This is a genomic window from Chloroflexus sp. (genome assembly GCF_034431535.1).
In the GTDB taxonomy this organism is placed as follows: Bacteria; Chloroflexota; Chloroflexia; order Chloroflexales; family Chloroflexaceae; genus Chloroflexus.
Genome location: NZ_DAOUDC010000035.1, coordinates 1 through 47,453, shown reverse-complemented (window position 1 = coordinate 47,453; position 47,453 = coordinate 1). Strand labels below are relative to the sequence as shown.

Genomic DNA, 47,453 nt, shown 5'->3' with positions numbered 1-47,453 from the left:
CAGTTTCAATCCCCTCACGGGGATTTTGGTGTTTTGAAGATACCACATCATCTGCCGCTTGGCAATGCTCTCCAGAGCACAATTCGCGCGGTGGCCGCTGATGTTCCGCTCGTTGTCAAGCGTTTTCGGTGATCATCATCGGGTGTTGCCGGGATTTTTCGCTTTCTGCTGCGATCCCGCGCCGCTCAGAAGATGTACACCTCATGACTCGTCTCTAGCGGTGGCCCTTCTCCAATGATCTCGACGTTGCGTCGACACATGCCGCAGAGTTGGTAGATACGTAGTCGGTCGCCTTCAGCTACGTCAATGAGCCGGCTGAGTTTCTGTCTGAGCCGGCGGTAGGCATCCACCTCGAGGTCGCATTCAAAGACACTCTCCAAGACGCGCTGGCCGTACCCTTCGAGAAGTTTAGCTATTTTGAGCCGTCGCTGATCAACGCTAATGTCGTAGCTGATGAGATAGAGCATCTGACTGCTCCTGCCTTTCTTATCGGACGGCAAATGGTTCGTAGCTATCAGTCTGTTGACGCACGACCCGTGCGAGCCGTCTCGCCTGTAAAACGATACAGCGAGTGTACGGTACTCTGCCCGGACCACTATCGGCTCCTTCGGGATGAGTGGCTTCGGTGCGTAGCCGTTCTTCAAAGGCGGTGAGAAAGGCGCGTTTACCTTCGTCGGTGATGATGATCGGTCGTTCACCTTCACCCGGTTGGAAGTGTTCGGGTCGAATCCGCCCATCGTTGCATACCCGCACGACGAGCGAGTCGACGAGAATGGGCCGAAATTCTTCCATGAGATCGAGCGCTAACGATGGACGACCGTAGTCAAGGCTGTGCAGAAAGCCAAGGTAGGGATCGAACCCGGCTGCTTGTACCGCCCCCAGCACTTTGTGCACTAAGAGGGTATAGCCGAGCGAGAGCAGCAGATTGACGGGGTCGGGTGGCGGGCGCCGTTGGCGTCCGCTGAATGACCACTCCGACCCGATGAGGCTGCGTACTCCGGCAAAGTAGCGCGCCGTTGCACTCCCTTCGACCCCTAGCAGTGAGCTGATTTTGGTGGTTCGTTTGATCCGCTTGATGTAGGCCTCAAGATCGTTGGCCGCCGCTAGCGCTTCAGGCGGTGGTTCGGCACGGTTGCGGCTGAAGCGTTGGAGGAGTGCGCGTTGGTTGCGTAGTTTGCCCTCGACGAAGCGTTGGGCAAGGGTGAGTGCACGTGCCGGATCGGCGGCACAAGCGTATTGCGCCTGGCGCAGTGCAACATGAGCCGTGACCTGCCCAACGAGGCGACCCTGATAACGTCCATCGACCGTCATGAAGGTGACTTCAATGCCGCGGTCGAGCAGCCGTTTCATCGCCGGGGTGCTGATGCCGACGTTGCCAAAGATGACGATGTCGTCGAGCTTGACCAACGGTACGCTCCCGATGATCTCAGTCCCCCGACGCACTTCGATCCGTTCACCATCGCAGCCGATTTCGGCGCCTTGTTCAATCACGTACAGTGTCGCCATTGTCGGGTCGTTGGTCTAGGTTGGGGCGATGAGCCGGGACGAGTCGTGTTTGACCAAACCCCCGTGTGGTACCGGCGCCAACGCCGCTGTAAAAGGCGAATGTCGCAAGCACCGCGATGCATGCACGCCAATACCGATCTCCGGTCATTGCCCGATAGGTGCATCGCCCCACTGCGCCGATTTGCAACGCACCACCACTCGTCGGTACAGCAGCACTGCGGAGGTCGAAACGACTAATCGCCAGACATTCGGTTGCATAACGGCGTACTTCGTCAGGCAGAGCCAGGTCTGCCGAGGCGTTCCACTGTTCGAGGAGGCTGCCGAATACGAGATCGGGCAGCGGCAGCGGCATCGTCATACCGCGCTGCCGAAAAGTGACCGGTGTGGCGAATTCGAGTGTCCACGTGGCGGGCAATTGATCAGGGCGATGGAGCAGCGGTGCGGCGAGTTCCCGGTAGTCGGCTCGGTTGGCCCACGGATGCTCAGCAGCCGTATTGGCCCGCGCAATAACCCGCCACGGCTGACCGTCAAGTTCGAGCATGCCGATCTGTGTTGGCGTCCATTCGGCAGCCATCTGTTCAAGTTCGGTACTGAGGAGCGTGACCCGTAAGTGATAGTCGCGTTCAGGATCGACGAGCACCGAAGAACCACCACCTAACCCCCAGACGTTCGAGACGGTAAACGGTTTACGCCCATCATCGTCGTGGATGCGCGCAGCAAGTTGGGGATCGGCGCGCTGAATGAGCCGGAGCACGGCAGCGTGGGTGGCCCGGCTCAGATTACCGGGTGTCTGTCCCGCTTTGGCCGGACGTAGTGTGAAGACCATAGCTTGCGGCATACTGTACCTCGCGAGCTGTGCAGTAGTGATTCAATTGTTAAGGTACCACAGCTCTGTAACTATTGTATACGGCTTGTAGCAGCGTATCTTCTTGGTCTGTATGGCTCACGACCGCAGCAGTTGCTCCAAGAGGCGGTTGATATGTTGGTAGGGAGATGGTGGCAGTGGCCGGTTACACACCTGCTCATAGAGCCGTTGCAAATGTGGCACAATATCGTCGGCAGCGGTCGAGGGGGCCGTTTGGCCGGCAAAGGCGCGGGCCAACCCAACTTTTTGCACCCCGGCCAGGTTATGGGTCAATTCGTTGCGCCGCTTGACCAACTCCCCAAGCCGATCAATGTCGTTGAGCAGTTGCCGCCGACGGGGATCGGTAAGGTCGGACAAACGACCGATGAGTTCGCGGAGCACCGAACGGTCGACGGGTAGATCACGACTCGGATCGCGATCTCGGCTGAGGGTGAACGGCTGTTGTTGCAGCCAGGCGCGGTCGAGGTAGGGACCGTCATCGTCGATGGTATATTGGCGACTGCGGAATCGTACCCCGTGCTGCAAGCAAAGGAAACGTAGCAGATTTTCTTCAAAGCGTACCACTTGGGTCAAGAAATCGGCGTAGAGACCGATCTCGTAGCGAGCTGCCGCCGCGTGGACCACCTCGGCCAACCGCATGCGGCGGTCGGGATTGCTAACCTCGGCCCGTAACCGATCTATGGCATCCACCCACCCCCCACTCGGGCGAGCCTTGTCAAGCGCCCGGCGCGCGTTGTCAAAATCGAAGTTGAAGCGGTAATGGGCGTAGGCCAGCAGCGGCGCAATGAGACTCGCTGCTGCCGGGTCGAGCCGGTCGGTGATAATCGATTCTTGTTCGAGAAAGGTTTTGGCGGCAGCCTTGTAGGCGTAGGTTTCGGTGTTAGAACGGAGTGTCGCACGAAGTGGGGCGGCCAAGAGACGCCGACCGGTGTTGAGGGCGATGGGTGTCGGTTGGGTGGGGTGGATCGACAGCACTTCGGTACGCCCGCCGAAAGCTTCAGTCCCGGCAATCAGCAGACCGGTGGTCATTGCCGGTGTTCCCCCGGTAACTTCGAAAAACGCTGTGTGATTCGGATATTCGGCGGCCAATTTCAACAACCGCCGTTCGAGAAAGCGCAAGGTCAGATTATAATCCGATGGGTCACAGCCGATCCCGTGCTCATCTTGGATGATCCACGTCTCGATGCGTGCCGGATCAACCGGCGGGTAGGGGGTCAAGCCATCGGCAAGCAAGCGGGCAATGATCTGCGCAGTATACACGGTATCACTTTGATAAAACTTCTCGCCGACGGAAACCGGTTGATTGGAGGCGATCAGCACTACCCGCACTAGTGTCACGCTTCGTTCGGCCAGATAGCGCAAGGCTTTGGCGATGATGCGTAACTGAAACGTTGTCCGCAGCTTATCGTACTGCGCCAACGCAGCTTGCGCCCATTGCCGTTCGCTCGTTTGTTTCGGTAAGGTTGGGCAATCGAGATCACGATTTCCCACGTTGCAAACTAAAAGTGCTTCCATCACTTTACACCCCGCGCTGCAACTCTCTACCGACTTTATCGGCAATCAGCTCAAACGGTGATTGGGATTGGGGCGATTGAATGTCTAACAGATAGAGTACACGGCGGAGATCGTCAATAATCTTGTCTACACCCCCTTCGTACACTTCTTTGATCGTACCTTGCGAAACGCCGGCAAAGCCGTGGGCTATCACGCTCTGATTACGCAACTCGGCCAGACGATCAAGCTGGTCAAGGCGCGCTTTGACGCCGGCGAGGCGCTCACGCTCTTTTTTGCCGGCAAACGGTGTACCATCGGTACGCAAGCCGCCGTTGATGATGAACTCAAGCATTGCCTGCATCACCGGACGGTTTGGCCCGTCACGATAGCGTAATGGCTGATTATCAATCGTCTTCTGTTCAAGGTATTGGTGGAGATGGGGATTGCCGTCGATCTGAGCAAGATAGGAGGCCAGGTTCGCCTCACGTACTGCTTTGCTCATATCGGTCGGTAAACCGAGGTAGCGTTCGACCACAAACCGCAGCACTCCCTCTTGAAACCGGAAGATACGGCCCAGCATATCAGCGTAGCGCCCGTTGTGGGCAGCAATCTCGGCACTATAGGCCACCTCGCGGAGGAGTGCCGCCGAGTCTTTATTGTTGATCAAGGGCAGCAGATCATAGTGTAACGTAGCGCAGAGATCGCGCAACTCACCACTCGCCCGCAGTTCTGCCAATTCAATCGCATCCCGCGCACGGTTAAAATCGAAGGCTTCGCGATAAACGGCATACTCCAGCAGATGGATGACCGCCTCCGACATCTTCGTGCTACGCACACTGAGCAAGGCCGCCGGAAAATTGCGGCGTTTGAGCGCCTCCATTACATTGACGCGCTGAAACGATTCTTGTAGCTTCTCACCGATACGTAGCTCGGTAACGTGCCTCCCTTCCGGTGGGTAGATAAACCGACAACGCTCGGCGAAGGCGATGCTAGCTTGGAGTTGGAGGGCAAAGTTGCAGGCGGGAATCCCACCGGCGGTGAGTACGTAACAGGTGCTTACTTCCGGCTTGTTATGCCGCGCTACCAGACCGGCATAGACTTCAAACACCTCATCGTAGATACTTGGGTTGAGATCCGCCTCCCGCGCACCTTCAATCCGCTCCGGGCGAGCCTCGACGATCCAGTCGGCAAACTGCTCACGCACCAAACGGGAAACAATGTGGGCAAACCAGATCGTGTCTTTATCACGCAGACTCACGCCAAAGCGATCCGGTCGGGTCGTTTGCGGACGTTCGGGCTGGTCGGTGTAAAAGCAGATCAGGCGCGCCGGTTGATCGGGATACCGATTGTGAATGTACTGCAAGCACGGCGTGATGATCGGTAACTCAAACTGATGTGCGGTGAACTCATCCCAAAGCTGCTTCCCTTCGGGTCGCGGACGGGAAGGCCGTTGACCGTCGGCGATCAGGTCACTATTTCCGATGTTGCACAGAATCAAGATGGTCATTGCACTGCTCCTTGTTAGTTGCCAATGGTGATACACACCCATCCCAACGGCAACCATGGTTGTCGGTTACGCACGATCACTTTGCGCGTAGCCGGAAAGGCATCACCGGCGCGGAAGCGTTCTGAACGGTTGAGTTTCATTTTGAATGTTCTCACCGCCTGCACAAACGCTTCTTCACGTTGAGAGGTATCGCGTAGGCGGTCGGCGAGGGTCTTTGATTGCCAGCCGGCACCCCAGCCGATTGGGGCAAGGAAGGCATTCGTATCGGTAAGCTGATCGAGGCGCGATCTGAGGTCGGCGTAGAACCGGCTGAGGTTGGCTGCGTCAGTGCGGCCATTGAAGTAGCGTTGCTCGCGCTCGATCAAGGCTCTTGCCCGCTGTCGTCCCCACGCAGCGATCTGCGCCGGTTGCAGGTATGTCGCCCAATCACCAAAATCGATGATCTGACGAGCGATGTTGCTCTGGAATGGGAACTGCTCGATCTGCATCACCGCCGTGAGGGTCACTCCCTCAGGGATGGCCTCAACCGTGATCGGTGATCCTTGGGGAAAAACGCGGACCTGTAAGAGCGCCGGGGCTTGATCAAGCAGTCGGCTATCTCCAATGTGCACGGTGCGCAGGACGTCGAGCAGAAGTGCGTGGCTCACCCGCTTCCCGGCTTGCTGTTGGTGTCCGTGGAAGATTGCCTGCTCGATCTGATCGGCAGCTTTACGCTTGTCGCGCGTATTGGCGAAGGTCAGCAGTTGCTGTGCTGCGCGGGTCGGTGCTAAGGCCCACGCCAAGATGGTGCGCAACGCGCCTTTGAGCGAAGAACCGGGTACATAGAGGCGGTCGGCTACATCTTTGACACAGGCCAGAATCTCACTCCGTCCGGTTTTGACTTCGGGCATGCCGGTGTAGCTATAGCGGACAATCGGTGAGTCGGTGGTGAAATCGGTAGTGGTCAGCAGTTTGCTCTTCAGAAGATCGCTTACACCGCTGTTAGCCAACAATTCCGGTGGTACCGCCGGCCCCTGACCGCCGGTAGCTTCAAACTGTGCCCATTCGGCGCGCAATTTTTCGAGTTCTGCTTTGATCTTATTCGCCTCGGTCAACAGCCGTTGTTTTTCACGCTCGGCCTTGCGTGGATCACGCGGCGGCGATTGTTCAAACCGCTTAATATCGTTAATATTTTGCTGTTTGCGCCGTTCTACCTTTTCCTGACGCTCCATCAACTTAGCGCGCTGCTGTTCAGGTAGAAGCTGCTGACTGACCCAACGTTGTAACGCCAGGTCGAGCGCGGCATTGCTATTGATGACATAGGTGGTCTTGTTGTCCTTATCGATGTAAAAATCGACCTCCTCATACAAGCGCTCGCCACTCAAGATACAGAGTGGGCTGAGCGTTTCGATCTGCAAGCGATACACGCGATTGGGTGCAGGCATAGGATTCCTCTCTAGCGTACCGACAACGATGGTTGTCGTGGGCAGACGCGCGCCTCAGCTCTCGAATGCTGCTTCCGGCACCGGTACGGCCAACGCCATGCCGCTCCGATAAATCGGATGCGTTACCGTGTTGTCAGGCCGTACATCGATGATGTGACCGCGGGGAAGTTGGCCGTCGCTGATCGCCAACACCGATCCCTCACTCACCATCATGACCGTTTGGCGTCGGTAGGTCACGCCGTTGGTGGCCAGAAACCAACCGCTGCTGGAGACCAACTGATAGGTCGAGCGCGGATTGCGAACCAACGCCAGCTCGTCGGGCGTCGGCAGGTAGCGCGAGAGCAAGACGGCGTGACGATGCGGACCGGGTAGCTCAAGGGTCAGCGGTACACTGCGCTGCCAGGCAAATGCACCGTAGCCGCTGCTACGCTTACCACCCAAGCCGCTCTCACCGAGCAGAGTTAGCAATTGCTCAAAGACGGGTTGAGCAGCGGGATCGTGAAACGCGACCAGTACGTGCAGTCCCACCGCCGATGCAAAGACGACCCGACCCACTTCGTAATACGCCGACGCTGCACTAAGCCGATCAAGCGTCACGTGTGGGGTTGCTTCGATCTGCCAGAGCGGGGTAACTTTCAGTCGTTTGCGCCACGCCTCGTCACTTTCATTAGCAGCCGGACGCCACGGCGTCGGCAAGCGGCGCGCTTCGGCTTCGGTCAGCCAGACTTTGCCTTGTTGGAGTGCGATAATTGTCGCCGGCAATGCCTCACCACGACAGGCGGCAGCAAACAACTCTGGCGAAAGATAACGCAGTTTCTTCAACTGCTTCGCCTGCACCGTGGCCGTTTCGGCGAGGCGCAACGGCAACAGCGGGCGTGGTAGCAGTGGTAGCTCACCGATGACCGGCAGCAGCGAACTATGGCGCAATGGCGGCTCACCGTGCATAAACGGTCGCACCCACGCCGGCGCGCCATCATCGCCAACCTCGGCCATACTCAGCGCCGCTTGCACCACCAGCGCGGCGAACAGCGAATCGGAAGCGAGCGTCTCGCTCGTCTCTTCCAACCCAATCCCCTGCCGCCCGAAGTGGAAGGCGAGAGTTGCGGTGCTGTGCGGAGGGACAAGCCGATAGACGGTAAAGGTTGGCATACGCTTACTCCGCAAAGATTTCCTGTAAGCGCTTGACCACCTGTTCACAATCCAGCTCACGCAGCGAAGCGGCCTGCTCCACGGTTTGTGGCTCGCTGACGCTGCCGGCCTGCAACCGACGCGCCAAGATCGTTACGTTACACAAGCGAATTTGGCCGTTGCCCCGCGATCCCATGCCGCCCAGATAATCCTCTTCCAGATAGGTAAACGCTTCGAGTAACGTACCGAACAGCGCCACCACCTCGCTCACCTTCTCATCATTACCGACGTAGACACTATAGACTGCCTCTGCCGGGCCAAAGACCGCTCCCGCCGGGACACGCTCAATTTGGCGCGGTGCTGCCGCCGATGTCACCCGGTCAATCGCTGCCTCCCATTTCACTTCGGTGTAGGGTAGATCGGTGCGCAACTGACGCAACTCCTGTTCTGATTCTTCGGTCAACGGTACATCGCGCATCGCCAGGCGGGTTGGTACACTGATGGTCAAATCTTTATGGTTGGGCAACGTTCCGAACACGCCGGCAATCGGGCGATAGCGCTGATACTCGTCTTTGTTGGTCGGCACATGCACGTAGACCCCTTCATTGACGCGAAACGTTTGCGGTGCGCCGTAGACCTTTTCCAACAATGAGCGCAGCTTGCCCTTCAGCGATGAACCGGGAATGTAGGGCTGATTGGTGCGTGGGTTGCGGATCACGGGTTTATCCAACCCGCCGATCTCAAGCCCACCGGCAGCGCCACCGATATGGAGACCGGTTAGGAGTTCGATGTTGGCGCGAAAGATGATGCGACCGTGGAGAGTAACCGAGCGTGTCATGGCTGAGACCTCCTCATCACTAATTGGCGCGACCGCCGTAGAAACGGTGGTACGCGAGAATAGCCTCGAACAGATCGACAAACGTGTGAAACCGTCCGACATCATCACCAACCAGGTCAATGGCCGTCGAGAGCGTCTCGACCAAAGCCTTCAACCCTCGATTGTTGGTGAAGCGTCCGACCTGATACGCCATCTTTGGTTTGAGCATGAGTAAACGGCGCTGAACGGAAAGCGGTAGCTTCTCGGTACCAACCCGCACCTCTTGCTCAATCGAGCGTACCTCACCAAAAATGTTGCGAATCTGCGAGGTGGTCAAATCTTTCTGTAATGCTTTGCCCAGCCGATCGGCTTCTTCAATCAGCAACTCGATTGCATCGGGAGAATCGCCACCAATGATTTTTTTCAAATGTTGCTGATTGATCGAGTTGATTTGTTCCTGCTCGTGCTTCCCACCCGACGACGAACGATTCATCATGCACGACCTCCTTTGCTGTTCCTAGTGACACACCACCTGTAACTTCCCCGGCCTCACCGCCGTCCATCAGGCCCGCGGAGCAGCAATTGTGCCCACCGCGCCGCTAATCCGGCGGGAATGATGGTGCGGGATGCAATCCCTTTACTGCTGAGTAACTGCTCGCGCAGAGCTTCAATCCGCGGACGTAGGTCACCCGACCGTTCGGCGAGGCGGGTCAGTTGGTAAGCACCCTGCCACACCCACGGCCCGACGAGAAGCTGCACCTGACCGCCCCGATTAAACCGCTGGCGGGCACGGGCGGCCAGCGCTTGGATTGTCATGAGCAAGCTGCGCGGCGCACCATTTGCAATCAAATCTATTAGCTCATCTTTCAGGGTGGCAGCCCGTTCAAACTCCGCCCAGCTCAACGTCTGCCCCAAAAACGTAATCGCATCCTTGCTCCGCCCATCAGGATGTTCGTAGGACTTGGCCGCATCCAACGCATTGCCGGCATCTTCTGCCGCCTGATAGAGTGGGTAGCCGGCCTGATGCAAAGTAATTCCGGCTGAGACCGTCACCGCACCACCGGCATAGCGGATAAAGTCGGCATGAATGGTACGGGCTAGTTCGGGTAACACGTGCCACGACCCGACCAGAAACAGATCATCACCACCGCTGTAGACAGCATAGATCCCACCCTGACCCTGGCTTCGTTCGTTAACCTGCCGACAGAGTTCGCCAACCCAACCTTCAAAAAAGCGACTCAGTGCACTACTGAGCGCAGCAGTCACCGCTAAACCGGCCAAACCGGTGGGGCGCTGTAACCCGCGCCCGAACAAATCACCAAGGTTATCCACGTCCATCCGCAAGACGGCAATCCGGCGAATGCCTTCGCTCTGGTCGGCCAACAAATTGAACGGGGCAACATCACCGGGACGTAGTTCTTCGGCTTGCTTCGGATCAAGCTCACGGTAACGTGACAGATCGGTATCGCGCAAGCGGTAGGCTTCGGCCACCAAATAACGCTGACCGATCAAAATCGCTTGCGCCGGTTCGGGCGGCACCACCTCGTCGGTCAATGCCAATGCACGCCGCTTGGCGACCGGCAAGCGAACCTGTTCTGTCAGTTCGTAATTCACCCCCAATTTGCTCACCACACTGCGCCATGTTGCGCCGGACACTGCCGACGCCTGGGGAACGACCAACAGCACAGCAGCGCGGGTCAGTTGCCGTCCCAAATCGGCTAATGACTCGCCGAACGGGTCAGGAGCTTCTTTGCCATCACTACGCGGCGGGCGTGGTGGGCGCGGTTGGAAAATACGGGCAAACGATGCGTCGTCCAATGCGGCAAACCGTCGTCGCTTGTCGGTGTCAATCGTGCGTGTCAACTCGTGCCATGTGTGCTCACCGTACTGATCGGGGCTAAACGGCGCAGTTGCACCGAGCGCCACATAGAGCGCACCACGATGGTGTTCGAGCAGCACCTGCCCCAATTCGCGCCGCCAAGCTAACACCTCATTGGCGAAACGTCCCGGCAGCACGACGTAGAACCGACCACCACCGGCATACAGCAGATTACAGAGCGGCATCCCGCTCTCGCGCAAGACCCACTGCGCACAGGCATCGGTGAGCAACTGTAAATAGAGTGAACGTCCACGCAACTGACGTGCCGCGCCTTCCGCCGGAATACTGTAGAGAAACTCTTGCAAACCGGACAGATCACCACCGAGCAGACAGATCTGCTGCTGCGCATCACCGGTCAACGCTGCCGCGACGGCTGCATGCAGCCGCGCAAGATCGTAGAGTGACACTGCCGCCAACGGTGACGGCCACGCCGATCCGTAACGTTGCAGTGTGTTCAGAAGCAGCTCGAGGCGAGTGACCGGCTCGGTAGCCTGTGCTGCTGTAGCAAGCCCGGTACGTAGGCCATCGCGTAGCGCAGCCGTAGGCGTAGCCGGTTGCTCCGTCGGAAAGAGCGCGTTGGGGTCACACCGCAAGGGCGTCGGTAGTTGCCAAGCCAACGGCGGTGCTTGGCCGACCAATCGGGTGAAGACGGTCGCCAGGTGATCCGGCAACGGTGGCCACTGCGCCTGTGGCGACTGACCGGCGATCTGCCACGCGGTTGCGATCAGATCGGGCGAGGCGGTTATGTTTTCGCCAACAGCAGCAGCCACCCACGCCTGCAACACGTGCACAGCTGTGGCAACCGGATCGGTTGGGTGGGAAGTGGTCATAGGCTTGTGCTCCATCATTCAGATTTACGCCGCGACCAACCACAAGACGATCATGTCTAACGATACCATGTCTATTGTAGCAGGAAGGTGTATCACAAATGTGAACTTTAGATCGCTTAACCACAGGATTTTTAGAAGAGATGTGATGATCCTGACACCACACGAGAGGTAGCAGATCGTTATCCGATCTGCTGATAGCAACGTAGAGCAGACAATCAGGTGGGAGCATACAGATTGGATCGGGATATGGGTACCGACGGTATGTGCTGCTTTCCGACATTTGTTCAATCCTCATCACCACGCCCAAATACCAACCGACCAGACGGCTACTTACCGTTCAAGCGGTTGATGAGAAATGGTACGTAGGGGAGGACAAGCGCGGCCACAGCGGCCAACAACAAGCTCAACGCCAACGGGCGGGTGACAAAGATGCTGAGGTCGCCTTGACTAATCGCCAAGGCGCGGCGGAACTGGGCTTCGGCCAACGGCAGCAAAATCAGGCCTAAGATCGCCGGCCCGACCGGAATCCGAAACCGGCGCATCCAAAAGCCGATGACACCGATCACGTACATGATGACGACATCAACAAAGCTGTTGGCCATACTGTAAACGCCTAGGGTACCGAAGACGAGAATCCCGCTGTACAAAAGAGGGCGTGGAATAGTCAAAATCTTGACCCAAATCCGGATCAGCGGCAAATTGAGGATCAGGAGCATGACATTGCCGATATACAGACTGGCAATCAGCGTCCACACCAAATCAGGCGCTTTTTGAAACAAGAGCGGCCCTGGCTGAAGATTGTAGATTTGAAACGCAGCCAGCAGAATGGCAGCAGTGGCTGACGTAGGCAAACCGAGGGTCAACAACGGCACCAACACTCCGGAAAATGCAGCATTATTTGCCGCTTCTGGCCCGGCCACCCCCTCGATAGCGCCCCGGCCCCACTCATCTTTATGCTTCGAGAGCCGTTTCTCCAGCGTGTAGCTGAGAAAGGTCGGAATTTCGGCTCCACCGGCGGGTAAGGCACCAAGCGGAAAGCCGATCAGCGCACCGCGCAACCATGCCGGCCACGACCGCCGCCACTCTTCCCGGGTCATTCCCACCGACGAACGCACGCCCAGCACTTCGGTTTGCGTATGGCGCAGTTGGGAAGCGACGTACAGCGCCTCACCGACGGCAAACAGGCCAACCGCCACCACCACAACGTCGATGCCATCGAGCAGCTCGACGATCCCAAACGTAAACCGAACCTGCCCGGAGAGGACATCAATTCCGATCAGCCCGAAAAAGAGACCGATGAAGAGGCTCATCATGCCGCGAATAATCGACGAACCGACCAGCGCCGTCACACTCACGAAAGCCAAAACGGTCAGTGCAAAATAATCGGCCGGCTGGAAGAGCAACGCAACCCGAGCCAACGCCGGAGCCGCAAAGGTTAGGAGGATGGTAGAGAGGGTACCGGCCACAAACGAACCGATTGCCGCTGTCGCTAATGCGGCACCTGCTCGTCCGGCCTTTGCCATCGCAAAACCCTCGAAGGTCGTCGCAACCGACGCCGACTCACCCGGCGTATTGAGCAGAATCGACGTAGTTGACCCACCATACATGCCACCGTAATAAATCCCGGCGAACATAATTAACGCGCCGGTTGGATCAAAATTGTAGGTAACCGGCAACAGTAACGCCACCGTCAACGCAGGCCCGATCCCCGGCAACACACCGACTGCCGTCCCGATGGTGACGCCAATCGCAGCCAATACCAGATATTGTGGGGTCAAGGCATTGACAAAGCCGGTCAAAAGCTGGCTAACGACATCCACAGTTGTATCCTACAACCAGCCGCTAAGGATTCCGGCGGGCAGGCGAACACCGAGCAGGCGGGTAAACGTGAGATAGACGATCAGACCGATAGCCAAACCGACCAGCACATCACGTCGCCAATGTGTGCTCCCCAAGACGTGACTGCTTAGGGGGAAGAAAAGGGCAGTCGCCATCACATAGCCGAGTGGCCACAGTACCGCAGCATACCCGACAAGAATAGCAAGCAATACCAGCGTCGTCGGCCAATCGGTACTAGCCTCTTCGGCAGTCACCTCGCCGATCAAGTCGTGGTCTGGCGTAATCGTCACCCGTATCAAGAACAATGCGCCAAACAGCAAACATCCGAGACCGATGATTGTTGGAAACACCCGCGGGCCAACCACCGTAAAACCGACACTTTCACCGATCTGCGGGGTCTGAGCGAGGATAACCCCACCCAGACCCATCACAGCAACTGCGGCCAGCCGTAACCAGAGCAATGCGCGTTGTTGGTGATTCATTGGACAAGACCGAGATCGCGGAGAACCGTACCGATGCGGGTAATTTCGTTGTTCAAAAAGGTACTAAACTCATCACCGGTGCGGAAGAAATCGGTCCAACCGTTGTTCTTCAGCGCATCTTGCCACTCTTTACTGGCATGCATCTTTTCGAGCGCAGCAATAATCGCAGCACGCTGCGCGGCAGTCAGCTCAGGCGCACCAAACACGGCTCGCCAATTCATCAGCGCCACATCAACTCCCGCTTCTTTGAGTGTCGGTACATCGAGACCGGCGATGCGCTGTTCACTCGAAACTGCCAGCATACGCATCGTTCCGGCCGCAACTTGCTCGGCAAACTCGGAGACACCGGACACACCGGCGGTAACGGCACCGGAGAGGATCGCAGCGGTCGCTTCGCCACCTCCCGAATAGGCAATGTAGTTAATCTGACCGGGCGCTACCCCAACCGCCTTTGCAATCAGACCAACCAAAATATGATCGGTTCCACCTGCCGAACCACCACCCCACGAAATCGCGCTCGGATTCGCTTTAAAATCGGCGATCAGCTCTTGCAGCGTCTGATACTTTGAATCGGCGGGAACCACAATCGCCTCCGCTTCTGCCGTCAGCAACGCCAGGGGTGTCACCTGTGAGAGATTAACCGGCGCTTTGTTAGTCTGGATCGCGCCGACCATCACTAACCCACCAACCATTAGTTCGTGCGGTTTACCTTTGGCTTCGTTGACAAACTGCGCCAGCCCGATCGTACCACCGGCACCGCTCACGTTATACACCTGCACTGTTTGGCCGGTTGTTGCAGCGAGCGCAGTCTGCATAGCCCGCGCCGTGCTATCCCAACCACCACCAGGCGAAGCCGGAGCCATGATGTTAATCGGTTGGGTTGGGAACTGCTCCGTAGTGGTGGTGGTTTGATTGGCACACGCACTGAGCAGTACTGCAATGAAGATGAGTGTGGGGAAGACACGCTGCATTGCCGATCCTTATCTATGTACCTTTGTTGATAGGAGTTGGCCGGTATTATTAGTCTGAACTGCGATCAGCGTCCATCACTACGCCGATTGCGCCGGTCAATACCTCCCATCCAACAGCAGAAGGCGAGCGCCGGCTCTGCCACACGCTCGCCTTCCCCTTCACAGCCGGCCTACGGCAGCGGATCAAAATCCCGCCGCGTACCATCGGTATACAGAATACTTTCCACTGCGAAGCTGGCCGTCATATCGTTTAGGCTGGTCGCCAATACCCACTGATCTTCCTTCCTAAACCGATTAAAGCGAAAACCCGATCCCTTTTCGACAAACACTTGACCAGGTTGGAGTGGCTCATTGATAGTCCAGCCGATGTACATCTGGGGTTCACCGAACAGATCTTGCAAAATAAGCGTCCCTTTGATCGCACGCGCCGGTTTATCTAACCCAGCAGCCGTAAACTCAATGTCAAACCAGATATACTCTTGGATATCGGTGTCATCAAACCGCTTATCCAACAATCGAACCGATATGATCTCCTTGCGAACATCACTTGGGAGCATATCGGACGGGATCGAAGCGGGATCCACCGACGTTGGCACGGTCGCCGGGGTAGTAGCACTGGTGTTCTGGAGCGAAATGGTGGGAACGGCAAGCCCGTATTTAGCCGCTACGTATTGCTGTCGCAGCATCGCCAGCGTTTGCTCATGGGTAGCAACCGTTGCATTTGTAACTGCCGCAATCAGACCACCACTATACTTGGCGGCTTCCGCACGCGCTGCCGCAAGATCAGCTTCCAGTTTCGTCATTTCTTCTGCCAATCGCGCGGCAAGTTCAGGATCGGGATTGGTTCCGGTCATAGTCATCTCTATCGGTACCCCGGCCTCGATGGCGTGGATCCGCTGTTGAATCAGTGCCTCGGTCGTTTTCAAAATCTCTAGCCTGGCTTCGATCAATGCCTTCACCAGACCACCGGCGAGTTTGGCGTTCGCCGTTTCAGCCGAGGTAATATCCGCACGCACCCGTTCGAGTTCTGCTTGCAGATCGGCGACTTGCTGTTGTTCCTCCGGCGAGAGGGTGCGGGTGCCACCGGCGCTCTTCGCTTCGGCTGAAGCAAGCTCCGCATGCACCCGTTCGAGTTCCGCTTGCAGATCGGCGACTTGCTGTTGTTCCTCCGGCGAAAGGGCGCGGGTGCAAGCGGTCATGGTTATGGCGACGAGGAACAAAACCAGCATGAAACGAATACGATACATTGAAACCTCCTTTGGCAACTGCGATAACGACACGTAGATGGTTCCTACAGCGAGAGACGGTGCGCGTGTTTGGGTCAGTACAACCTCCTAACGATACCGGTCGATCCGCTAGAACTTAGTATAGCATAAAGATTATTCACAAATGTGAATGTTCGAACCCATTTTTACACCGAGTTCGCAAGTTGTGCGTAAACTCGGTGTACGGCATAACCGAACGTGGACAGAACCTACCAATCTACACGCCGTGGTGCCTCTGCGTTATGCATCACTCCGCAACCGGTTCAAACCGGGCTTGGAAGAAGCGCAGGTAACGCGGCTCATAAACCATGCGCAGGCCGCGTACACGTTCGCGCTGGTCGTAGATGGCTTTCACCGCTTCGGCGACCACATCCATGTGGGCTTGGGTGTAGACCCGGCGCGGGATGGTGAGGCGGGTCAGTTCGAGTTTCGGGTAGTGATTCTGGCCGGTTTTGGGATCACGTCCGGCGCTAGCGATGCCGCGTTCCATCGCTCGCACGCCTGAGTCGAGATACAACTCGGCGGCAAGGGTTTGGGCTGGGAAGAGGTCTTGGGGTAGGTGCGGGTAGAAGCGGCGAGCGTCGAGGAAGATGGCATGGCCGCCGATCGGCTCCACGATTGGGATATTCCAATCGAGCAGCAGTTCGCCGAGGTAGCGCACTTGGCCGATTCGCGCCCGGATGTAGTCCTCTTGCATCGATTCTTCGATCCCAACCGCCAACGCCTCCATATCGCGCCCAGCCATGCCGCCATAGGTATGCAATCCCTCGTACACCACCACCAAATTACGCGCCTCGTCAGCGAGCTGGTCATCGTTGAGCGCCAGCCAGCCGCCGATGTTGACCAGACTGTCTTTTTTGGCGCTCATCCATGCGCCGTCGGTATAGCTGCAAAACTCACGCACGATTTCGGCAATGGTGCGCGAGTCGTAGCCGGGTTCGCGCTCTTTGATGAAGAAGGCGTTTTCAACCAGCCGGGTGACATCGAGAAAGATACGGATGCCGTAGCGGTCGCACAGTTCGCGCAAGACGCGCACGTTGGCAATGCTGACCGGCTGGCCGCCGGCCATATTGACGGTGCCGGCGAGGCTGATATAGGCGATCTGGTTGGCGCCGACCTGATTGATCAGCGTTTGCAGCTTGTCGAGATCGACGTTGCCTTTGAAAGGGTATTGGCTGAGCGGATCGTGCGCTTCGTCGATAATCACATCGACAAACGTGCCACCGGCCAGTTCTTGATGGAGGCGGGTGGTGGTGAAGTACATATTGCCGGGCACATACTGGCCGGGTTGGATGGCGATCCGGCTGATGAGGTGCTCGGCGCCGCGGCCTTGGTGGGTAGGAATGACGTGGCGGTAGCCATAGGCCTGCTGCACCGCCGCTTCCAGCCGGTAGAAGCTGCGACTGCCAGCATACGCCTCGTCACCCATCATCAACGCTGCCCACTGCCGGTCGCTCATGGCATTAGTGCCACTATCGGTGAGCAGATCGATATAAACATCTTCCGAACGGAGCAAAAAGGTGTTGTAGCCAGCTGCTTTCAGCGCCGCCTGGCGCTCGGCCCGGCTAATGATCCGCAGCGGCTCGACCATCTTGATCTTCCATGGCTCGGCCCATGAGCGGCGGCCAAACTGCTGCCCCATCGTGCGTGGATAATCTTCCATCTCCATCGCGCTGCCTCCTTGCTATGAAATCATGCAAAACGGGGCGACGACATTGTCGCCCCGTGCAAACGTTACTCGCAAAGGCCAAAGGCCCCCGATGCCAAGACGCTCCATTGCGCATTGCATCTGCTCGTAAGCAGCCATCCTTTGCGCCTTTGCGCGTAACGCATTACACCATCCCGGTCGGCACCAGATGCCAGTAAGCCCGGTTCAGCAATGCCTTCTCGTAGTGGTAATAAGCACTCGGCTTAGGCGGCTGCGGCGGATGGGTGTAGTCGAAGACGAGTTGGGTCGCTTGGCCGCGCCCGGTCTCAAGGAAGCACATCACCTGCCCGTGGTAGCGCTCATCGCTCGGCTTGCCCTTAATCTCGCCGGTAATGCGGTGGGCGATCACCTTCGCCTCAAAGTGGGCCGCCGCACCGCTCTTGCTCACCGGCAGATCGGTCGCGTCACCCAAGCCGTAGATGTACGGGAACTGCTTGTGCTGGAGCGTTTCGCGATCGGTGGGCAACCAACCCTGCGCATCACCAAGCCCCGAATCCATGACAATCTTCGCCCCGCGGTGCGGCGGCACCAACACCAGCAGATCGTAAGGCAGGGTCGTACCCTCCAATGACGAGACTGTTCGCTCAACTGGGTCAATCGATTCGGTATTAAAGAAGAGCTCGTAGTTAATCCCGCGCTCTTCTAACATCGGCGTGACAAAGGTCGCAACACTCTCAATGGTAAAGACGCGACCGATCGGCGAGAGGTACGTAATCTCGGTCTTTTCACGCAACCCGCGTTTGCGCAGTTCATCCTCCAACATAAAGGTGAACTCCAGCGGGGCAGGCGGGCACTTGTAAGGAATATCAGCCACGCCGATCACCACCTTGCCGCCGGTAAACTCACGCAACGCGGCGTGCAGGCGCAGCGCCCCCTCGGCGCTGTAAAAATGGTGAGCGCCTTCGCGATAGCCGGGCACCGCATCGGGATCAAGCCGGGCGCCGGTCGAGATAATCAGGTAGTCGAACGGCAACTGCGCACCATCGGCCATCTCAACGAAACGCTCGTGCGGATCGATCTTCACCGCATCACCAATCAGCAAATCGGCCGAGCGACGCAACAGCGAACGTTCGTTCCGCTCCCAACGCTCAGGCTGCGCACCGCCGAACGGCACGTACAACCAGCCGGGTTGATAGACATGCTTACCGGTGCGGTCGATCAATGTAATTTGCGCCTGCTTGCGCGTCAATTGGCTGGCGAGTAGATTAGCGACTAACGTGCCGCCTACCCCACCGCCTAACACCACAATCTGTTTGACTGCCATAGTCTTTACCTTCTGCGTATTGGGCAAACCCAACACGAACCTTGCGCCGTCCACACGGCGGCGCACACAGAACGAAACTCAAACACAACAACGTACAGGGTAACAGGCTGTCATGATTCGGAGTCGTTACGCATCGCCCCCTATTGCGTCGTTGCGTTGACCTCTGCGCATCTTGGCGGCCTAAGTTAGCGCTTCTTGCGCACCACAAAGCGGGTATAGCCTTGTTCGGGAAATGCCCCGATAAACTCGTGGCCGGCCTTCTGCACCCAGATCGGAATATCCTTGGCTGAACCGGGATCGCTCGACAACACGGCGACCACCGAGCCAACCGGCACACTCTTAATCCCGCGGATCAGCTCCATCATCGGGCCGGGACAATGGCTGCCGCGTGCGTCAATCTCTTTGTCAATCGTGATGTTGGGAGTTGTCATTGCTGCCTCCTACGGTCAACGTTGACCGAATTGATTCCTTGTGACAACTATAGCATCCATACTTCTCTTTAAACAGAAAGAAGCGACAACATATTCTGTACAGGCAGCAACCGTTGCCGGCGGGGGCATCCGGCGCAGCGCAGTTGTTGAGAGAAGATAAGTTAAGGATGGCTTAACGGCGTCTATCTTGGTGTGCATCACATGCTGTCGCAGTCCACAAATCGGCGCTGATAGAGTGCCGGCGCTCAGCGCAACCGCTTCCTTAGAATGCCAAGGCAGGCACCCCCGCCTGCGACATGAACCGCCCTTGCCGGTGCTCGGCGTAACCGCCTCCTTAGAATGCTTGCCACAAGCCCGCCACCCCGGCTGCCGTGCTGGTATGATGCATTGTGTATGACAATGACGTTGCCCAGTTCATCCGCGAGCGCTAGCGACAGACCAGTGCTTGCCCACAGCGCTTCTACGTGAAAGTAATCCGCTGCGCCAGTGTATACGACTGCTAACCCGGCCATCTCACAAGCAACAAATATATGCGTTCCATCCGCTTTATCGGGTACGGCATCGCCTTTACCTTAGCGCCGGAAATCACGAATCTGATTATCATCAATCGTATGCCAGACGCTTTCGTCGGGGCGATGGGAGTCTACTGTTTCCTGTTGGCCGCTGGGTACATCGTGCAGCACCAACTCGACCGGATCATCCGCAACCCGGTCTGGTCAACGCTGAGCGCAATGTTCCTTGCCGGTATGTCCGGCTTAGGATTTGAATGGTTTGTGATCGGCAACTCGCCATGGCACAACCCTGACGCAATCCAATGGGGCATGGCCGTCTACTGGATCGGCCTTTTCACGATCCCGCGCATTCTCACCGATCCGCAACCGGCAGTGCAAGGCTTAGCCCGGACGATCAAGGTCGTTTACATCATCTATTCCGTCGTTCATCTTGTGATCGCCCTTAGGCTGCCGAACGCAATCTTGCCATTTGTCATTCCGCTGCTGTGGATGTTGGCATATACTGCGTTTGGCGGCTTCTATTGGCGCTACCTCGCCCTCTTGCGCGGCGCGATGACGGCGCACTGAACTGTTCGATAGGTGAGACCACACGCAATCCGCAGATGTTGCATGTCATTGCGAGGACGCGCAGCGCCCGAAGCAAGCTCCTACTGTAGCGGATGCGCTGCCTTGCCGGCAACGAACTAACCAGTTTCGTTGGTAGGTTATCATCAGCACGACGATTAGTGAAACAAAGGAGATGCTCGCATGGCACGCAACAAACGCGCCGCTGACGATGTACGGGATGGCTTCTCGGCAGAAGAACGGGCCGCAATGCGCGAACGCGCGCAAGAACTTAAAGCCGCTGCCCGCCGGAGCGGGCGCGCTAAACAGGAAGAGGATGCCAACGCGGTGCTAGCTAAGATTGCTGAACTGCCGGAACCGGATCGCACGATGGCCACTCGCCTGCACACCATCATCACCACCAACGCACCCGCTCTCGCGCCACGGCTCTGGTACGGCATGCCGGCTTATGCCAAAGACGGCAAGGTGATTTGCTTCGTCCAAAGTGCGCAGAAATTCAACACCCGCTACACAACACTGGGTTTCTCTGACGCCGCCATGCTCGACGATGGCGTGATGTGGCCAACCGCTTTTGCCCTCACCGAGCTTACCCCTGCCGCCGAAGCGCAAATCGCGGCGCTAGTACGGCGAGCGGTAGATGGGGTGGCAGAGTAGCGTAATAATCTGCCTATCATGCCAAAAACTTAACATTTCTTTAACATGATCTTCAAGATAAGATAATATCTCATTTTTACAATGAAGTCGTTTGCTCAATCGTCTGCTTCACCACAAGCTTAGCAATGTCACATCAGCTCATTGATAACCTGCAACGCATCCTACCGGCTGGGGCAAGTATTTTGGTTACTGACAGCGATGGCTGTTTGTTGACCATTCGCCGGCATTGCGTGCAAACACTTGACTCTGAGCGCGATAACGATCTCTTGCCATTCATCGACCAAGGACATGTTGCCCGCTACTTGATCGGCAGCGCTGCTACTTCTGACCGCAACCCAACCAATGCCACCTACAAGCTCGGAGTCGTCGCGGCGCATCGCGGGTTTACACCGCATGCGCATGGCGCCGAGCATTTTGTGTTTAGCACCGGTTATGCAGCCTGCGGCTTGTACGATGCCGAACGTGACGATATTGTGACCGTGCCGCTCACGCCGGGGATGATGCTGCACATTCCGGCGATGATGCCGCATACATTCAACAATCGGGCCGGCACGCCTCTGCTGCTGTTGATTGCCAACACCGGGATGGGCCTTGACCACGAAGACTACGCAATCACCGCTGCGCAAGCCGAAGTGCGCGCTCGTCACGCTCATGACCATCACCATCATCATAACCATCATGAGCATGAGCAATCAGTTGATTTTGCGCAATTGGCGGCGGTATTGCGACGGATGGAACAGACCTTGCCGCAGATGCAGGCGCACTACCGCCTCAACTGGGGCGAGCGGTTAGCAATGCGCCTGCGCTGGCTGGCGACCCAGCTAGAGCGAGGAGCGACCGAATGAAGTGCCCACATTGTTATGCTGAATTGCGCTACCGCGAACGTTCGAACCGCACATGCAGCAAATGCCGACAACAGTTTGTGCTCGAACCAAAAGCGAATACATTTAAGCTGCACGATCTCGGTTTGCGTGATTTGCTCAACCGACTCAGCCAGAACGGCACGATCCGGTTGACGAGTGAACAAATGCTTGGCGCATTGCTGCGCCGGCAGCAGGCGAAAAAGGGCGGGTTTCCTTGTGGATTGTATGTTCTAGCGACCATGATGACAGCTTTTTTGTTTGGTATCATAAATGTCGTGTTAGATCTTCCAGAGTTTTTTATTATCATACCGGTCATTTTCGCATGGATTATCACTGGGTATTTCTCTACTCGTATCAGTTCTTCTCCACGATTACCTTCGCTGAGCAATTTTGAAGAAACCATCCTCCGCCCGTGGAATCTCAAATATGGCCGGCCACCGTGGTTGATTATGAATGACGAAACAATCGCGCTCTCTATGATGCAACCGCCGATCCATCCCAATGCGGTCAACGTGGTGATTCTCTGCCCATCGGCTGCGGTGCGCGCGTTTATTGTCGCCAACGAATTGCCGCGACGGTTCGGTATGATTGCGCTGCCACCCGTGATCAACGCCGCTCAAGAACCGTGGTTGCGCGCTGTGCGCGAACGGCGCGTGCCGGTCTATGTGTTGCACGAAGCGAGTTTGCCTGGCTGTTTGCTGATGCGTGATGTCTACCAACTCTGGCAATTGCCAGTTGATCATCCGGTGATCGATCTGGGAATTAATCCGCATGACATTTTGGAAGTAAAGAAACCGTTGCTGCTGAAGGCGAAACCGGATGAGAAATTAGTCAATAAAGTAATGGACTTTACCCAGCTCAAACCAATTGAAGTCGATTGGCTGAAGAAAGGCAACGTAGCGCCGCTATACGGTCTGCCGCCAGCGCGCTTGCTGGCGATGCTGATAGCCGGCGGGAAGGCCGGGCAGTTGGGATTCATGAGCTGGCCGAAAGCAGCGTAAATCTATGCACGCGATCACCACCTTAGCCTTGCAACGTTCAATCGCGCAGCTTGAACAAGCTGGCGCGCACTACACCGAGGCGCAGCTTTTTTACGCTGTCTGCTACACCGTGCTAGCGCCTTTGCGTGCAGCGCTTGGCAAGCTACGAGTGGCGCTGACACTGCCGCCACCGTTATCGCCAACGGCCGTGGCGGGCGGGTTGCGGCACTGGATCGATCGGCACGGCGTGCCGGTAGGGTTATTGCCGGCTAATCCCTCTCTCATTAGCACCGCTGCGCCTCATACTACGACCGAGCTTGACCACTATGGATTACCGCAGGTGTTGGTCTGCCAAGACGCCGCTATTGCCGCGATGTTGCGCGCCAATGCCTTTGACCTCGAACTGGCCTGCCCGGTCTTCACGGTACGCGACTGGCCGCTACCGGAGGCAATCATCGCTGCGCTGCGCCGCGCCAACCGGCCACGGATTTTGGTGTTGCACAACGCCAGTGCCGATGGTCTTGCCCTTGCCGGCCAGTTGACGGCCGCGGCTCCGTCCGCCATCCCCGTGCAACCCATCGGCCTGCGCCCGCGCCACGCTAAGGCGCTGCGGCTCTGCGCCAACCGGCGGTTGCCGCCGTCAACCCTCAGCGCGCTGGCGGTGGTCGACGATGAGGCACGCTGGCTGCAACGCGGCTGGCAAGCGGACGTAGCTGCTGTGTATCCGATCAAACTGTTGCGCTCGCTGCGCGCGATCGTGTATGCTACCCCGCAACCAATCTCGTGGCGAGAACGCTGGCGATATTTCGTTCATAGCGGTTTTATGAGTTGGCCGGCGTGGAAGGAGGCCGTATGAGCTATGATCCCAACCGGCAATATGAGGTCGTGCGCTACCGTGACGAACTCTTGCCCGACCAAAGTGTGCGCCGCACCTACAGTAACGGCGTGACTGAGTGGCGCCGGCGTTTGCCCGATGGCACAGTAGCTTGGCAAGACTCACGCGGCCAGCACGGCACCGATGAATTGCTCGGCAAAGGGATTGTGAAGCGGGTAGCCAATGGTCGCGTGTTCTACGGCAAAGAGCAAGGCTATGGCCGCACCGCGTGGATGATCGATGGCCGGCCAACGATTACGGTGAACGAGACCTCGTTCGGGGGCCGGTTGGGTGAGATGCTAGCGATGGTTGGGCTGGCCAGCATGATGGGGGCGATTGTCTGGCCACCGCTGATGCTCAGTCCTGAAGAAGAGGAACAACTGCGCGCTGCGGCGCAGCAACAGAGCAGCCTCGGCTCGGCTGGCGGCGATATGGGCAGCACTCCCTCCTCTACCTGGAGCAGTGATAGCGGAGGCGATGCCGATAGCGATTTTGGATAGGACGGGGCAATGCTATGAGTCGGTTCTTTGCCCTCATCAACGATCCTGAAGGCCAAACGACTGCGCACCGTTTTGCTGCTGTCGATTGCGAGCAGACTGATGATTGTCTGCTCGCCAGCATTCCCGATCAGCGGCCATGGCTATCTGCCGGGCCATACCGTTATCACCGGCTGGTTGGCGCCGGCGAAGTCACCCTGTTCAATCGCGCCGATTTACTGGCGTGGTTGGCCGAGCCATCTCGCGCCACGTTGAGTGATGGCGAACTGTTGCTGGCCTTGATCGATCGCGGCGGTCTTGCTGCACTGGCGCAGGTCGAAGGAATGTTTGCCTTCGCGGTGTGGGATGGCCGCCATCTAACCCTGATTCGCGATCCGGTTGGCGCGCGTACGCTGTTCTACACCCGCACGGGCACGGCTTGGGCCGCCGCTTCGACCTTGCATATCTTGCGCCGCTGGCCGGCGCTACAACCACGCCTCAACCTTACCGCCGTCGCGAGTTTTCTCACTTTTGCCTACCTCCCCGGTGCGGAGACGTTGCTCGCCGGCGTCTATGAACTCTTGCCCGGCCAGTACGTCCGCCTCGCCCCCGACGGTTCGTGGTCGAGCGGTTTCTACTGGACGCCACGCGAAGAAACTGCGCTTGCACCGGCTGCTCCTCATGCCCATCAGTTGCGGCAGAGGCTTGAACATGTGACACGCACAATGCTGCCGGCTGGCGAGCCGGTAGGAGTGTTGCTCTCTGGCGGCGTTGATTCGAGCTTGGTAACGGCGCTCGCCGCGCGTCTGCACGATGCGCCAGTCCAAACGTACAGCATCAGTTTCGGCGACGAGCTGCCCAATGAATTGGCCTATTCGGGACTGGTCGCCACTCACTGTCGCACCCGCCATCAGGTGCTCACGGTGAGCGGCCAGCAGATCGCCGATCATCTGCCTGAGACGGTGGCAGCACTGGATTGCCCGGTCGGCGATCCGCTCACCACACCGAACCTGCTGTTGGTACGCGCAGCGGCGGGTGACGGGTTGCGCATTATTTTGAACGGTGAAGGCGGTGATCCCTGTTTCGGCGGGCCAAAGAATCTGCCAATGCTGGCGATGGAGTGGCAACGGCCCGATCTCACGCCGCAGCAACGCGCGCAGATCTACCTGCGTTCGTACCGCAAATGCTACGACGAGTTGCCGCGCCTGCTGCATCCTGATGTGCAACAGGAGCTAGCCAGCACACCGCCGCTCACCGAGCGCGTGATCCACTACCTCCATGCCCCTACTATGTCATCGTACCTCAACCGGCTCTTGCTGACGAATGTGCGCACCAAAGGTGCCCACCACATCCTCACCAAAGTCGAGCGCATTACTGCTGCGTGCGGTCTCGAAGGGCGCGCGCCGCTGTTTAGCCGGGCCATTGTGGCGCAGAGTTTTACCATTCCACCCGAACTGAAACTAGCCGGCACCCGCGAAAAGTGGATTTTGAAGCAAGCCGTCGCCGATCTGTTGCCGCCGCAAATCATCGAACGACCCAAGAGCGGGATGCGCGTGCCGGTGCAACACTGGTTGCGCGGCCCCTTGCGTGAACTCGCCACCGACACCTTGCTCAGCCCGCGCGCCCGTTCCCGCAGCCTCTTCCAAACCAACACCATCCAAGCATGGATGGCCGGCAAGGGCATGGTCTGGCCGCGACAGGGCATCGCACTCTGGATGCTGGTCACGCTAGAGCTGTGGCTGCGCGCGTTTGTGGATGGAGCGTAACCACGCTCGGTTAGGACACTCATCGCTCTGTAGCCCCTCTTTCGTCGTGATCGTGATGGTGGCGTTTGGAACTTATCGAACGATCACTCATCCGGCGTCCGGCGGATCACCCGCGCAGACGATGCCAGCAACCGAAGTAGCGGTCGGGAGCGAAGCGCAACGCGCGGCGAGTAGCACATCAGCAGCATCGACGTCGGGCCGCTGAATGGCACTGGCGACCCTGCTTTGCTTCACGGTGCTTGCGTTAGCGATGCTCGTGGCATTATGGCGAATGCGCACTGCAATGCGTGCCGGTATGGCAGCCACCGAAGGAATTGTGGTTGGCGCCGCGCAATACCATGACGGCAAGAGCAACTTATTCTATCCAATGGTCGAATTTCAAACCGCGGCGGGCGAAACGATCCGATTTTGCGGCAACATCGGCACGACGTTTGTGCCGCCATACAAAGTTGGCGATCGGGTCAAGGTGTATTATAATCCAGCGCAACCGCGATCAGCGATCATTGATCGCTAAACGCTGCTGGCAAGCAACTTCATAAAGCTTATTATGCGCTTGATTGCCCGCTTCCTCAACCCCGCCGATCCAGCGTGGCACGGAACTATCGATCAGCTTTGGCAGCACCTTGGTGCGCCGCGCAATCCTGAGCTGCTGCCACCCCACTTTGTCAAGAGCACCTTCCCCCGCATGGGAGGAATGGTAGCAACTATTGATGTTCATCAACGGCTTGCAGGGGTTGGGTTGCTCTTCCCACGTGCTATTGCGGCTGACGGCACGCGCAGCTACACCCTGCGGCTCCACGAGTTCGATCAGCAATTAGACAACGACCTCCTCCGTGCCGCATTCCATCCCACACCGGTAATCATCTATCGACCTCGCGACAGGCAGACCTTTGCCCCTCTCGCCCCCCGCCCCGCCGGCATTTGGATCGGGCCGCCGCAAGCTGATGACTTGCCCGCAATCGCCGCCCTCTACCGGGAGGTGTGGAATAGCCAGCCCTACCCTACCGATCTCTTCAGCGCCGAGTTTGGCCCCGGCACTGCGCTCGCGGCGACGGTGGACGGACAACTGGCCGGATTTCTGCTCGGTTTCTTCCGCTTCGGCGGCGCACCAAACGCACCAGAAGCATTAGCGATCGAGTCGCAAGTGATGGCTGTCGATCCGGCGTACCGCGGTCACGGCCTCGCCACCCGCCTCAAACGTGAGCAAGCCCGCGATGCGCTAGCCCGCGGGTTGCACTGCATCCAATGGACGGTTGATCCGTTGCAGTTGCCCAATGCATTGCTCAATTTCAACCGGCTGCATGCTGTCGCCGGCACGTTTGTGCGGGGCTATTACCCTGTACACAACGCCTTGAATCTGGTAACAGCCTCGCGTTTTATCATCACGTGGCTACCGGCCAGCGCCCATGGCCGGCTCGGTTTAACTGACGGCGGCGAACGGCTGACGCTGGCCGATCTACCCGGCGTGGCCGTGCTCAACGATGGGCCACAACCATTGCCGGCGCCGGATGATCCGCCCGCTATCGCCATCGCGATCCCGCCTGACTGGACGGCGCTGCAGCGCCGTGATCTGGCGCTGGCGACCGCTTGGCGCGACGCGACCGACGCGCTCTTTGCCGCATGGATCGGGTGGGAAGCAGGAAAATATGTGATCTACACCGTTGCCCGTGATCCTGCCGGCAACCACTACCTGATCGGGCGTCCGGCGGGGCTATGGATGTGGGAAGAGTGACACCCGCCCCCACTCCCCTTATGTCATGGCGAGCCGCTGCTCCCTGCATGTCATGGCGAGCCGCGCGGAGGGACAGAGCGGTGCTCTGCCCCCGCACAGCGACGCAATCCCCACGAACACGGAAAACCGCTCCCAGCTTTAGGTTCCGGCACACCAGCGCTGACTCGTCGTTCCCGGCAAGGCAGCGTATCCGCCCCAGCGGGAGATTGCTTCGGGCCCTCCGCCTCCGCGCAACGACCACCACACCTGCCCCGCGCAATGACCACCGCACCCGCCCCGACCCACATCGGCCACAGATTCGCCGTCGCGCCATACCCCATATCGTAAAGAGATCTCTACTTCGGTTGCGCCAAGTTGTTGTATACTACTTATGATGATTGTGCAAATCGGCGCAAATACAGCGCCACCGTATCGCGCTGTCATACTGTGGATGCTGGCCTTCTTGATCGGGCCTTGGTCGGCGTTATCTTGCATTATCCACTGCCATTACCTGCCGCACACCGATGCGGCGGGAGTTGAGTTTTTCCTATGTGATGCACCCCACACGGCTGCTCAACACGATCTCCCGCCGCCACCGGTACGGTACGATTTGTGGCCGCTTGGATTGATGATCGTGATCGGCGGGCTGGTTGTTATCCAGCGCTTCGTCGCCAGCCGACCGGTAATGTGCTCTTCAGTGGTCCTGACTCCCGATCCGCCACCACCTCGTCGTATGCACTTCCAACCGGCATCGTAGGTTCGTTGCGCGTTTGTGCGCACAACGTGCGGTTGTTTGTGCAGAAGCGATGATTACTATGCGAGGTGATACTATGCGACGTCTCTTGGTACTGTTGGCATTGGCAATGATGGTGGTGGGGTTGGCTGGCTGTGGCGCGAGCCAGAGCGGGGTGCAGACTGGCGGTATTACGGTGCGCGATCCGTGGGTGCGGGCCGCGATGATGAATATGGCTGGCGATCAGTCGGGCGCGATGGGCAATATGCAGAGCACGCCGATGGCCGGGATGGGCGATAGCCACAGCCATGGTAGCGAGTATGGCAATATGGCCGTCAGCGCTGCCTATATGGTACTGGTAAATAATGGTGCCACCGATGCGATTGTGAAGGCCGAGAGCGATGTCGCCAAGTCGGTCGAACTGCACAACGTGATCATGGAAAACAACGTGATGCAGATGCGGCAAGTTGAAGCAATTGAGGTACCGGCTAACGGGCAGGTTGAGCTGAAGCCGGGCAGCTATCACGTGATGCTGATCGGTTTGAACCGCGATCTCAAGGAAGGCGAAGAGGTGCTGATCAAGCTCACCACCCGCAGCGGCCAAACGATTGAAGTCAAGGCGCCAGTGCGCAAGCCGTAATCTGCGCAGAGCGACGGCGCAATCGACCATCGCTACTCTGTGCTCTTCTCGTTCACAATCGGGCGGAGACGACCCAGTGGGTCGTCTCCATCATGCCTTAGTTAAAAGCGCCCGTGTCCTCATTCCTCGCTCCCTGCCTTGGGGAAGATCGGGGAGGAGAAGAAAGTATCTTATTCGTCCCTCTAACAACGGTTTGTAGGTGAAAGCTATGCAACGCTGGCCCTTACGTTTCATTGTGCTTATCGCGGCGCTGGCGCTCAGCGGCTGCGGCGCGTATGAATTTCGCGGCACCGTGCTCGAACCGCCCAACCCGGCGCCGGATCTCCCGTTGACCGACCAGTTTGGCAATGCGTTTCACCTGAGCAACTACCGTGGCAAGGTGGTACTAGCCTTCTTCGGCTTTACCCACTGCCCCGATATCTGCCCCACAGCCCTCGGCGATCTGAAGCGGGTTATGGAAAAGCTCGGTAAAGACGCCGAAAAAGTACAGGTCGTCTTCGTCTCGGTTGACCCTGAACGCGACACGCCTGATCTGATGCAACGGTATTTGGCTTCGTTCAACCCAACCTTCCTTGGCCTCAACGGTGATCGAGCTGCCTTGGAAAAGGCCTACAAAGACTACGGCGTAACTGTCATTCGCCGCGATCTGCCTAATTCAGGGTTGGGTTATACGATCGATCATTCGGGCTATATCTACGCGATTGATCAGGTCGGTAATTGGCGCTTGCTGTGGGCGCACGGCACACCGGTTGATGATATTGTGAGCGATGTGCAAGCCCTGCTGCGCAATCCACCCCGTTCGTAAGCGACCCACGCTAAGGTGCCGTTAGACAGCGCCTTGGCGTGTGCATCCGCTAAAAGTAATCATCTATGGTTAACCTCAACTTAAGCACCCGCGTGCGCATCAGCATTCTGCTGGCGACAATTGCGATCATCGCTGCCGCCGGCGCATTCCTTTGGCAATCCACTGCCAACCGGCAGCGGCAACTCGTGTACGAGATTCCTCCCGGCACAGCGGCCCGCCTTGCCGCTGGCGAAGAAGTGAATATTTTTCCCTCTACCATTGTGATCGATTTGCGCTATCATGATACGCTGATCATTCAAAATAACGATAGCGCCGAAGTCACGATCGGCCCCTTCCGCATCGTGCCCGGTCAGCGTTTTGTGCAGCGTTATTGGAATCCGGGTACTTACGAGCTGATCTGTTCGGTGCATCAGGGTGAGCAATTGCGGATCAAGGTGCGTTAGGCGCGTGAGACGAGCAGGTCACCAATATCTGGCCCAGATCCAACGGCTGCTCGATCATGATGGAATGCGGCAGGTTGACTGCCGCATTCCACATATATCCGCTCTCGGCGAGATTGCCGCACAAATCAATCGCATGGATGGCGTGCAGCAGTGAAACTATTGCATACCATGCATATCCGATTACGGCGAGGTTCCAGTGCGAAGCGCACGGATGCGGTGCGTGATGGAGTGCGGCCGGTTGGCTGCCGCACTCCAATATTGTTATGTCGCCGGCAACCACAGACGCACCCCCAATTGGGCGGTGGATCAGAGCGATTGCCACACTTCTTACGAGCACGGTACCATGCAATCTTCGTTAAAACGTGTATTGTAGAGAGCAATATTCACCTTGGAGAACGCCTATGCTCATCTCGCACTGGCATGCCACCCTCGATCGTCCGCCACTGCCGATCATCGATCCACCGGCGACCGCCGAAGTGGTGGTGGTTGGCGCAGGTGTCGTCGGTGCAGCGACCGCCCTCTGGCTCGCGCGAGCCGGTTTGCAGCCGCTGGTTATCGACCGGCAGGGGCCGGCAGCCGGCGCGACCGGCAATAACGGCGGCCTGCTCTCGGCTGGCTTGGCCGAAAACTATCTCGCGGCAACGGCCCGCCACGGACAAGTGACCGCGCGCGAGTTGTACGCCCTCAGCTTGGCTGGCCAACGCTTGTTGGTAGAGTTGATCGAGCAGGAACAGATCGATTGCGATCTGCGCCTGCACGGTAACTTGAACTTTGCGATTGGCGAGGCGCAATTATCAATCGCCGCCGCTACCGTGTCCGCGCTGCAAGCCGATGGCTTCCCGGTAGCCTTGCTCGATCGCGATGCTACCCAAGAGATGGTGGGCATCCCGCTCGGCGCCGCTGTCACCGGCGCCCGTCTCAACCCCGCCGCCGGTACGCTCCATTCCGCCAAGTTGGTGCATGGCCTGCTCGTCGCCGCCCATCGCTATGGCACGCGCTTCAGTTGGGGGATCACCGTGCAAGGCATTGCCAACGATGCTGGCCGGCTGCGCTTGCTCACCGATCGCGGTGCGATCAGCGTCGCCGCCGCGGTCATCGCCATCAATGCGTGGAGCGGTGAGGTGGTGCCTGAATTGGCACAACGGATCAAGCTGGTGCGCGGGCAGGCACTCTGTACGGCGCCGGTTGAGCCATTTATCGCCTGCGGTTTCGGCGCTAACCTGACCCCTACTGGCGAATATGGTCAGCAATTGCCCGGCGGGCAGGTGTTGTTCGGCGGCTGCCGCGCCGTCGCGCCCGATCACGATGTGGGTGCGCTCCCCGACGAAGTTAGCCTCGAAGTGCAGCATGCGATGGAGGCTAGCTTGGGCCGGCTCTTTCCCACTCTCGCCGGCATTGCGATTGAACGGCACTGGTCAGGGGCGATGGCGTTCACCGCTGATTATTTGCCTATTGTGGCTAATCCTGCCCCCGGCCTGTTTGCGATCGGCGGCTTCTCTGGTCACGGCATGCCATTTGCAGCGATTGTTGGCCGCCACCTTGCCGAGGCGGTGCAGACTGGTACACTGCCGGCGGCATTGGCGTTGTTGGGGATGGAGCGAGCGACGTTGTTGTAGTGGTGCTTGCGTGACATGTCTTGGAGTGCGGCAGTTTGACTGCCGCACTCCATACGTTCAGGAATCGTTCCGCTCATACACCGCCTGCCCACCCAGAATCGTCAGTTCGACTTGAATGTCCTTCATTTCTTCAGCAGGGCAGGTAAAGTAGTCGCGATCGAGCACCACCATATCGGCCAGCATACCGGGGGAGAGCGGCCCCTTCAGATGCTCTTCACGGGTTAGCCAAGCCCCAGCGACGGTGTAGGCATACAATGCCTCTTCCCGGCTGACCGCCTGATCAGGCGCGATCGGCGTGCCCTTCCAGCTCTTGCGCATCACCAGCGCGTAGAGACCGATGAAGGGGTTGAAATGCACCGTGCTCGGCACGTCGCTGGTCGCTACCACCCGGATGCCCCGGTCGAGGTAGGTGCGCATTGGTTTGTAGCGCGCCGCTAGCTCCGGACCGACATCGCGGAAGAGATCGTCGCCCTCGTAGTAGATAAAGGTGGGTTGGATGACAACCGCTAACCCATGCTGCGCCATGTGCTGCAAGCTCTCTTCGGTGGCGAAGTAGCCGTGGATCAGGTTATGGCGGTGCTCGCGCGGATGGTCCGCGATCACTTCGGCAAAAGCGCGGGCCGCTTCGTGATGCGCCCGGTCGCCAATCGCGTGAATACCGATGTCCCATCCTAGCGTATGACCACGGGTAAAAAACTCAACCAGCTCTTCGGGATCGAGCCGGTTGTAGTCATACACCCGATCTTCACCCAGAAATGGCTGAAACATCCACGCTGTATGCGAAGTCGTACCGCCATCAATCGCCATCTTCAGCGCACCAATTCGCAACCATTCATCACCCAACCCGCTGAGACCGCCCAACGCGGCCGCCCGCGCTTCGAGCTCGGCGCGCGTTTCACTTTCACGGAAGCCGTGCCACGAGACAAGCAAGTTGGCCCGCACCGGTAACCGGCCCGCCCGCCGCGCCGCTACATAGGCTTGGATCTCCCACGGTTGCAAGCCGGGGTCAAGGATGCTGGTGATGCCATAGGAAAGGTAGGCTCTGCCGGCAGTCTCAAGCGCCTCGACACACTCGGCCTGTGTTGGCGCTGGCAACAACCGCCGGCAGAGTTCCTTAGCGGCAGCGCGCAAAATCCCCGTTGGCGCGCCATCAGCCTCGCGCTCGATCTTACCTCCCGCCGGATCAGGCGTCGCCGCCGTCACCCCAGCCAGCGCTAGCGCTCGCGTATTCACCACATCCATGTTGAAAAATCGCTTGAGCAAGACCGGGTGGGCCGTGGTCGCTACATCGAGATCGTGACGGTTCGGCAGCCGGCCCTCGCGAAAGAGCGATTCATTCCAGCCCTCGCCAACGATCCACTGGCCGGCAGGCGTATGCGCCGCCACTGCCCGCACTCGCTCGACCATCTCAGCGATCGACGTGCAATCGTCAAGCCCGATCCGGCGCAGCTTCAAGCCCATCTCAAGCATGTGGTTGTGCGCGTCGTTAATGCCGGGGATCACCGTCCGCCCGCCGAGGTCGATCCGGCGCGTCGCCGGCCCGGCCAGCGCCAAAACATCAGCGTCATCTCCTACCGCGACAATCCGGCCATCTTTGCAGGCAATCGCGCTGCACCGCGGCAACGCCGGGTTGAGCGTATAGATCGTCGCGTTGTGCAGAATCAGGTCAGGGGCAAGATCACGGGCGAGCAGCATAGGGTACTCCTCATTTCTATCATCGCTAAGCTGAGTTCCGCTTCTGCAAGACCTTGCCACCATTTAGCGGCTGTCCCCATCCCGCCGTGAGGTGGAGAGGTGCGCTCCAGCGTTCCGTGCCAACCGCGGCCTTCCCGTTGATACGGCAGATGTGTCGCCTCTCGCTCTTCTCCTAGCAGGGGAGACGATCAAGACAATATGTTTGTGCCATTTGGGTCTTTTTGTGGCTATTCCCCTAATATCCCTCCGCCGCCGCCATCGCCAGCGCAATCGCCCCCAGCACACCGGCGCGCGCGCCTAACCCCGGCGGCACGATCAACTCTGCGGGGTTGTCGAGAATGCGCGGATGCTGCAAATAGCCATTTAGCCAACGCTGCGTCGCCTTCCGCACCAGCGGGAACATCTGGGGCTGGCTCATCACACCGCCGCCGATGATGATCCGCTCTGGCGAGAGCATGCAGAGCAAGGTCGCCATCGCCTGCCCCAAATAGTCAGCTTCGAGTTCCCACGCCGGATGATCGGGCGGCAACTGCTCTGCCGGCGTTTGCCACCGCGCTTTCATCGCCGGGCCGCACGCCAATCCTTCTAGACAATCGCCGTGATAGGGGCAGATGCCGGGAAACGGATCGCGGGCCGGGTCACGCACAGGGTGGATGTGGCCCATTTCGGGATGGATGAGGCCATGCACCAATCTCCCTCCCACCATTGCCCCACCGCCGATGCCGGTACCCACCGTGATGTACACCGCCACGTCGCAATCGCGCGCCGCGCCCCACCGCCATTCACCCAACAGGGCCACATTCACGTCGGTATCAAACCCAACCGGACGGCCCAACGCCTGCGTGAGCGCCCCAACCACATCGGTGTTAGACCAACCCGGCTTGGGGGTGGTGGTGATAAATCCATAGCTCGGTGAAGCACGGTTGAGATCGACCGGCCCGAACGAACCTACCCCAATTGCCGCCAATTGCGCTGGCTGATGGGCGCGAAAGAACGCAATCGCCTGCCCCAACGTCTCGGTGGGTGTCGTGGTCGGAAAAAGGATCTCGGCCCGAATATCGTCCGGCCCCGTCCCAATCGCACACACCCACTTCGTCCCGCCCGCCTCGATCCCGCCGTAGAGCCGTTCCGCCATCACCACACCTCACACCGATAACACGGCGTCCCACGACCGCAGCCAAGCACCATCACAACATCATATCGCGCGCCAGCACATCCTCCTCGGTCTCGCGGCGCTGGATCAGGCGGGCTTGGCCATCGCTGACCAACACCACTGCCGGGCGCGGCACAAGATTGTAGTTGCTGGCCATGCTAAGCGTATAGGCTCCCGCCGTCGCTACTGCTACCAGATCGCCCGGCTGCGCTGGCGGCAAGGCAATCTCTGGCAAGAGCACATCACCCGATTCACAATAGCGTCCGCCAACAGCGACTGGCTCGCTGGCCGGCTCGCCAGCGCGATTCGCCAGCACTGCACTGTAGCGCGCGCCGTACAACGCTGGCCGGATATTATCCCCCATACCGCCGTCAATATGCAGCCAGCGCCGGCCTTTGCGCCCCACCACTCGGTACAGCGCTACCCCAGCTCGTGCCACAATCGAACGGCCCGGTTCGACCGTCAGCCGGGGCAGCAGCAAATCGTAACGCGCACAAGCCGCTTGCAGCGCCGCACTCACCACCTGCGCATAGCGAGCAATATCGGTCAGCGGCTGCTCGGCAGTGTAAGGTACCCCCAACCCGCCACCGGGACTCAATTCAACCGGCGTCACCCCAAACTGCTCGCACAGGCGGGCAGCTTGAGCAGCCAAAACGTCAATGGTGGCCACGATTTGATCGAGCGCAAACAGTTGCGAACCGATATGCGCGTGCAACCCTAGCCAGCGCAAACCCGGCGCAGCCAGCGTTTGCGCCACAGCCTCATCGAGCGCTGCTAGCGGCAAGCCAAACTTCGCTGCTTCACCGCCGGTCGCAATGTGCGCATGGGTATCGGCCTCGATCGCCGGCGCGATCCGCAGCAACACCCCTTGCGGCTCGGCGAGCTGGACAGTTATGGCGCGCAGACGGGCCAACTCGTCGAGGTTATCCACCACAATCGCCCCCACCTGCCACGCCACCGCCCGCTCAAGCTCGGTGTCACTTTTGGCGTTGCCGTGCAGATGGACGTGCGCCATCGGCACCCCGGCCCGCCGCGCTACCAACAACTCAGTCGCTGAGACGACATCAAGGCCTAACTCCTCTTGGGCCACGATCTGGGCCAACGCCGTATTGAGCAGCGCCTTGCCAGCGTAATGCACCCGCGCTGGACCAGGATAAGCGTCGGCAAACGACTGCCGGTAGGCGCGCATCGCCCCCCTTAGCGTTGCCTCATCAAGCAGATAGAGCGGGGTGCCAAACTGTTCGGCCAGCGCCACCGCATCGCACCCGCCCACGAAAAGTCTGCCGCCGGCAACGGCAGCCGTTGCTGGCCAGACGTGCGGCGCGAGGATCATTGATTGATCCCCGCTAGACCGAGGCGCGGTGCCGCAGCACGCAGCGCGGCGATCACCTCGTCGATCAGCGCGTCGAGATCCATACCAATCACCTCGGCCCCATGCACAATCCCTTCACGGCTGACTTTGGCGGCAAATGCCTTATCCTTCATCTTCTTGCGCACCGACGACACCTCAACGCTATGGATGCTTTTGTCGGGCCGCACCAGCGCCACTGCGGTCACAAACCCGCTCAACTCATCAACAGCGTAGAGGGTGCGCTCAAGCGGCGTTTCGGGCAGAATGCCGCTGTAATCGGCGTGGCTGAGAATCGCGCGCAAGATCTCTGGCGACCACCCCGTCGAGCGTAGATACGCCACACCGTAAAACGGATGGCCGGGCAACTCGGCAGGCACCTCATCACCGCGGATCAAAGCTTCCGCAATAGCCGTCGTCGCCAGCCCGGCTTCTGGCATGTGCGGGTAACGCTCAAAATCGAGATCGTGCAACAGACCCACCGCCGTCCACAGATCAACATCAGCGCCCTGCTTGGCAGCAAAGTGGCTCATACACGCCGCCACCGCCTCGCAATGCTTGCGCAGACTATCAGCAGCAATCCATTCATGCATGATTTGGCGAGCAGTATCGGTGAGCATCGCGGCTCCTTTAGGCATCAATTGGGAACTATTGGCGTATCAAGGATATGATACCACGATTGTAGGATGAGAGCGTATCGGTGCAATATGTCATTACACGACCCGCTCCCCGATTGTTATTGCGAGCCGCGCAGGGGCAGAGCATCGCTCTGCCCCTGCGCGGCGAAACAATCTCTCGCGAGCACGAGTGCTATGCTTGAGCAGGTTGGTTGCACTGAAGCGGGAGATTGCTTCGGGCGCATTGCGCCCTCGCAATGACAATAGGAAAGGCTACACCATCCTACCCCAACCGTATCCCTCGCAACCGCAATGAATTGCTCACCACAAACACCGACGAAAAGGCCATCGCTGCCGCCGCTAAGACCGGGCTTAACTGCCAGCCGGTCAGCGGGGAGAAGATACCGGTCGCTACCGGAATTAAGATCACGTTGTAGGCAAAGGCCCAGAACAGATTCCAGCGAATGGTCCGCACCGTTGCCCGGCTCAGCGCAATTGCCTGCGCGACCCCGCGCGGATCGCTGCGCATCAGCGTAATGTCGGCGGTCTCCATTGCCACATCGGTACCGCTGCCCATTGCGATGCCGACATCGGCCTGCGCCAGCGCTGGCGCATCGTTGATGCCATCGCCGACCATCGCCACTCGCCGCGGCTTGTCGCCGGCTGCGCTCTGCTGCAAGCGCGCCACAATTGCCGCCTTCTCATGCGGTTTGACCTCGGCATAGACCGCGTTGGCCGGAATGCCGACTGCTGCCGCAATTGCCGCGGCTGTGCGCTGGTTGTCGCCGGTTAGTAACGCCACGTCCAAACCACTCCGGCGCAGCTCGGCCACGGCTGCAGCAGCAGTTGGCCTGACGGTATCGGCTAGCGCGATCACGCCGCCCGCCTCGCCGTCAGCCGCCACCACGATCACCGTCTTGCCGCTGGCTTGCAACTGATCGACCGTCACTGCCAACCCTGTCACATCCACCCTACGCTCGGCCAGCCATGCCGGTGTGCCGATCAGTACCGTTTGCCCGTTTACTTCGGCCTCGACGCCGGCCCCGCTCACTGCCTGAAACCGAGTGGAACGTCCGTTCGGCAATCCGCGCGCCTGCGCCGCCTGTACGATCGCCATCCCCAGCGGATGCTCACTGCGGCTTTCCGCCGCCGCCGCTAGTTGCAACAGCGCCAGATCAGCCGGCTCCTCAGCCGCGCCGGCTTGCGCCAACGCCGACTGTGCCACGGCCACCATATCGGTCACTTCAGGCCGACCATGGGTGATAGTGCCGGTCTTATCGAACACCACCGTCTGCAAACTCGCCGCCCGCTCCAACGCCTCGGCATTACGGATCAGGATGCCGTGCGTTGCACCGGCGCCGGTGCCGACCATAATCGCCGTCGGCGTCGCCAAGCCGAGCGCGCATGGGCAAGCGATGACCAGCACGGCCACCGCGAAGATCATTGCCTGCGTGAGGCCAGCCCCGGCCCACAGCCAACCGGCAAAGGTCAGTAGGGCGATCACAATCACGATCGGCACAAACACGGCTGAAATCCGATCGACCAGTGCCTGCACCGGCGCTTTCGAGCCTTGCGCCTCTTGCACCAACCGCACAATCTGGGCCAGTGCCGAGTCTTTACCGATCCGGGTTGCCCGCATCTGAAAGCTGCCGCTACGGTTGATCGTCGCGCCAAAGACGGTATCGCCGGCTCGTTTCTCGACCGGCAGACTCTCGCCGGTCAGCATGCTCTCGTCAACCGTTGATTCGCCGGTGACGATGACGCCATCGACCGGGATCTTTTCCCCCGGACGCACGATCACCATTTCACCGGCCCGCACCTCGTTCAGCGGTACATCAACCTCTTGGCCGCCGCGCAGCACGCGCGCCGTCTTCGGTTGCAAACCGATCAGCGCCTTAATCGCCGCGCTGGTCTGGCTCTTCGCCCGCGCCTCAAGGTACTTGCCGACCAGAATTAAGGTGATGATCACCGCCGCCGTCTCGAAATAGACGTGGCCGGGAGCGCCGCTGAGCAAAAGGACGAGGCTATAGAAGTAAGCCGCCGACGAACCAAGCGCGATCAGGGTGTCCATTGTCGCTGTGCGCATGCGCAGCGCTCGCCATGCGTAGCGGTAGAAGTCACGGCCCGAATAGAATTGCACCGGCGTTGCAAGGACCAAGAACAGCCAGTTGAGCAGATCGTCGCGAGCGGCGATCATGTGCATCATCTCAGCCATTGACGAGCCGGCCATGGTCGCCGCCATCGCTGCCCCTTCGCCGATCAGCCACGGCGCGACCAGACCAACATCGCGCGCCATTGAGAGTACAAACAGCGGCAAGCTAAAGACCACGCCGACCACCAGCCGGCGCCGGCGCAGCGCCATCTCGTGCGCCCGTGCCCGCGCCTCAACATCCTCCGTCTCGGTAGTGGTTGCCGCCGGCGTAATCACGCCATAGCCGGCCTGCTCAACTGCTTTGACCAGCTCGACTCGATCGACCATTCCCGGCGCGTAGCGCACCAACGCCTGCTCACTGGCCAGATTGACTTCAGCGCTTAGCACTCCCGGCGTTTTGCGCAATGCTTTCTCGACCCGCGCCGAACAGCTCGCGCAAGTCATGCCGGTGATCGCCAGCGTGATCTCATCGGTGACCACGCCGTAACCGGCATCCTCGATCGCGGCCTGCAACGCCGCCGGCTGCGCCTGCGTCGGATCGAACCGCACCAGCGCATGTTCGCTGGCCAAATTGACTTCGGCGCTCAGTACTCCCGGCGTCTTGCGCAATGCTTTCTCGACCCGCGCCGAACAGCTCGCGCAGGTCATACCGGTGACAGGCAGGATGATTTCACGTTCGGCCATGGCGATTACCTTGGGTGAATGTGGGTTTCATTCATTGAGGTGGAGCCGCACCACCGCGCGGCTCTACGGGATGACGCCTAACACGCAATGCCTAACGGCGTCACATCGTCGTAACCGGCCTCTTTGATCGCCATCACGATCTCGGTAATATCAACCTCATCATCATGCACGACAGTGACAATCTTGCTGGTCAAATCGACCTCAACCTGCGACACACCGTCTAGCGCGCCGACCTCTTTGCGCACTGCCTGCACACAATGCTGGCACGACACCCCCGGAACGCGGAACTGCTCAGTTACCATCGGTTCGCCTCCCTTACTAACGATGCGTACTCTCAAAGACCTGCAACAGCTCGGTGAGCACTCGCTCGCGTTCGCTGATATCTTCGCTCCTAATCGCAGTCGTAACACAACTGCGTAAATGGTTGGCGAGGATGACGGCATCAAGCTTGGCGAGCGCCTGTTGGATCGCGCGCGTCTGATTGAGCAGATCGATGCAATATGCATCCTCCTCAACCATGCGTTGCACGCCACGAATGTGGCCCTCAATCGTCTTTAGGCGGTTGAGGATCTGATGCTTGTGCTCGTGATCCATCGGCTCACCTCCTTCCGGTTTGGCATACCCCCTCCCCCGGGGGAGGGGGTGGCACAGGCAGTATAGCATACTCGATTGTCATTAGGCAAGCAATCTTTGCGCTATTTACTATGACCGGATCAACGCTATCTCATGCCGCCCCAAAATCGCGTCCCACTCCCGCCGGGCGGGAGTGGGACGGAAAGAATGTTTGATCGCGCACAACCATTGATCGCTGTGCGATGCCTCAACGCTTGGCGCTGTACTCCCCGCTCCCGCGCCAGTGAGAGCGGGAGCGGGGGTGAGGACATCCGCGCAGAATAGCCCCAAAGATACCCAAACGAGGCAAAACATCGTAGATTTTTGTGCCTTTTTGTGTCTTTTCGTGGCTATTCAGCCCGCGCAGCGGGCTTCGTAACGATCGCCCGGCCCTTCCGGGCCGGGTTCCACATCAGAGGTTCTGTCCACCCTTGAACGTCAGTGGGAGAGGGGCTAGGGGTGGGGGCAGTACCAAGCGACGATTGATCAACCATCGTTCCGCAACACCGCCCGCACCGCGGCCACCAGCCGGTGCAGATGCTCGTCGTCGCGCAATTCGGCCTGGCGCGGACGCGGCAGATCGATCGGCACTTCCGCCAGCACCTGCGCCGGTCGCCGGCTAAGCACCACCACCCGATCAGCCAGTAATACCGCCTCAGCAAGGTTGTGCGTCACCAGCAGCACTGCCGGCGCCGGCTCGATCGTCGACAGCAGATCGAGTAGCTCGCCCTGCAACTGCTCGCGGGTGAGTTCATCAAGCGCGCTAAACGGCTCATCAAGCAGCAGCACCGGCGGTGCCAGCGCCAAAGCCCGCGCCAGCGCCACCCGTTGCTGCATGCCGCCCGACAACTGCCGCGGCAAGCGGCTTGCCGCGTCACTTAAGCCCATCCGGGCCAATAGCTCTGCTACCCGCTGGGTACGCCTTGCCCGCGGCCAACCGGCCAACTCGAGCGGCAGGGCCACATTCGCTGCCGCGTCGCGCCACTCGAGCAAAGCCGCAGCCTGAAACGCGATCCCAAACCGATGTTCGCGCCGCGCTTGCGCTGGTGATAGGCCAAACAGTCGCACCTCACCGGTATTAGGCTGCTCAAGCCCGGCAATGATCCGCAACAGGGTGCTCTTGCCACACCCACTTGGCCCAACCAGCGCCACAACCTCGCCAGCCGCCACCGTCACATCAACGCCGGCCAGCGCCTGCACCGCACCGGTGCGCATTGCATAGCGCTTGGTCACTGCCCGGACATCGATCGCATAAGGGGCCGGAAAGCCATCGTGCAGCGCGATGCTCGTCTCATCAACGGTAATGACCATATCCTGTCTATAGTGCCCTTGCATCCGCTCGGTGCATCATCGCTGCTCCGGCAACAGCGTATAGTCAGGGAAATTCCCGTACAACCGCTCACCCGGCGCGCCAACCGTCACCGAATCAACCAGATACTTTCCGCCGACAAAACACCCCTTCCACGACGCACCCATCCCGCCAAACACCTCGTCACGATCGCCACGCGAGCGCATTTTGTTGATGCCAACCTTGAATGTACGCAGCTCGCTCGCGATCATCTGGCCCAATTTCGGATCGTCGGTCGCAATTGACGAAACCAGATTGCCATTCGAGATGTTCATCTCGCTAATGAGTTCATCAACACTGTCGACAATCACGATCGTATCAACCGGGCCAAACGGCTCGTTGTGGTGTAACCGGCAGTTGCGCGGCACGTTCAGCAATGCAATCGGCGCCATATAGGCCGAAATATCTTGGTCAGGCAGGAAGAGCGCCGGATTCAGCTCGCCCTCGTACACACAAATCGCCCCAGCGCCGAGCGCCTCGCTGTAGAGCACGCGCAGCTCTTCCACTTTTTTCGCATTGATCAAGGGGCCAAAATCAAGCTTGGGTAACGGATCGCCGGGTCGATCCACCAAGACGGGATTACCGATCTGAAGGCTCTTCAGCACCGGCAAATACACATCGAGAAACTTGGGGAAGAGTCGCCGCTGCACGACATAGCGGATATAGGCGGTACAACGCTGTTTCCCGTACGCAAACCCCTTCTTGATCTGTTGCGCGAGATTCGTCCAATCTGAGAAATCCCAGATCCCGTAGCAGTTGACGCCTTCCATCTCGAGCATATAACGCTTGTTGCGGTCATAGAGCGAAGCGGCAATATCACGCCCATTCGTCTTGCCGCCAACAAACGCTAAACAGGCCACATCAGCGTTGCGCACGAGCGCATCGCTCAGCGCACCGCCTGATCCGCTCACCAACGAGACCGGCAACCCTGCACGCCGCGCGATGGCAAATCCGAGCGTTAATGCAAACAACCCACCATCCGAAGGCGTCTTGGCGATGACCGCATTGCCGGCAAGCACCTGCACCAGCACTGCATGCATCAACACCGAATAAGGATAGTTCCACGAAGCAATGTTTGAGATCAGACCGAGCGGACGGCGACCGTTCATCATCCATTCGATCTGCTCGATGTACCACTCCACCCCGCTAATACAGCGATCAACATCATCGCATGCCAAATGGTAGGGCTTGCCAATTTCCCACAGGAGCAAGTAGGCGATCAGATCACGTTGCTGACGCAAACCGGCCAACGCTTCGCTCACCCGCCGGCGCCGCTCATCGAGATCAACCTGCGACCATGCTTCGTGTTCGCGGGCCGCAAACCGCACGGCTCGCTTGGCCGTCTCGAGATCGATCATTGGCATCAGCCCTAATTCACTGCCGTCGATCGCCGTGCTATAGTGCTTGCCATGCCCCGGCCACCCCCACGTCCCTTCGATCAAATTGAGCACGTGACCATCGGCATTGAACGCTTCCGGCGCTGCCGCTCGCAATTGCGCCATCAAACGCGGCCACTCGCACTCTGGTGCAATGATCTTGCTCATGCTGCTCCTCTTCCGACACTGTGATATTTCACACAATCACAGTATAACATGCCTTGCCCGTATCGTAAGACGCTCGTTCCATACCCCTTTCTATCCCTCTTAATGCTACACTATAGTGCAATCTGCACCAACTCCACGGAGCAAAACGTATGGAGCGCCGCACGAACATGCTTGTCCGGCCACAACGACAAAATCGCCGGCCCGATACTCCTAGCAGTTACATCATCGAGCTTGAATTTGGCGATGGCCGCCGGCTGGTGTCAACCGAAGAGGTGGCTTTTGACCTCGCTCCGCCGGAAACGGCCGATCCGGACGCAATCAGCCGATACGGGCAAGAATTGTTTCGCCGGCTCTTTCCGGGTCGGTTAAGCCATGCCTTTCACGTTGCCCGGCAAACCGCGCTGCAACAACAAGAACCGCTCCGCCTCCGGCTTGCGCTTGACCCGCTCGATGGCGAACTCCAAGCGATCCCGTGGGAACTGCTCCATCTGCCTGCCTCCGACAACCAGAGCCGGCCTCTGCCTTTTTCCACCAGCGATCATATCCTCTTTTCGCGCTACGTTGACAGCGAGCAATTTCCGCTTAGCGACCCGATTGAACATCGCCCGATCCGCATGCTCTTGGCTCTCAGCGAACCGAGTGATCTTGAACGGTGGGGCCTATCTCCATTTGACCGCAAAGCTACCGAGCAAGATTTTCGCCAGCGTTTCCGCCCATTTACCGATAACGGCCAACTCAGCTTTGAGATACTGCCCATCGCCGAAGAGACAGCTTTGCGAGCTGCGCTTGAGCGTGGTTCCTTGCTCAACGAACGCGAACGCGGCTTTGATGTCGTCCTGTATCTAGGACACGCACTCTTTCTGCCCCAACACGGCACCCGCCTTTTGCTCGAGCACGGGCCGCAACAACGTGGCCGGCTGTTTGATGGGAGCGAACTAGCACGCGTGTTGATCTCATTGCCGGCTTCGCACAAACCAGCATTGATCGTACTAGTAGCGTGCAACAGCGCCACCGTTGATCTCCAAGCGCCCCTCAGCAATCTGGCTATTCGTCTCATAGCCGAAAGCGGCATTCCAGCCGTGCTCGCAATGCAACGCTTAGTGGCCATTGAGCTTGCACGCGCTTTTACCCAGCACCTCACCGAGATGCTGCTACGCAATGGCCTTATTGATCTGGCGGTTGCCACTGCCCGCCGGCGTATCTATCGGCCAGATACGGTTGGCTGGAGTACCCCGGCTCTGTACACCCGCCTCAGTAGCGGTCGCCTGTTCCAACCGAGCATTCTGCTCAGCTATATCGAATGGGTCTTGCAACAAGATGAGATCAAACGCTGGGCCAGTAATGAATACATTGATGTAGGTTGCCTAGAGATACCCTTCGACCAACATTGGCAATTTCTCTATCGCCGGCCAGAAAACGCCCCTCAGCCTAGATCAACGCGCGATACATTAGTAAAGCTGATTACTAGCCACACAAGTGATTCACCCCAGTTCATCGCTCTTACTGGTTCGCATCAGTCCGGCCAAACGACAATTCTCCGCCGGGTTTGTTATGATCTTGCTCGTAACGCGCTCTTCGACACCAATGCCCCAGTTGGCGTGCTCATTTCACTCGCCGGCTACGAACAAGCGCGCGGCGAGCCGCGCCTCCACCATCACATCGTCGAACAGGTACGCCGCCAGCACCCAGCGTTTGCCGACACCCTCGATCGCCTATTTCGCGGCTCATCCGGCGGCGATACCCAACGCCCACGCCTTGCGTTCCTGCTTGATGATCTTGAGCAAGTTGCCGAATCACACTGGAAAGATCTCATCCGTGATCTGAACACCTTCCGCGCTCGCCTGCCTGATCAAGTGTTTGTCGTCGCAGCACCCCAAACCTTCGCGCCGCTGACATTTGAACATCAAGCGCAGCTTCTGGCAATTCAACCCCTCGATGAACCTACCATCGTCGCCTACATTCGCCAACGTGATCGCCGGCGCGCACGCGCACTCCTCGAGCAAATGCGTGATAATCACCTCTATCACCTAGCCAGCGACCCGCGCATGCTGCTGTTGATCGTTGATCGTCTCTCTGACACCCATCAGCGTCCAATCACCTATTACCACATCATCGATGAATTTCTCACCCAAGAACTTCGTGATCTCGATCAGCGGTACCAGATGGGTGATGTCGCCCGTGAAAGCCTCTACCAGATCGCGTGGCACATGCGCTGGAATGTGACCGACTATCTCTCAATCGGCGAATTGTTCACAATCCTCGCTACAGCGCGGCACAATCGCGACTACAGTCTCGAAGATCTGTTTCGCCAATTAAGCAATACCCAGATCATTACCATTGCCGGCCAGCGCGATATTCGCTTTACCAATCAGGCTGTCGCTGCCTACTGTGCAGCGCAAGCGCTCTACCGTGCCCCTGATCACTCACAACGATTAGCCGACATTGTCGCATTGTGCGCTGATGTTGAACGTCAACGTTGGTGGGAGGATGTCCTCGATGCACTAGCCAGTCTGCTCGATAAGCCCGATGAATTGCTCAGTTGCATCGCCAGCTCTCTCCGCAACGGCAACCACCGCCTTGCGATGCTCGCTGCCCGCTGTCTCGAGGCATTGCCTGATGAAAAACTCCAGTTAGTGCCGCTCACATTGCGTAATGAATTGATCGACAATTGTCTCATTCATCTCGATGAACAACGAGAGCCGAGTGCGGAGCGGCGTGAATTGCTCGTCAGCGCCCTTGGCAAAATCGACCATCTCCAAGTTCGCCAGCAATTGCGCCGGATACTCGTTGACAAAGTGCGCCAAACGAGCAGCGGCCCGCGCTATGAATACACCAATGTGCGTATTGCGGCTTCCCGCGCCCTCCGCGATCTCTATTTGCTCGACTTTCGCCGCCAGCGTAATCCCGCTCAAGCCAAAGAAGCATTTGATCGGACAACCATTCCGCTCAAAAAACTCCGCGATGACCGCCCGCTCATCGAACTGATGCATCACTGGCTACAAGGTGAAGGGGGGAGGCATGAGCTGCGCCGCTGTCTGATGACATCGCCACTTCCGCACGAACGGGCCATTGCCGCCTTTGCACTGGCAGACGTCAGCACATCACCGGCGCAGCAATCGTGTGATGCGCGCTTCCTGCTACGAATCATTACACGTCCCACCGATACTGCCAGCACAAAAATCAGTGACGACTGGATCGACACGATGTGGTCAGCAGCCGATGCGCTCACGTTGTTTGATGCAGAATATGTTGTACCATTAATTTCCGCACTGATCCGCTACAAACGCAGTATGCCCAACCCAGCCGCTCAACAACTAGCGTATCTTGTTGGTCGCCTGCGTATCAACCAACCGTTTATCATCGAATGGCTCATCAAACTGTTGATCACGAATCCAAGCCAGAATGTCAAAGCGCGCGCCTTGCAATCACTTGCGTGGATGGGAAGAGAAGTGACACATCGTACGATCGCTATTGCCAGTAGCCAGATTGCCAGTAGCCAGAGCAATGACACAATGACGATTAAACAGTTTATTGAAGAGATTGCCCTCTGGCGGCAACCATTGCCGCACTTTATCGCTGGAGACTTTAGGCTCGACACACCGGTGAATGCCCCAGAGCCTATTTATCTGCGTCGCAAAGCAATAGAGGCACTGGCATGGATTGGTGATCGGCAGACACTACGTGAATTAGATACTGAATGCCAATATTGGCCGCTTGAACTGCGCACCCAGTGGTATATCGCGCGCGACAGCATTCAACGACGGATCAGTTGAAGTAAACACGAAAACCGCCCGCAACTAGTGATAGTTGCGGGCGGTTTTCATCGGCAGGGTGCGTGGACCTAGGTTCCCAGCGGAGAGCCGCCAGTAGGATCGGCGCTGCGACGTTTCACGACCCGGTTCGGGATGGGACGGGGTGGGTCCGCCGCGCTCCTCACACACCCATGGCTGAATGAACGACTGCCGTCGTCCCTTCACCCCTCACGCGATTGCCGGCGCTGGCGTTGTCTCACCATCATCTGGCCCCCGCCTTCGCCACGACGGAGGGAAGCCCTCGTCCCTGCGCACCGGTCGCCTCTACGGGTCGCCCCGCCTCCAGCTCCGGCCGCTTACCCCGGTCATCTCCCGGGGGACTTACCAGCCTGACGCTGCGAGAGCACTCATCTTGCGGCGTGTTTCCCACTTAGATGCTTTCAGCGGTTCTCACTCCCGGACATAGCTACGGAGCTTGCAGGCCGCCCCACAACTCCTCCA

The 47,453-nt window shown here is 58.7% G+C and carries 41 protein-coding genes and 2 rRNA genes; 15 read left to right on the top strand and 28 right to left on the bottom strand.

Annotated elements, in window-relative coordinates; genetic code table 11:
• Positions 1-185: 185 nt before the first annotated feature.
• The 17 genes from cas2 to U9R61_RS09215 form a co-directional block, all read right to left on the bottom strand.
• Positions 186-467 (bottom strand): CRISPR-associated endonuclease Cas2, encoded by a 282-nt coding sequence (cas2, locus tag U9R61_RS09295; RefSeq protein ID WP_322488535.1) that lies wholly within the window; start codon positions 465-467, stop codon positions 186-188.
• A gap of 19 nt (positions 468-486) precedes the next feature.
• Positions 487-1,506 (bottom strand): CRISPR-associated endonuclease Cas1, encoded by a 1,020-nt coding sequence (gene cas1, locus U9R61_RS09290; RefSeq protein WP_322488534.1) that lies wholly within the window; start codon positions 1,504-1,506, stop codon positions 487-489.
• Positions 1,484-2,344 (bottom strand): CRISPR-associated endoribonuclease Cas6, encoded by an 861-nt coding sequence (gene cas6 / locus U9R61_RS09285; RefSeq protein ID WP_322488533.1) that lies wholly within the window; start codon positions 2,342-2,344, stop codon positions 1,484-1,486. The genes cas1 and cas6 overlap by 23 nt, the downstream gene beginning before the upstream one ends.
• A gap of 105 nt (positions 2,345-2,449) precedes the next feature.
• The gene (locus U9R61_RS09280; protein ID WP_322488532.1) at positions 2,450-3,886 is read right to left on the bottom strand and encodes a hypothetical protein; all 1,437 of its coding nucleotides are present in this window, start codon (positions 3,884-3,886) and stop codon (positions 2,450-2,452) included.
• 4 nt (positions 3,887-3,890) lie between these two features.
• A complete protein-coding gene (locus tag U9R61_RS09275; RefSeq protein WP_322488531.1) occupies positions 3,891-5,372 on the bottom strand; it encodes a hypothetical protein in 1,482 nt (493 codons plus the stop codon).
• Between the two features lie 14 nt (positions 5,373-5,386).
• Positions 5,387-6,796: a type III-A CRISPR-associated RAMP protein Csm5 gene (gene csm5, locus U9R61_RS09270; RefSeq protein WP_322488530.1), complete on the bottom strand. Its 1,410-nt coding sequence runs from the start codon at positions 6,794-6,796 to the stop codon at positions 5,387-5,389.
• A gap of 54 nt (positions 6,797-6,850) precedes the next feature.
• A complete protein-coding gene (csm4, locus tag U9R61_RS09265) occupies positions 6,851-7,945 on the bottom strand; it encodes a type III-A CRISPR-associated RAMP protein Csm4 (RefSeq protein ID WP_322488529.1) in 1,095 nt (364 codons plus the stop codon).
• A 4-nt stretch (positions 7,946-7,949) separates the two neighbouring features.
• Positions 7,950-8,762, bottom strand: coding sequence for a type III-A CRISPR-associated RAMP protein Csm3 (gene csm3 / locus U9R61_RS09260; RefSeq protein WP_322488528.1), 813 nt, complete (start codon positions 8,760-8,762; stop codon positions 7,950-7,952).
• A gap of 19 nt (positions 8,763-8,781) precedes the next feature.
• Positions 8,782-9,234, bottom strand: coding sequence for a type III-A CRISPR-associated protein Csm2 (gene csm2, locus U9R61_RS09255; protein WP_322488527.1), 453 nt, complete (start codon positions 9,232-9,234; stop codon positions 8,782-8,784).
• A gap of 56 nt (positions 9,235-9,290) precedes the next feature.
• A complete protein-coding gene (cas10, locus tag U9R61_RS09250) occupies positions 9,291-11,450 on the bottom strand; it encodes a type III-A CRISPR-associated protein Cas10/Csm1 (protein WP_322488526.1) in 2,160 nt (719 codons plus the stop codon).
• A 326-nt stretch (positions 11,451-11,776) separates the two neighbouring features.
• Positions 11,777-13,270, bottom strand: a complete 1,494-nt coding sequence (locus tag U9R61_RS09245; RefSeq protein ID WP_322488525.1) for a tripartite tricarboxylate transporter permease — start codon at positions 13,268-13,270, stop codon at positions 11,777-11,779.
• Positions 13,271-13,279: 9 nt separating this feature from the next.
• Entirely contained in the window at positions 13,280-13,771 is a 492-nt protein-coding gene (locus U9R61_RS09240) for a tripartite tricarboxylate transporter TctB family protein (protein ID WP_322488524.1), read from the bottom strand.
• Positions 13,768-14,742, bottom strand: a complete 975-nt coding sequence (locus U9R61_RS09235; RefSeq protein ID WP_322488523.1) for a tripartite tricarboxylate transporter substrate binding protein — start codon at positions 14,740-14,742, stop codon at positions 13,768-13,770. Before U9R61_RS09235 ends, U9R61_RS09240 begins: the two co-directional genes overlap by 4 nt.
• A 170-nt stretch (positions 14,743-14,912) precedes the next feature.
• Positions 14,913-15,989 carry a hypothetical protein gene (locus U9R61_RS09230; RefSeq protein ID WP_322488522.1) on the bottom strand — a complete coding sequence of 359 codons (1,077 nt, stop codon included), beginning with the start codon at positions 15,987-15,989 and terminating at the stop codon, positions 14,913-14,915.
• Between the two features lie 265 nt (positions 15,990-16,254).
• Positions 16,255-17,676 (bottom strand): tyrosine phenol-lyase, encoded by a 1,422-nt coding sequence (locus tag U9R61_RS09225; RefSeq protein ID WP_416208838.1) that lies wholly within the window; start codon positions 17,674-17,676, stop codon positions 16,255-16,257.
• Positions 17,677-17,839: 163 nt separating this feature from the next.
• On the bottom strand, positions 17,840-18,979 hold the full coding sequence (locus tag U9R61_RS09220) for an FAD/NAD(P)-binding oxidoreductase (RefSeq protein ID WP_322488520.1): 1,140 nt from the start codon (positions 18,977-18,979) through the stop codon (positions 17,840-17,842).
• A gap of 185 nt (positions 18,980-19,164) precedes the next feature.
• Positions 19,165-19,410: a sulfurtransferase TusA family protein gene (locus U9R61_RS09215; RefSeq protein WP_322488519.1), complete on the bottom strand. Its 246-nt coding sequence runs from the start codon at positions 19,408-19,410 to the stop codon at positions 19,165-19,167.
• Positions 19,411-19,940: 530 nt separating this feature from the next.
• On the opposite strand from U9R61_RS09215, the gene U9R61_RS09210 reads away from it, so the two are divergent.
• From U9R61_RS09210 to U9R61_RS09145, 14 genes are all read left to right on the top strand, one after another.
• A complete protein-coding gene (locus U9R61_RS09210; RefSeq protein ID WP_322488518.1) occupies positions 19,941-20,489 on the top strand; it encodes a hypothetical protein in 549 nt (182 codons plus the stop codon).
• Positions 20,490-20,669: 180 nt separating this feature from the next.
• A complete protein-coding gene (locus U9R61_RS09205) occupies positions 20,670-21,140 on the top strand; it encodes a DUF1801 domain-containing protein (RefSeq protein ID WP_322488517.1) in 471 nt (156 codons plus the stop codon).
• A gap of 125 nt (positions 21,141-21,265) precedes the next feature.
• Positions 21,266-21,985: a cupin domain-containing protein gene (locus tag U9R61_RS09200; RefSeq protein ID WP_322488516.1), complete on the top strand. Its 720-nt coding sequence runs from the start codon at positions 21,266-21,268 to the stop codon at positions 21,983-21,985.
• The gene (locus U9R61_RS09195; RefSeq protein ID WP_322488515.1) at positions 21,982-23,004 is read left to right on the top strand and encodes a hypothetical protein; all 1,023 of its coding nucleotides are present in this window, start codon (positions 21,982-21,984) and stop codon (positions 23,002-23,004) included. The genes U9R61_RS09200 and U9R61_RS09195 overlap by 4 nt, the downstream gene beginning before the upstream one ends.
• A gap of 4 nt (positions 23,005-23,008) precedes the next feature.
• Positions 23,009-23,839 (top strand): hypothetical protein, encoded by an 831-nt coding sequence (locus U9R61_RS09190; protein WP_322488514.1) that lies wholly within the window; start codon positions 23,009-23,011, stop codon positions 23,837-23,839.
• Positions 23,836-24,357, top strand: coding sequence for a hypothetical protein (locus U9R61_RS09185; RefSeq protein WP_322488513.1), 522 nt, complete (start codon positions 23,836-23,838; stop codon positions 24,355-24,357). Before U9R61_RS09190 ends, U9R61_RS09185 begins: the two co-directional genes overlap by 4 nt.
• A 14-nt stretch (positions 24,358-24,371) precedes the next feature.
• A complete protein-coding gene (locus tag U9R61_RS09180) occupies positions 24,372-26,099 on the top strand; it encodes an asparagine synthetase B family protein (protein WP_322488512.1) in 1,728 nt (575 codons plus the stop codon).
• A gap of 205 nt (positions 26,100-26,304) precedes the next feature.
• On the top strand, positions 26,305-26,613 hold the full coding sequence (locus U9R61_RS09175; RefSeq protein ID WP_322488511.1) for a DUF3592 domain-containing protein: 309 nt from the start codon (positions 26,305-26,307) through the stop codon (positions 26,611-26,613).
• 33 nt (positions 26,614-26,646) lie between these two features.
• Positions 26,647-27,831: a GNAT family N-acetyltransferase gene (locus tag U9R61_RS09170; protein ID WP_322488510.1), complete on the top strand. Its 1,185-nt coding sequence runs from the start codon at positions 26,647-26,649 to the stop codon at positions 27,829-27,831.
• Positions 27,832-28,201: 370 nt separating this feature from the next.
• Entirely contained in the window at positions 28,202-28,567 is a 366-nt protein-coding gene (locus tag U9R61_RS09165; protein WP_322488509.1) for a hypothetical protein, read from the top strand.
• Between the two features lie 73 nt (positions 28,568-28,640).
• Positions 28,641-29,183 (top strand): copper chaperone PCu(A)C, encoded by a 543-nt coding sequence (locus U9R61_RS09160; protein ID WP_322488508.1) that lies wholly within the window; start codon positions 28,641-28,643, stop codon positions 29,181-29,183.
• A 208-nt stretch (positions 29,184-29,391) separates the two neighbouring features.
• Complete coding sequence (locus tag U9R61_RS09155) at positions 29,392-29,988, top strand: SCO family protein (protein ID WP_322488507.1); 597 nt, start codon at positions 29,392-29,394, stop codon at positions 29,986-29,988.
• Between the two features lie 65 nt (positions 29,989-30,053).
• The gene (locus U9R61_RS09150; protein WP_322488506.1) at positions 30,054-30,431 is read left to right on the top strand and encodes a hypothetical protein; all 378 of its coding nucleotides are present in this window, start codon (positions 30,054-30,056) and stop codon (positions 30,429-30,431) included.
• A gap of 401 nt (positions 30,432-30,832) precedes the next feature.
• A complete protein-coding gene (locus tag U9R61_RS09145; protein WP_322488505.1) occupies positions 30,833-32,047 on the top strand; it encodes an FAD-binding oxidoreductase in 1,215 nt (404 codons plus the stop codon).
• Positions 32,048-32,104: 57 nt separating this feature from the next.
• Here U9R61_RS09145 and U9R61_RS09140 read toward each other — a convergent pair whose 3' ends face one another.
• From U9R61_RS09140 to U9R61_RS09100, 9 genes are all read right to left on the bottom strand, one after another.
• Positions 32,105-33,742 (bottom strand): amidohydrolase, encoded by a 1,638-nt coding sequence (locus U9R61_RS09140; protein ID WP_322488504.1) that lies wholly within the window; start codon positions 33,740-33,742, stop codon positions 32,105-32,107.
• Between the two features lie 235 nt (positions 33,743-33,977).
• Entirely contained in the window at positions 33,978-34,877 is a 900-nt protein-coding gene (locus tag U9R61_RS09135) for an ROK family protein (protein ID WP_322488503.1), read from the bottom strand.
• A gap of 52 nt (positions 34,878-34,929) precedes the next feature.
• Entirely contained in the window at positions 34,930-36,228 is a 1,299-nt protein-coding gene (gene lysA / locus U9R61_RS09130; protein WP_322488502.1) for a diaminopimelate decarboxylase, read from the bottom strand.
• A complete protein-coding gene (locus U9R61_RS09125; protein ID WP_322488501.1) occupies positions 36,225-36,863 on the bottom strand; it encodes an HDIG domain-containing metalloprotein in 639 nt (212 codons plus the stop codon). The genes lysA and U9R61_RS09125 overlap by 4 nt, the downstream gene beginning before the upstream one ends.
• 280 nt (positions 36,864-37,143) lie before the next feature.
• Positions 37,144-39,696 carry a heavy metal translocating P-type ATPase gene (locus U9R61_RS09120; protein ID WP_322488500.1) on the bottom strand — a complete coding sequence of 851 codons (2,553 nt, stop codon included), beginning with the start codon at positions 39,694-39,696 and terminating at the stop codon, positions 37,144-37,146.
• A 77-nt stretch (positions 39,697-39,773) separates the two neighbouring features.
• Positions 39,774-39,998 carry a heavy metal-associated domain-containing protein gene (locus U9R61_RS09115; RefSeq protein WP_322488499.1) on the bottom strand — a complete coding sequence of 75 codons (225 nt, stop codon included), beginning with the start codon at positions 39,996-39,998 and terminating at the stop codon, positions 39,774-39,776.
• 16 nt (positions 39,999-40,014) lie between these two features.
• Positions 40,015-40,290 carry a metal-sensitive transcriptional regulator gene (locus tag U9R61_RS09110; protein ID WP_322488498.1) on the bottom strand — a complete coding sequence of 92 codons (276 nt, stop codon included), beginning with the start codon at positions 40,288-40,290 and terminating at the stop codon, positions 40,015-40,017.
• A 504-nt stretch (positions 40,291-40,794) separates the two neighbouring features.
• Entirely contained in the window at positions 40,795-41,619 is an 825-nt protein-coding gene (locus tag U9R61_RS09105) for an ABC transporter ATP-binding protein (RefSeq protein WP_322488497.1), read from the bottom strand.
• A gap of 36 nt (positions 41,620-41,655) precedes the next feature.
• On the bottom strand, positions 41,656-43,200 hold the full coding sequence (locus U9R61_RS09100) for an aldehyde dehydrogenase family protein (RefSeq protein ID WP_322488496.1): 1,545 nt from the start codon (positions 43,198-43,200) through the stop codon (positions 41,656-41,658).
• 149 nt (positions 43,201-43,349) lie between these two features.
• Here U9R61_RS09100 and U9R61_RS09095 point away from each other — a divergent pair, with 149 nt between their 5' ends.
• Positions 43,350-46,973 (top strand): CHAT domain-containing protein, encoded by a 3,624-nt coding sequence (locus U9R61_RS09095; RefSeq protein WP_322488495.1) that lies wholly within the window; start codon positions 43,350-43,352, stop codon positions 46,971-46,973.
• A 55-nt stretch (positions 46,974-47,028) separates the two neighbouring features.
• Here the strand turns inward: U9R61_RS09095 and rrf are convergent.
• Both rrf and U9R61_RS09085 read right to left on the bottom strand, forming a co-directional pair.
• A 5S ribosomal RNA gene (rrf, locus tag U9R61_RS09090) occupies positions 47,029-47,143 on the bottom strand.
• 98 nt (positions 47,144-47,241) lie between these two features.
• Positions 47,242-47,453: ribosomal RNA gene (locus U9R61_RS09085) — 23S ribosomal RNA — on the bottom strand; the annotation flags it as partial.

What these genes read in the sequence shown, in the direction of transcription:
- cas2 (WP_322488535.1), bottom strand. Translation starts at nt 467, where the DNA reads ATGCTCTATCTCATCAGCTACGACATTAGCGTTGATCAGCGACGGCTC.
- cas1 (WP_322488534.1), bottom strand. Translation starts at nt 1,506, where the DNA reads ATGGCGACACTGTACGTGATTGAACAAGGCGCCGAAATCGGCTGCGAT.
- cas6 (WP_322488533.1), bottom strand. Translation starts at nt 2,344, where the DNA reads ATGCCGCAAGCTATGGTCTTCACACTACGTCCGGCCAAAGCGGGACAG.
- U9R61_RS09280 (WP_322488532.1), bottom strand. Translation starts at nt 3,886, where the DNA reads ATGGAAGCACTTTTAGTTTGCAACGTGGGAAATCGTGATCTCGATTGC.
- U9R61_RS09275 (WP_322488531.1), bottom strand. Translation starts at nt 5,372, where the DNA reads ATGACCATCTTGATTCTGTGCAACATCGGAAATAGTGACCTGATCGCC.
- csm5 (WP_322488530.1), bottom strand. Translation starts at nt 6,796, where the DNA reads ATGCCTGCACCCAATCGCGTGTATCGCTTGCAGATCGAAACGCTCAGC.
- csm4 (WP_322488529.1), bottom strand. Translation starts at nt 7,945, where the DNA reads ATGCCAACCTTTACCGTCTATCGGCTTGTCCCTCCGCACAGCACCGCA.
- csm3 (WP_322488528.1), bottom strand. Translation starts at nt 8,762, where the DNA reads ATGACACGCTCGGTTACTCTCCACGGTCGCATCATCTTTCGCGCCAAC.
- csm2 (WP_322488527.1), bottom strand. Translation starts at nt 9,234, where the DNA reads ATGAATCGTTCGTCGTCGGGTGGGAAGCACGAGCAGGAACAAATCAAC.
- cas10 (WP_322488526.1), bottom strand. Translation starts at nt 11,450, where the DNA reads ATGACCACTTCCCACCCAACCGATCCGGTTGCCACAGCTGTGCACGTG.
- U9R61_RS09240 (WP_322488524.1), bottom strand. Translation starts at nt 13,771, where the DNA reads ATGAATCACCAACAACGCGCATTGCTCTGGTTACGGCTGGCCGCAGTT.
- U9R61_RS09235 (WP_322488523.1), bottom strand. Translation starts at nt 14,742, where the DNA reads ATGCAGCGTGTCTTCCCCACACTCATCTTCATTGCAGTACTGCTCAGT.
- U9R61_RS09230 (WP_322488522.1), bottom strand. Translation starts at nt 15,989, where the DNA reads ATGTATCGTATTCGTTTCATGCTGGTTTTGTTCCTCGTCGCCATAACC.
- U9R61_RS09225 (WP_416208838.1), bottom strand. Translation starts at nt 17,676, where the DNA reads ATGGAGATGGAAGATTATCCACGCACGATGGGGCAGCAGTTTGGCCGC.
- U9R61_RS09220 (WP_322488520.1), bottom strand. Translation starts at nt 18,979, where the DNA reads ATGGCAGTCAAACAGATTGTGGTGTTAGGCGGTGGGGTAGGCGGCACG.
- U9R61_RS09215 (WP_322488519.1), bottom strand. Translation starts at nt 19,410, where the DNA reads ATGACAACTCCCAACATCACGATTGACAAAGAGATTGACGCACGCGGC.
- U9R61_RS09210 (WP_322488518.1), top strand. Translation starts at nt 19,941, where the DNA reads ATGCGTTCCATCCGCTTTATCGGGTACGGCATCGCCTTTACCTTAGCG.
- U9R61_RS09205 (WP_322488517.1), top strand. Translation starts at nt 20,670, where the DNA reads ATGGCACGCAACAAACGCGCCGCTGACGATGTACGGGATGGCTTCTCG.
- U9R61_RS09200 (WP_322488516.1), top strand. Translation starts at nt 21,266, where the DNA reads ATGTCACATCAGCTCATTGATAACCTGCAACGCATCCTACCGGCTGGG.
- U9R61_RS09195 (WP_322488515.1), top strand. Translation starts at nt 21,982, where the DNA reads ATGAAGTGCCCACATTGTTATGCTGAATTGCGCTACCGCGAACGTTCG.
- U9R61_RS09190 (WP_322488514.1), top strand. Translation starts at nt 23,009, where the DNA reads ATGCACGCGATCACCACCTTAGCCTTGCAACGTTCAATCGCGCAGCTT.
- U9R61_RS09185 (WP_322488513.1), top strand. Translation starts at nt 23,836, where the DNA reads ATGAGCTATGATCCCAACCGGCAATATGAGGTCGTGCGCTACCGTGAC.
- U9R61_RS09180 (WP_322488512.1), top strand. Translation starts at nt 24,372, where the DNA reads ATGAGTCGGTTCTTTGCCCTCATCAACGATCCTGAAGGCCAAACGACT.
- U9R61_RS09175 (WP_322488511.1), top strand. Translation starts at nt 26,305, where the DNA reads ATGGCACTGGCGACCCTGCTTTGCTTCACGGTGCTTGCGTTAGCGATG.
- U9R61_RS09170 (WP_322488510.1), top strand. Translation starts at nt 26,647, where the DNA reads ATGCGCTTGATTGCCCGCTTCCTCAACCCCGCCGATCCAGCGTGGCAC.
- U9R61_RS09165 (WP_322488509.1), top strand. Translation starts at nt 28,202, where the DNA reads ATGATGATTGTGCAAATCGGCGCAAATACAGCGCCACCGTATCGCGCT.
- U9R61_RS09160 (WP_322488508.1), top strand. Translation starts at nt 28,641, where the DNA reads ATGCGACGTCTCTTGGTACTGTTGGCATTGGCAATGATGGTGGTGGGG.
- U9R61_RS09155 (WP_322488507.1), top strand. Translation starts at nt 29,392, where the DNA reads ATGCAACGCTGGCCCTTACGTTTCATTGTGCTTATCGCGGCGCTGGCG.
- U9R61_RS09150 (WP_322488506.1), top strand. Translation starts at nt 30,054, where the DNA reads ATGGTTAACCTCAACTTAAGCACCCGCGTGCGCATCAGCATTCTGCTG.
- U9R61_RS09145 (WP_322488505.1), top strand. Translation starts at nt 30,833, where the DNA reads ATGCTCATCTCGCACTGGCATGCCACCCTCGATCGTCCGCCACTGCCG.
- U9R61_RS09140 (WP_322488504.1), bottom strand. Translation starts at nt 33,742, where the DNA reads ATGCTGCTCGCCCGTGATCTTGCCCCTGACCTGATTCTGCACAACGCG.
- U9R61_RS09135 (WP_322488503.1), bottom strand. Translation starts at nt 34,877, where the DNA reads ATGGCGGAACGGCTCTACGGCGGGATCGAGGCGGGCGGGACGAAGTGG.
- lysA (WP_322488502.1), bottom strand. Translation starts at nt 36,228, where the DNA reads ATGATCCTCGCGCCGCACGTCTGGCCAGCAACGGCTGCCGTTGCCGGC.
- U9R61_RS09125 (WP_322488501.1), bottom strand. Translation starts at nt 36,863, where the DNA reads ATGCTCACCGATACTGCTCGCCAAATCATGCATGAATGGATTGCTGCT.
- U9R61_RS09120 (WP_322488500.1), bottom strand. Translation starts at nt 39,696, where the DNA reads ATGGCCGAACGTGAAATCATCCTGCCTGTCACCGGTATGACCTGCGCG.
- U9R61_RS09115 (WP_322488499.1), bottom strand. Translation starts at nt 39,998, where the DNA reads ATGGTAACTGAGCAGTTCCGCGTTCCGGGGGTGTCGTGCCAGCATTGT.
- U9R61_RS09110 (WP_322488498.1), bottom strand. Translation starts at nt 40,290, where the DNA reads ATGGATCACGAGCACAAGCATCAGATCCTCAACCGCCTAAAGACGATT.
- U9R61_RS09105 (WP_322488497.1), bottom strand. Translation starts at nt 41,619, where the DNA reads ATGGTCATTACCGTTGATGAGACGAGCATCGCGCTGCACGATGGCTTT.
- U9R61_RS09100 (WP_322488496.1), bottom strand. Translation starts at nt 43,200, where the DNA reads ATGAGCAAGATCATTGCACCAGAGTGCGAGTGGCCGCGTTTGATGGCG.
- U9R61_RS09095 (WP_322488495.1), top strand. Translation starts at nt 43,350, where the DNA reads ATGGAGCGCCGCACGAACATGCTTGTCCGGCCACAACGACAAAATCGC.